The organism is Pseudomonas sp. CGJS7, assembly GCF_036961695.1.
In genome coordinates, this window is the sequence record NZ_JBAMDI010000057.1 from 1 (window position 1) to 57,671 (window position 57,671).

Below are 57,671 nucleotides of genomic sequence, written 5' to 3' on the forward strand. Positions count from 1 at the left end.
CGTGTCCTGGCAGGTGTCGGCCCATACCCAGCCCATGCTCTGGCCAGACAGGTAGCGCTCACGGCGGTGGTAGTCCTCCAGCCCTTGGTAGCGCAGCTCCTTGTAGAGGCCCGCGCCGACGTGCTCATGAATGACCAGCTTTTCGCCCAGAGGGCCTTTCATGAACACGTAGACATAGCCTGGGCGCACAGCGCGGAGGGTGTAGGCCGAGTGCTGCAGCGGGGCGAAGCCTTGTTCCAGGTTGAAGCCTGCATCGGCATAGCGGCAGGCGGGGGCGTCGCCGGTGCGGGGTACGATGGCGTAGCGCACTGGCAGGATGGGCACACGTGCGCTGCAGGCAGGGCCGGAGGTGGCGCTGCTGACGGAGGCGTTAGTCATGGGCAGGCTCCTTGCTTTCGACCAGTGCCTGGAGCTCGCGAAGGCGGGCCTGGGGCGACTCTTCGAGGTTGGTGTAGATTTTTCCCGCCTTGTCATTGCTCATCAGCCACATGTGCCCGGCTATCAGCCGAATGAATTGGCCCGCAACTTCCTCGCTCCGGAAATTGAGGGCTGTCAGTTGCGGCAGGAGTGTTTCTATCCATAGGCGTATGTCCGCCAAGGTATGGTTGGCATGGGGCGGCATGGCCAAGACCTCATGTGCCAATGAGAGGACAAAGTGCTCGTGCATGCCTGCTTGCAGCCGATCAAGTTCAAGCTGCTGGAGGGTCAAAGGCAGTTCTGATTTTGAGCGGGCAGCAATCGGCTTGTTTTCGTGTGTTTTCCACTCATGAGCCGGCCCCCAGTTGACTCGCCATGCCAACCGAGACACCGGGCCAAGCCAGGCCTTGCGGTGGTCGTCGTCCAGCGCATTCAGCCAGGCTGCAAGATGGTCCGGTGTGACATGGTGAGTGGCAACGCTGTGGTCAGGGAGCACGACCTGCACCAGGCTGGTGAAGTGGTCTGCCAGTGCTGCCAGGCCAACCTCGGCATCCAGCGCGATGGCGCCACCGATAGGCATCCAGGTCGTGATTGCATGGGCAAGCAGCTCGTGAGCGTCTGCAACGTCCACCAGCAAAGGCCCAAACTCATGACGGTCATCCAGGGCGCTGTTCTTCCATAACCATGCCTTTTGAGTATTTCGGCTGACAGCGTTTATAAGGTCGAGTACCGATGGGGCATAAGCAGGAACCAGTTCACCCTCCTGCGGGATGGGCCGATAGGCCCAGTACTCGATTGCCCTGGTCATGAGCAGCAGAAAGCGGCAGTTATGAGCGAAGTCTTCGCTGCGCGGAGCAGCTGATGACGGTGTAGTCATTGGACTGGCCCTCGGATACAGCGGCAATCGGGCAGGAGGCAGGTACCATCAGGGCGGCGCCCACACAAGCGCTCCAGAGGCTTGCCGGTGTTCGGGGCACTGCTGATGGAAAAGGGGCTTGTCGTCCCATTTGCCGACTTGAGCATCTGGCCGGTGATGCGAATCGTCGGGCTGTCCAGGGTGATGCCTGTTTCGTCGATTCGAATGGAGCCCCCAGGGCCTTGGATGACCACGGCTTCCGATGCTCGAAGTTCATAACGGCGAGTACGTCTGCGGATATCCCCACGGGCTTCCAGCTCGGCATGCCCTTCGACCCGTTGCTCGAAGTTGCCACCGATACGGGAGTGGTGATTGGCGGCGATCTGGTCGTGACGGTGATTGCCGATGTTTTCGACACGGTCCTTGGCGATCCTGATCGTGTGGTTTCTACCGATGTCGAGCGCGGCGTCCTGCCCAATGGTGATGCGCTCGTCATTGCCAACCGTTTCCATACGGTCGTGGCCGATCAGGATCGATTCGTCGTTATCGACCTGCTCTTTGCGGTCATTGCCGACCTGCGTAGTCTCATCGTGCTTGACCACATTGTTCTGGTCCCTCTGGGCATGAATGAACACTTCCTCCTGGCCCAATTCGTCCTCGAAGCGCAGCTCGTTGAAGCCATCGCCCTTGTGGGTCTGGCTCTTGATGGTCATGCGGGTCTTGTGGCGGGGAAGGTCGTAGGGTGGCAGCTGGTTACCGCAGTAAGTACGGCCGGTGATCATCGGCTGGTCGGGGTCGCCGTTGACGTAGTGGATGATCACGTCCTGGCCAATCCGTGGGATGGCCATCGAGCCCCAGCTGCCGCCGGCCCAGCCTTGGGATACGCGTACCCAGCAGGAGCTGAACGCGTTGTCCTGGCTTTCTCTGTCCCAGGGGAAGCTGACCTTGACCCGGCCCCATTCGTCGCAGTAGATCTCTTCACCGGGCGGCCCCACCACGGTGGCCATGTGCGGGCCGTCAACGCGTGGTTTGGGCAACGGAGCTGGGCGCCACTCGGTTCTGCCTGGCACCAGTACCGCCTTTTGCTCGTAACGTGTGCCCTGGTCGGCCCCGGCAGCTTCTTCCTGCAGGCTGGTGAACTGGCTGCCTTCGTGGCGAACCGTGCTGACCCGCCAATGCACATTCAGGTCTTCGCGCGGGTGGCCGGTCAGGGTGAAGCTCAGGCCTGGTTGCAGGCGCACATCGTCGCCTTGCACTTGGGCAATACGCACGTCATGGCGCAAGCCGGTGATGCGGTTTTCGGTGAACGGCTTGCCAACGGCGTCGCGTTTGTAACGGCCGGGGTAGTCGAAGCACTCATAGTCCGTGGACTGGTGCTCAAGATAGGGGCCCGAGGCCCTGTGTTCCTGACGATAGGCCGGGTGGGTGAAGGTGTAGTCGCGTTGAACCTGCCGTGCAGTACGCACTTGTTCGCTGTAGCGCAAGCGCCGTAGGCACGCTTGAGGCTGGTCGCCGCCGTGGTTGGAATGGTACAGCACGGTGTCCGGGGCTGACGGTTCACGCTCACGGTAGAAGCCTTCGGCGTCGTCCTCGTGTTTGATGACACCGTGACTTATCAGACCGAGTGACTGCAGTCTGTCGGTGATGATCAGCTTATGGCGTTTTTCGTTGTGCTCGAAGCGGTAGACAAAGCCTTCTTCGGCCGCGAGGCGGGCGATGAAGTCGAGGTCGGTTTCGCCGGCTTGTACGCAGAATTCGCGCACCTGGTGGTCCATGCTGGCGCGCAGTTCGTACTGGTCAATGCCCTGGCGCTTGAGCATCAGCTCGAGAATTTGCGGAACGGTCTTGTGCTGGAAGATGCGCCAGTTCGAGCGCAGGTTGGCCCGTGCCAGTTGGGGCTCGACCAGCGCGTGGTAGTAGGTGCGGTAGAAGCCGCTTTCAGCCTGGCTGAAACGGCTGACAAGGCCGTGCACGTACCGTACCGGGCGTTCGCCCTCCAGGATGGTGAAGAGCACGGGCTTGTCGAGCAAATGGCCGAAGTCGATGTCGTTTTCGAAGCTGATCAGTTTCAGCTCCAGTTCAAAGGGTGCGCTGATGCCCTCTCGGAGTTCGAACGACACCACCTCGAATTCAGCTTTGCCAACGAGTGCCTCAAAGCTGTAGCGCAAGTCAGATTGGCTAGGCATAAAAGATCCTTGTCCGCCGTCTGAATCAACACAAAGCCTGGGCGGGCATGGCCTGCCCAGGGCATTTGCACAGGTCAGGCGGCAGGTGCGCGCCAGTCGTCAGAGCCTTCGGTATTGGCTACATCGTGAGCCCACGTGATCTTTCGATACGCCAGCGATACTTCAACCAGTTGGGTGTAGTTTTCATTGTCTTTGTCGAGTGCGTGGGGAAGCACGGTATTGATGCTGACGATGGTGGCGTCTTCGAGCGTGGTGGTGAAAAAATGCTCTTGTTTGCCTTCCGACGAGGTGCGATACCAGCTGACCTCGACCGTTGGCAGCATTTCGCCGTTGGCAAGTGCCTGATACATCAGGGGTGTAGCTTTATTCAGCGAGCTGGTGAATATGAAAGGCTTATGCACGCGCTGGCCACTCGGTTGACCGCTCTGGGGGTCAGTGGGCGTAGTCACCTCATGCTTGATTTCCTGAACCAGAATTTGATCTTCATGGCCTTGTTGGAACACGTTGCCGACGGATTCAGCGGTAAATGCATTTTCGGTGATGTTGCCTTGGGTCTGGCCTATGATCTTGATATAAGCAGGTGTTGGCATGGCAGTTTCTCCTACATCCATATGGATAAATCACGCCACCACGGGCGGCGTGGCCATCAGGAACGATGGGCTTGTCAACGAGGCAGGTACCTCGTCAATTCAATGAATCAGCTGCGCCGTGGATCGACGCGCTACTGCTGCAAAATGCCGTTGAGCGACTCCAGCACCTCGGTGGTAATCAGGTGCAGGCGATAGCTGTAGATGCTGTAAGCCACCGCCATGGCGATGGCGGAAATCACCAAGGGGCTCCACCAGGGCCATTGCCGGCTCATGCGGAAGTTGCGTGGGGCCACATTGGTGTAGGGGTCGCAGACTTCTTCGGGGGTGGGGCCGCGCAGTTCGCGGATGATCCCGTGCAGTTGGTGAATCAGTGCGTTGAGTGTTTCTTCGCCTTTCGGCGCGAGCGCGTACTTGCCCTTCAGCCCAAGGCACAGGGCGTAGTACATGAACTCAAGTACGTCCTGATAACGCTTGGGCTCCTGCATCAGGCGGGTGATCACCGTGAAGATTTTTTCCCCACCCCAGGTCTCGTCGTGGAAGATGCTGAGCAGCGGCTCCTGACTCCAGCAGCTGCTCTTGCCCCAGGGCCGCTCCATTACGGCCTCGTCTATGAACAGGCACAGACCGTAGGAGTACGCCAGCAACTGAGCGGGTTCGTAACCGTGCTGGCGCATTTCTTCCTGAATGTTGTCGATCTGGCTGCGTACTTGCTGGTGCACGTCCTGGATGTTCGGCAGCTCGTCCAGCGTACGCAGGCGTATGACCAAGCCGAACAACGGTGATGCGGCATCCAGCATCAGGTTGGCGAAGCCGCCCCGCAGCTGAAATTCCGGGTCAGCGGGGTAGCCTTCGGAAACGGGCTCTGGCTCAGGTTTGTCCGTGGATACTTGCGCATTGGTTGCCGCAGCCCGGGGGGCGGGTACTGGCTGTTCAAGGGTTGAATCAAGCGCGTTGACTGCAGCGTTGTTTTCATCGGTGGGCGTATTGTTGTCTTTTCCCATGTCACTCACTCCTGATCGCCCAGAACTGCAGTTCAAGCCCTGGGAAGTCGCCCGCAATGTGGATGCCGAAGCCATTCGCCTTGCTCATGCACGCCCAGGCCGGGTCTCGTCGGTCCAGCTCGAAGTAGCTGAAGCCCGCATGGAAGGGCAGGTCGCGGGGCGCCACGGGTAATGGCAACAAAGGGATGCCCGGCAATTGCAGCGGCACCAGGTCATTCAGTGACTCAAGTGAGGTGATCTTGGCTTTCTGGATGAACATCTGGCGCAACGCCTGTGGTGGCAGGTCGGCGCGCACGGCGAGGATGAATTCGGCTTCGTCGATCAGCCGGCGATCTTCCAGCGTGGTCGTCATCACGCCGAATTGTTCGCTCTCCAGCGGCAGTGAAACAGCGCGCGGCCGCAAGACGGTGCTCAGAGACCGGCGCAAGGTGTCTTCCAGCGGTTTGAAGGAGGTGCGCAGTGCGGTGTGGTGATAGGCGGGGTACTCCTGCGGCAGCCGGTTCTGGTCGGTGAAGGTGACGAATTCGCCGCAGGCCTGGCTCATGCACAGGTACAGCTGCTCGGGGTGCGTTTGCGCTTGCCTGGCCAGATGCTGGAAGCATGGCCACCAACGGTTCATGGCCTGCAGCAGGTTGAAGTCGCGAATGTCGGCGATCCCGGACTGGCCCGAGGCACCAATCCGCGTGGCGAGGCCGCGCGCCCGCTCGCGCAAGGTATGGGTGATTTCTTCAAGAAACCGCTGCAGCGCTGGCACCGCCCGCACCGAAACGCTGGTGGGGTAGAACGCTTCGTCCAGTTGCAGGCTGCCGTCGGGGCGCCGTTCCAGAATACGTGCCAGGGCCAGGCGGGTGTAGGCGCTGCTGTCTTCGGTCTTGCGTTTGAGCTGCAGGTTGGGCACCGCAAGGTCTACCTGCACCAGGTCACCGTCAGCGGTGTGGGTATCCTTGATTTCCTGTGCCTGGGCGGTATAGCGGAAATTGGCTGCATTGTCGGGCCAGCTCACTTCGCGGCCGCCATCGGTACGCAGCGGCAGGCACAGATACACCTCACTGTCTTGGCACGCGTCGTCGCCGATTTCCAGCGGCGGCGGTGGCGGAAGGTCGGCGGGAATGTCGAACACCGTGCCGTCCGGCATCACACCTCGCGCCCGGGTGATGGCGACTTTGCCCAGGCTCAGGTATTCGTCGTTCAACTGAAGTTCGCTGAAGCCGTAGAAGGCTGCATTGAGGCTGGCGAGGCGCTGGTGCAGGGCTGCTTCGCTGGCCCTTGTCGCCTGCTGGAAATGCTGTGGTTTGACGAACAGGCCTTCGGGCCAGAGAACGGGATTGCGTGAACTCATGGGCGCTCCGTGTCAGCGTGAGTAAGCAGGAAGGGCAAAGGGTGTTGAGGTGCCATCAGTCTTCTTCCTTGAGCACGATGTGCGTGTCGTTGACCAACACCGACAGCATGATCTGGCGGCCACGCGGCGGAATGCGCAGTACTTGCCGCCAACTGGCGTTTTCATGGCCTCGGTAGTCGGCAATAACCGCGACGAAGCGGGTTTCGGCGTGGATGGGTTCGAACGGGATGTACTTGAACTGGCCAGGGCGCAGCAGGTAGTCGTCACTACGGATATAGGTACTGCGCAGCGCCTTGGCCGGGTCCTGCTCCAGTAGCTGGTACACGGTGTTGCGCAGCAGTGAGTCGTCGCGCAGTTGCAGGATCGTGATGGCAATGGGCGTGGCGACCAGCGCTGAGGCAACGCTTGTGGTGCGCGGCAAGGTCAACGCCACCTGAGGGTCGTCGTAGCTGCCGGGGCCGCTTTCTTCCAGGGGCGAGCGAGCCGGGTCGCTTTCGTCTCCTTCGTCCAGCTCGACGGGGGACATGGCCGGGAATTGCGCTTGCAGGTATTCGAACAGAACCCCGATTTTTTCGGTCAACGCATAGGGGTCGCCAGCACTCAGGGTCACAGCGTAGGGGCTGGGCTCCAGGGCGCGATCCTGATCGGCTGCGACGTCAAGGCTGTCCGGATTGCCGTTGAGGGTAGGGCTGGCATTGATGCTGAATGCGACCTCGGTCGGGTGATCCTTGGGCGGCCCGATGGGCAACGAGTGGTCCATGGCCACCTGGCTCATTCTGCTCAAAGAGGTGCAGCCGGCGGGGCCGACCAGCGCAAGCAGCAGGGGGGCGAGCAGAAGTGGATGAGGCTTCATGGGTATGCTCCGGCAATCAGGCGCTGCAGCGGGTTTTCTCGGAGTGCCCCTTCACCGTCTGCTGCGTCCAGCGCTGCCAGAGGGTCGTTCCCCATGGCTGCTTTGAAGACCGAGCAGATCTCGACGGCTGGTTGGGGGGCAGAAGGCTGTGCCGGCCAAGCGGGTGCAGGCGCTTCGGCTATCAGGCGGTCGAGCACCCTCGGGTCCGGGTTGAACAGGTCCTCCAGCGAGCGTGTGCAGGCCTGATCCTGGGAGTACTGAACCTGTAGGCGATAGGCACCAATGAGAAGCTGGTCACCCTCAACCAGGCGCCTGGGTGGAAGCGGCCCCAGGCTGTTGGCACTGCCATTGACGTAGGTGCGGTGGCAGTGGTCGATCACACAGAAGCTGCCCTCGATCCAGCGGATTTCGCAGTGGATGGGCGCAACGGCCTGATCGCGGTCATTGATTCGCCAGTTTGCTCGCCCGCTGCCGATGGTGCCGCCCTTGCAGTCGAACAGGTGCCGAGCAGTAACGCCGTGCTGCAGTTGGTCGAGGTTGGTGATGCTCAAGGTGACTGTGCTCATGAGCGCCCCCGGAAGCGTACAACCGGGCTGATCTGGCCATGCCGGTCGTCGACGAAGCTGGTCCAGCCCAGATAGGCACCCTGGCTGCGGTGCAAGCAGAAGGGTGACAACGCGCTCTGCTTGAGGCGCAGCTCCAGGTCATAGGCCAGCCCGTCACGCAGCAGAAAGTCGATCAGTGCGCGCAAACGGCCGAAGTTGATGCCGCTGGGCAGCAAGTCCCGCAGCTGCTTCTGGTCGAGTTCGCTGATCACGATGGTGAACTTGCTGCTGCGGGTGCGCGTGCGGCTGCCAATCATGAACGTGCTGCCCAGCTGGCCGTTGGTCCGCCCCAGGCTTGCAAGCTGCCTGGACGGCGTGACGACTGATCGCGTCTCGAACTCGCGGATGTGCACCTGCTTGAGGTCGAAGCAGTGCGCAATGATGCCGGCCACAGTGCCCGGCGCACGGCTGCGGCTGGCGATTACGCCGGCAAAACTGAGCAGGCGGCTCCAGGGCAGCGCCGTGTCCCCTCGCAACTGCTTGTCGTTAAGCCCCAGCAGGGCAAACATGTACTGCGAGAACCCGTCACTGGCACCTGGCTGGAAGCGGATGTAATAGCGGTACTTGCGCCAGATACGGTGCAACAGGCTGAGCAGGTAGTGGTTGAAGAAGTCGAAGAAGGCCGGCCGTACACCGATGCCATGCGCATGTTCATACGCCACCTGTTCCAGATAATAGGTGGGCAATGGCGAATCGGTGCCGTGCAACCCCAGGAACGTGGCAACGACGCGGTAGCGCTCGTCCTCAGCGGGCATTCGCTGGGCTTTGTACACGTCCGATACAGGGAAGGTCAGCCGTGGGTCGCAGGCCAGGCGCATGCGCAACCGGGTGGCCTCGTCCGGCCAACGCGGTTCCAGGTTATCGCCATGCAGCCCGTGCAACCGCTCCAGCAACTGGAAGAAGTTGTACTGGTGCGCTTTGCAGAGCAGCTTGTCGGCTAGATCAGCGGTTGCTTGCCGGTCTGTATTGGCCATGTGTAGTGCTCGTTATTGGTGGTGTTGATCACTTCCAGCTGGTGGAAGGAATTGATGCTGGCGTACAGCGCGAAGAAGTGCGCGAGCACACAGCTGAACAGGTACAAGTCGCCTTCGCAGAGGAAGGCGGTCTGGTCCAGTTTCAGCCGGGTGTGCAGGCCGCGAATGGGTTGCCCCTTGATCAGCCAATCCATGGGCTGCGTATGAATGTCGCGCATACCTTCCAGGCGTTTACGGGTGGTGCGAGCCTGCTGGATGTCGTGCAGGGCCATGAAGTCATAGGCCCGGATCACCGCTTTCAGCGGCTCTACCGAGAGCATGGACAGGTAGTTGAGCGACATGTTGGAGATCAACGCCCACTGCAACTGGCCGTCCAGCACCGGGCGACAGGGGCGGGTGGGGGTACAGAGATTGGTGTAGGTGGCCAGCGGCGGCGTAAGTTCGCTCAGGACGTTGATGTCATCCACGCCTAGCGCCAGCGGTAGGTCCCGATTGGTGCAGGTGAGGTCGATGGACGCGGTTTCCAGCTCGCCTATGTAGCTGTTGGCGTCGGCGCGGACGAAGGCGATTTGATGCATGACGCCATTGCCGTGCAGGCACTCTTCCAGCTGGCAGCGGTAATACAGCGCCGTGCGCCCCTGGACGTGCTCGATTTCATGGGCGAATGACTCGAAGGGACGGAAGGTCCGAAGGTGCTCACCGGTGTTACCGTCAGTCGTCGTTCGGGTGCTGATCACCTGGTCGACACTGAAGATTTCGTAGCCGTGCGGCGCTGTGCCCTTGGGCTTCAGTGGAACCATGGCGTCCTTGCCGGACAGGTCGATGGGCTCGGCGCTGTGCTGGAACAGGTTGACCGCAGGTGCGCAGAACAGGTTGAAATCTGCTTTGCCGACACGCAGCGAGTCGGGTAGCTGGCGCGTGAAGTGAAATTCGAGGTTTACCTGCTGGCTGCCATGAGCTGGCCAGATTTTTTCCAGCCCGGTAACGCTGAAAAAGTGAAAACGTTGAGGGAACGCGAAGTATTCCTGCAGGATGCGGTAGCCATCAAAGACGTTCTGTGGATAAGGCAGCAAGGCGTCGTTGGGGCTGAACCCTGGGAATGCGATGCTGTTTGCCGGCAGCCGACGAACCTCGCCATTGATGGTCACGCTGACATGCTTGAGGTATTGAGAAACCCACAGGTAAAGCGTGCGAGCGGTTCGGGCATCGCCGCTGAGGTAAAAGTCGAGGCCGGTACAGCCCAGGCTGTTCAACGGCCGCTCGACCAGTGATTGAAGGCCGATGCAGATCACAGAACTGTCGGATGTCTGGGTGGCTGCGACCGTGTCGATCTCGAACGGATGAATGTTGACCGCTGTACAGGTGCGGAACTCGCAGGCCACGCCGTCTACCGGTTTCGAGAACAGCCGCGACCCCTTTGGGATGCGCTGTGACTGGCTGAGGGATTGCCTCACCGGGCTGAACTTGATGATCGTCGCGCTGGGCATCGGCCGCAGGTAGTTCGGCCACAGCAACTGCAGCATGGGATGGGTCAGCTCTGGCAAGTCGTCTTCCAGCTTCAGCCGTAGCTTGGCTGTCAGGAACGCAAAGGCTTCCATCAGGCGTTCGACATCGGGGTCGCTGGCGCCTTTGCCAAGCAACTGCGCGAGTTGTGGGTTGTCCTTGGCAAAGTCGTTCCCCAGTTCGTGCAGGTAACGCAGTTCTTCGCTGAAACTGTCTCTCAGTGACATCGGTCACCTCACGCGCGTGTAGCGGTTGTGCCCATCGACCAGCAGCTCGAGTTGCAGCTGCTCTGCGTGGTTGTTGACCTGTACCAGGCAATCCAGCCTGAAATGCAGCTCCAGCGGGGCATGGGTATCGGGCACTGCGTTGAGCGTGCGTACCTGTATGCGCGGCTCGAAGCGCTGGAGGGTGCGGCGGATATCCGCGCTCACCTGCACAAGCAAGTCGCCGTTGCTCACGTCATGCCCATTGAAGTCGCGCAGGCCCAGCTCAGGGCTGCTCTGGGAGCACCCCTGGCGGGCATTCAGCAGCGTTTCGAGGTGGCGCTTGATGGCGGCGAACTTGTGGGAAGCGCTCTCGCGTCGGGAGGCCTCCCGGCGGGTGCACTGGTCCACCATCAGGCGATCAAAAAGACCACTCATTGCGTATCGAGCCGCCCGACCAGAGAAATCTCGAAGTTCGCGCCCATGTACTTGAAGTGCGGGCGTACGGCGAGCGAAACCTGGTACCAGCCCGGGTCACCCGCAACATCCGAGACCTCAATACGGGCGGCACGCAGCGGCCGGCGGCTGCGAACGTCGGCAGACGGGTTCTCCTGGTCGGCGACGTACTGCTTGATCCATTTGTTCAGCTCGGACTCAAGGTCACGGCGCTCTTTCCAACTGCCGATCTGCTCGCGCTGCAGCACCTTGATGTAGTGGGCGAGCCGGTTGACGATGAACAGGTAGGGCAACTGGGTACCCAGCTTGTAGTTGGTCTGTGCCTGAAGCCCCTCAGGGGTTTTCGGGAAGTGCTTGGGCTTTTGTACCGAGTTGGCGGAGAAGAACGCGGCGTTGTCGCTGTCTTTGCGCATGGTCAGGGCGATGAAGCCCTCTTCGGCCAGTTCGAATTCCTTGCGGTCGGATATCAGCACCTCGGTAGGGATCTTGGCCTGCAACTGGCCCAGGGATTCGTACAGGTGGACCGGCAAGTCTTCGACGGCACCGCCCGATTGGGGGCCGATGATGTTCGGGCACCAGCGGTAGCGGGCGAAGCTGTCGTTGATGCAACTGGCTAACAGAAAAGCAGAATTGCCCCACAGGTAGTTGTCGTGCTGCCCGGCGATGTCTTCGTTGTAGTTGAAGCTCTCGATCGGTTGTTCCTGCGGGTGGTAAGCGGAGCGAAGCATGAAGCGCGGCCCGGTCAGGGCGACGTGGCGGGCGTCTTCGCTTTCACGAAAAGCGCGCCACTTGGCATGCCGAGGGCCGGCGAAGAGGTCTTTTATTTCCTTGAGGTTAGGCAGCTCCTCGAAGCTGTTCAAATTGAAGAATTCGGGGGCAGGTGCAGCAAGAAAAGGGGCATGGGACATGGCGCCAACGGAGGCCATGTAACTTAGCAACTTGATGTCAGGGGAAGAGGGGCCGAAGTTGTAGTTGCCTACCATTGCCGCAACCGGCTCTCCCCCGAATTGGCCATAACCCGCGGTGTATACATGCTTGTAGATACCGCTGCAGGTAATGTCGGCAGCATTTTCGAAGTCGTCGAGCAGGTCCTCTTTAGTGACATGCAAGACTTCAAGCTTGATGTTCTCCCTGAAGTCCGTGCGGTCGACCAGAAGTTTCAGGCTGCGCCACGATGATTCAAGCTGCTGGAACTCAGGCTGATGCAGTATGGCATCCATCTGTTTGCCGAGCATTCGGTCGATTTCGGCAATCATCTGGTCGGCTCGGTGTTTGTTGATCAGTTGATCCGGGTCATTGCTCTTGAGGATTTCGGCGATGAAGGCAGATACGCCCTGCCTGGCAATCTGGTAGCCCTCCTGAGCAGGCACCAGCTTGGTTTCTGCCATGATCTGGTCGAGCAAGGTGGCATTGCTCAATGTGTCGGCCGTTGCGTCTGTGGTGATGGCGGTGCTGCTTGGCTTGGGCATGTGGACGCTCCATTGTCTCAATCTTGTTCTGGCGCCTCGAGCACCAGGTCCAGTTCTTGGGCGAGCTGCTTACGCGCCTGCTCGTTGTTAAGCAGGTGCTGCAATTGCTTGCGGAAGGCCGGGACGTTACCCAGCGGGCCTTTCAGGGCGACCAGTGCTTCGCGCAGCGCCAGCAGCTTGTTCAGCTCGGGCACCTGGCGCGCGATCCGGTCCGGCCCGAAATCGTTGATGGACCTGAACTGCAGGTAGACGGCCAGCTCGGTATCCGGGGCGGTGCCAAGCCTGGACGGTACCGTTACGTCCAGGCTCACGTTGGCGTCGTTCAACACGCTGTTGAATGTATGTTTATCGATGCGCATGACCTGACGGTCCTCAAGCGCACGGTTGTCATCCAGGCCGAAGTCGCCCAGCACCAGCATCTTGTGCGGCAGCTCCACCTCAGCCTGCTCATCGCTGGTAGCGGGGACATACTTGATATTGACGCGTTCTTTCGGCGCAACGGATCCCGTATTGTTAGACATCGGTACGCAACTCCCTGTTGGGCTGTAGGATGTTCAGGTGCTAGTTGTGTTTATTGTTGTCTCGGTCTTGTAGGAAGATTCCCACATATGATTAATGGGTTGGGTTATTTGTCCGTTCCCTATGAAAACGATGCGCGGAAGAGTGGTCTTTGGTCGAGCATTAAGATGTAAATAAATATTTGTTTGTGTGCATTCGGTACTGTGTAATAGGCTTCTGCTGGATTTGTTTTAATTGGTCGCACGGACGCATAGGCATTGCTATCTATTTGTAGGAAAGTTCTTTGCGCAATATAGGCCATTTGTACTATTCAGAGAGTAAATTCAGGATGATTAACCGCTGTGCATATGGCGCCGGTCTCTCGTTGCTGTTTTGTCTGCAGCCGGTGCTGGCAGGCTCCACGCGGGACTGTCCCCGGATCGTGTCCAACGTCGAGCGACTGGCCTGTTTCGATCAGGCTGCTGGCACCCCGGCGTACACGCCAAAGCGGCAGTGGTCTGCACCGGAGCAGCAGGCCCCCACTGTGTTACGGGTGATGGCAAATGAAGCTGAACGGGCACCGGATGACCTGACGTTTCGCATCGGGAGCCAGCCCCAGGACGGGGCAGGCGCACCAGCGCTTGTGATTTCGGCGCCCGCCATCGCATCGGATGATGAACGTGCCTACATGGCAATCAGTTGCATCCAGGCCATCTCCCGGCTACAGCTGATTGCCAGGCGTCCGATCGAAGCAAGCTGGGTCAAGGTACGCCTGAGCGGGGAGGGCTGGTCTACCCGTGAGACCCCCTGGCAGGTGATGGAGAACGGTCAAGTGCTCGATGCCGGGCGGGGCCTGCCCGCCATAGAGCAGATCAGGAAGCTGATCGGTGCCCAGCGTATCGAGGTTGTGAGTGATCACGGCGAGGTCGACGGGCTGACCTTCGATGCGCAAGGCCTGGACCCCTTGATCAGCCGGGCGCGGAGCACATGTCGGTGGTAGCGCAGGTATCCGGGGAAGAGGTCGCTCGGTTGCTCGCGCCGATTGATCCGGCAGTTCCGGCTGGCCTGTTCGATGTCGAGGACGAAACCTATCAGGCCATTGATCAGGAGATGGTCAAGCTGGGTGGGCTGCAGGAAGCCTCGATCGACTGGGTCTACATCGAAGACGCGTCCCGTCAGTACCTGAGCCAGCAATGCAAGCACTTGCGAATCGTTGCGCACCTGAGTGCCGCATGGTTGCGTAGCGGCTGCTGGGAGCAGTGGGGATGCACCTTGGCGTTGCTGGCCGGCATGCTCGAGTGCTATTGGGAGGCCGCTCATCCCAAGCCGGGACCGAAAGGCTTCCTGGGCAAGCGCAAGCTGGTTGCCCTGGTGATCGATCGCTTGGCCGAGGCGCTCCCGCGTCTTGATCGTTTTACCTACACCCCGACCCACGCAGCGGCAGCGCAGGCTGCCTTGAAACGTTTGCAACAACAGGAAACGGGGCAGCTGGACACGGCAGCACTGGGCGAACTTGAGCGCCTGCTAGGCAAATACTCGGAACTTGCCAGCGGTGGCGGCGAGGCTGCTGTGCCCAAAGCGCCGGCTGCAACCGAGAAGCCTGCACCGTTGGCCGATGTCATCGCCACACCCGTGTCACGCATGTCGATGGGCAATGAGCGTGAGACACGCCGGGCCGTGCTGTCCATGGCCGAGCTCATCAACCAGCAGGACCCTTACGACGCTACCGGCTACCAGTTACGGCGTTTCGGTTTGTGGGCGCACATTCAGGTTGCTCCCCAAGTCAGGCAGGGCAACCGTACGGAATTGATGGCGGTTCCGCTGGATATCACGCGGGTCTATGAAGAGGCCATAGCCAGTCAGGTGGTTGACCCCGCCTTGCTGCAGCGCATTGAAAAGAGCCTGACGGCTTGCCCCTTCTGGATTCGCGGCAGCTTTCTGGCTGCGACCGTCGCCACACAGCTGGCGATGTGCGAGGTGGCCGAGGCCATCCGTTGTGCCACCGCCCGGTTTGTACAGCGTATGCCTTCGCTGCAGCAGTTGTGCTTCAGCGACGGGCTGGTATTTGTCGACGACCAGTGCCTGGCCTGGCTCAAGGGCACGCAAGGGCCGTCAGGCCAAGGTGCAACCCCCCAGGAGTTCAGCGGCCTGCGCGAGGAGCTGGTCAGCCAGCTGGAAACCGGTGGCGTAGAACCGCTGCTCCTTCGGCTGCAAGGGTTGCAAGCGGGCTTTCGTGCTCCCCGTGAGCGTTGCCACACCACGGTGATTGCAGCCGATCTGCTGGCCGCGCGGGGCGTGTCCTGGCTGGCCCAGGACCTGTGCGCCAGCGTTGCCCGAACCATGCAGCAAACCACCGCCAGTGCGTGGGAGCCCGAGGTATTTCAGCGGCTTCAGCAGTACGCCGCATCCCCAGCGCTGGCAGTTCAAGACAAGGATCAGGAGCCTCGATGAATCAAATATGGACGCAACTCAAACGTTGGGGCTTGCCGTGGGTAACGCGCATTGGCCTGGCACTGCCGCTGCTGCTCGGGCTTGGCGCCTTGCTGATGCTGGTCGCTATCTGGTGGCTAGGCCCGCAATGGACGTGGCGTGAGCAGCAGCCGCTGGCAAGTGTGGCTCATCGCAGCGTGGCAAGCCTGGTGCTCGTGCTGGTGCCGCTTCTGTGCTGGCTTGGGGTGCTGCGCACGCGCTTTCGCCGCCTGCAAGCGGAGCGCCGCCAGGCACTGGCCGCCGAACAGGATGTCGCGCTACCGTTCGTGCAGGCGCAAGAGCGGGCCTTGAGCCAGGGGCTTGAGCGGTACCTCGACAATGCCGGTGGGCGACGCGCGTTGTACCGGCTGCCCTGGTACCTGGTGTTGGGCGACGAACAGTCCGGTAAAAGCAGCTTCATCGACCGCACCGATCAGCGCTTTACCCTGACGCGTATCGACCAGGCCCAGGCACGGGGCCGACAGGCTGAAGCACTGGCCTACCCGGTAGGCTGGTGGGTCAGCGACGATGCCGTGATCATCGACCCGCCCGGTGTTTTCATCAGTCAAAAACCGCCGGCGGGCTCGGCGGCCAACGCCCCCTCCGAAGCCTCCGCGCCGCTCGGCATCCAGGCCCGGTTGTGGGAGCACCTGTTGGGCTGGCTGCAGCGTAAGCGAAGCCAGCGGGCGCTCAATGGTGTGTTGCTGGTGGTCGACCTGCCGGCGCTGCTGCATGGCAAGCCCGAGCAGCGCGTCGCGCTGGCCCATGGGTTGCGCACACGCCTTTACGAAGTGAGCAGTCAGTTGGGGGCGCGCCTGCCGCTGTACGTGGTACTGACCAAATTCGATCTGCTGGACGGCTTCGACCAGTTCTACAGCCAGCTTCCGGCCGCCAAGCGTGAAAGCCTGTTGGGGTTCACCTTCAAGCTGGATGCGGTTGACGCGTTCGACGCCTGGCTGGATGAGTATGACGAGCACTACGGGCGGCTTCTCACCCAATTGCAGGAGCAGGTCATCGACCGGCTGGATGTACTGGGCAAGACAGCGCCGTGCGGGCGCCTGTTCTCACTGCATGCACAGTTGATCGGGTTGCGCCCCATACTGCAGGCATTCTTGCGCGAAACCTTGGCGAGTGACCGGTTCACCACGCCACCCTTGGTACGTGGTGTGTACTGGTCGTCAGTGGTACAGCAAGGCGACATGCGCAATGCCTTTGTCCGTGAAGCGGCACAGCCCTACACGACGAAGCTGCCCCTGCGTGAAGGTAAAGCACAGGGGAAGGCGTTGGTCTATTTCATCCAGCAAGCATTCAGGCGGGTTATCTATCAGGAAGCCGGGCTGGCGGGTGACAATGTTCGGGTTGCGCGCAGCAAGCGCCACTTGCTGTGGGTGGGCTCTGGTGTAGGCATCCTGGCGTTCAGTATCGCCGTTGCCAGCTGGCAGCGTTACGCCGACATCAATGGCGCCAAGGCTGCCAGTGTGCTCGCCAAAAGCCAGGAGTACAGCGGTCACGAAGTCGATATGCGTCTTGATCCGACCGGGCGCAACCTGCTGGCGCCACTGGACCAGATTCGCGATGCGGTGTCGGTGTTTGGCGACTATCGTGCGGCCTGGCCGGTGGTTGCCGATTTTGGCTTGTATCAAGGGCGCAACATTGGTCCCTTGGTTGATGAGGCGTACCTCAGCTTGTTGTCTAAACGTTTCTTGCCGGCCTTGGCCAGTGGTGTGATCGATGCCATGAATGCAGCACCCCCTGGCAGCGAGCAACAAATGGCCGCGCTCAGGGTTTACCGGATGATCGAGGACCGTAACAGCCGCCGGCCCGAATGGGTCGAGGACTGGATGGCCCGTCAGTGGCAGCGGGCCTTTCCTGGCCAGGGGCAGTTGCAGCGTGACCTCATGCAGCACCTGAAATACGCCTTGGCCTATGCCGATACCGATTTGCCGCAGTACCGCCAGCGGGTCAGCGAAGTGCAGCAGGGGCTGCGCAAATTGCCGTTGCCACAGCGGGTCTATGCAGGGCTGAAACAACAATCGTACCAGCAGTTGCACGCCGGGCTGGACCTGCGCCACCAGGTAGGGCCTGCGTTCGATGTGGTGTACCAGCCGTCTTCCGGGGCCAGGCAAGGGGATGAGGATGTACGGCTGGCCGCCATGCTCACCGCCAAAGGCTTCAGGGAATACTTCGAGCCGCACAGCCAACGCTTCGCTGAAATGGCGATGGTTGATCAATGGGCATTGGGGGAGCGCAGTCAACTCGAATATTCGGACGTCGACCGCGATGCGCTGACCGAGCGGCTGTATAACCTCTACAGCGCCGATTACATTGACAGCTGGCGGCGCGCCCTGAACGCTTTTACGGTGGCTGACTTCCGTGATCTGGACCATGGTGTCGCGATCCTGGAGCAGTTGACCGGCCCCGCAGCACCGTTGCAACGGCTGCTGGATACGGTCAGGGATAACACCTCGCTTGCGCCTCCAGCAGCTGTTGAAGCATCGGGTGAGCTGAGTACGCTGCGCGTAGCAACCGGAAAACCCGAGCAACAGCAAGCGTTGGCCATCCAGCGGGCGTTTGCAGGCTTGGGCGCCATGCTGCAGGCGACAGGAGAAAAGCCGAGCTACTACGATGAAACCCTTGGCGCTGTTGCGGCCGTGCTGGACTACGCCAAGGCCGTACAAGACAGCCCGGACCGCGGCAAGGCCGCGTTGCAAGCCGTGCATCAGCGCTTTGCGATGACAGGGCAGGACCCGATCGGCACCCTGCAACGTATTGCCACAGGTTTACCGGAGCCTATCAGCCACCAGGTCAGAAAGCTCGCCGACCAGACTGCCCAGGTGCTGAACGTTGAAGCACTGCGCGAACTGGAGCGACGTTGGGATGCTGACGTGTACAGTTTTTTCCAGCAACGCCTGGCAGGCCGCTACCCCTTTGTGGTGAAGGCACCCGATGCTTCTTTGGATGACTTCGAGGCGTTCTTCGGGCCGAAAGGGCGCCTGCAGCAGTTTAATGATCGGTATCTCAAGGTTTTCCTGAAGGACAACCTTGAGGCCTTGCAGTCCGCTCAGCACGGGCAATCCCTGATTCGTGCCGACGTGATCGAGCAGCTCGAGCTGGCGGATCGCATCCGCGAAACCTTCTTCGATCAGCGTGGCAAGCTGAGTGTGCAGTTCAGCATCGAGCCCTTGGGGCTCAGTGCGAACCAGCGTACCAGCCTGCTGGACCTGGATGGCCAGTTGATTGCCTACACCCATGGGCCAAGCCATATCACGGGTATTGTCTGGCCCAATACCTTGGGGCAGCAGGTCCGCAGCAATCTCACCTTGCTAAGGCAAAATGGCAACAGCAGCAGCCTGGAGTACCGTGGCCCGTGGTCGATGTTTCGCTTGCTCAGCCGCGGCGCGCTCAATGGCCGGACGGCGACCAGCGTGGACCTGAGCTTCAGGACCGGAGATGGCGTGATGCGCTATCGGCTTAACGCTGAAAAAGCCTTCAATCCCATTACCCAGCAACCTTTCAAAGGTTTCCGCTTGCCCCGAGGCTTGTTGCAACAGCCAGCCAGTGTGGTGCAGGCGGTGCTACCGGATGGGCAGCGACCATGAGCATCGTCAGGGGCGCAGTTCATTGACTGGGCAGGCTTTCGAAGCCTGGGTATGCGCTGGCTGCCCCGGCCTCTGCTTACTCCACAGCCTCGGCTACGCCCCGATCCTCACCCAGGAACCCGCCACTCTGATGCTGCCACAACCGTGCATAGGTACCCTTTTTCGCCAACAGTTCGGCATGGGTGCCTTGCTCGATGATGCGCCCTTCATCCATCACGATCAGCCGGTCCATGGCGGCGATCGTCGACAACCGGTGGGCGATGGCAATAACGGTCTTGCCTTGCATCATTTCATCCAGGCTCTCCTGAATGGCCACCTCCACCTCCGAGTCCAGCGCGCTGGTGGCTTCGTCAAGCAGGAGGATCGGTGCGTTCTTCAGCATCACCCGGGCAATTGCAATGCGCTGGCGTTGGCCGCCAGACAGCTTGATGCCGCGTTCACCCACCAGGATGTCGTAACCGCTGTTGCCCTGGCGGTCGCTGAGCTGGCTGATGAAACCATCGGCCTGGGCACTGGCCGCAGCGGCACGGATCTGTGCTTCGGTAGCATCGGGGCGGCCATAGGCAATGTTGTCGCGAATCGAACGGTGCAACAGCGAGGTGTCCTGAGTGACCATGCCGATGGCGCTGCGCAGGCTATCCTGCGTGACCTTGGCGACGTTCTGGCCGTCGATGCGTATTTCCCCCTTGTCCACGTCGTAGAAGCGCAGCAGCAGGTTGATCAAGGTGGACTTGCCGGCGCCGGAGCGGCCGACCAGGCCGACTTTTTCGCCCGGACGGATGTGCAGCGTCAGCTCATTGAGCACCTGGCGCTCGCCGTTGTAGTTGAAGCTGACCTTGTCGAAACTCACCGCGCCACCCGTGGTTACCAGCTCTGCAGCACCCGGCACATCCTGCACCTTGGGGCCGCGGGTGAGGGTGGCCATACCGTCCTGCACGGTGCCGATGTTTTCGAACAGCGAGGTAATTTCCCACATGATCCAGTGCGACATACCGTTGACGCGCAAGGCCATGGCGGTAATCGCTGCCACGGCCCCGGTGCCGACCTGGCCCTGGTGCCACAGCCACAGTGCGTAGCCACCGGCACCAAAGATCAAGCCCACCACCAACGCCTGGTTGACGATTTCGAACTGGCTCACCAGGCGCATCTGGCGAAAACCGGTCTGCTTGAAATCTTCCATGGCTGCGCGCGCAAAGTGCGCTTCGCGGTTGGAGTGCGAAAACAGTTTTACCGTGGTGATGTTGGTGTAAGCGTCAGAAACCCGCCCGGTCATCGACGACCGGGCATTGGCCTGCTCCTGCCCGACCTTGCCCAGCCGGGGGACGAAATACAGCATGGCCAAGCCGAACAGCACGACCCAGGCAATGAAGGGCAGCATCAGTTTCAGGGCAAAGCCGCCGGCCAGGGCAATGATCGCGATGAAATACACGCCAATCCCGGGCAGGATTTCAATGAGTGTAAACAGCACATCGCGTACTGCCAGCGCCGTCTGCATCACCTTGGTAGTGACCCGGCCAGAAAACTCGTCAGAAAAGAACGATAAGCTCTGGCGCAACATCAGGCGGTGAAAATCCCAACGCAGCCGCAGCGGCAGGTTGATCGCCAGCACCTGGTGCTGAACCATGGTGCGCAGCGCCACCAGCCCGATGCTGACCACCAGGACGATGCCGATCCCCCACAGCACACGGCTTTCCTCGGGGCCAACAGTACCGCCTGCCTGCCAGGACGCGAGCAGGTCGACCACCTGGCCCAGGAACGCGAATAGCCAGGCTTCGTATATCGACACCCCGGCACTGAGCAGCGCCAGCGCCAGGATGTAGCCACGGGCGCCGCGGGTACAAGCCCACATGAAGCGCAACAGGCCAACGGGCGGCGGTGGTACCTCGTCGGGTGGGAAGGGGTCGAGCCGACGTTCAAAGATACGCAGCATGCTTGTCTCCGGTAAACGGTTCTTGCTTGGCCAATGCCCTGTCGGCTTGCCTTTGGCGACTTTTGTTTTTAACCCGGAAAAGGTCGGCCTTGGGGTGTTTGTTAACAAACCTTTGCAACTCATTACATTTCAGATTGATTTCATTCTGCCTTGATGCTGTATAATTGACGCAACCTTGTGTCTACCATAATTTTTGTCGTTTTTTTGACATGAGTCATAAAGCGTCAGCAGAGGATGTGACACATTCCGCCTTCAAACCGTTTCAATTTACCTTTTGCAGAGCCAGTGTTTTGACTAATGGAATGCAGTTGTTGGCGATTTCCGGCCTGAGCGTCGAGAGCAGCCAGCTTCATCAACAAGGACTGTACTGGTTAGCCTGTGACGCCGCCGAAGACGCCTCCTTGCTATGCCGCCAGGTAGTCGAAGGCATGCCCGATAATGCCAGGGCAGCCCTGATCGCCGATGCGCAAGCCATGGATGACGTGCTGGGTGCGCTCGACGCAACGCGCGGCCCGGCCGAGCTCGCGTTGTATGAGGCCAACTCGCAAGCCACCCGTTATCTGGTTGAAGACCTGCCTCGTCTTGATGCCCGTGGGCGTGTGCTGGTGCTGCTGGCACCGGCACACGCCTGGGCGGATACCGAAGTCGAGCACTGGTGCAATGCGCTGCGCCCGGCGTTGTTGGCTGAAGCGGCGTTGCTGCTGGTCGTCAGTGGGGGACAGAGCACCGCCTTGGTCGAGCGCCTGCGCGTTTTCAACCAGTGCCTCGACGGCCTGGGGCAGGTGTACCGCGGCAAAGGTGGGGTGCGCTACCTGCAGCATTTCTGGAGCAACCCGCTTGGCAAAGCAGCCACCCGGGACATGGAGCTGACTCGGCTGAGCGCGGGGTTTGCCGTTGCTGCCACGCCTCAGGCACCCAGCGACACCGGTGGCGACGAGTTGCTGTGCCTGGCCCAGCGCCCAGTACTGGAAGGCGCGCCAGCCTTCTCTGAACACTGGCAGGTCTGCGAAAGCTTTGAGGAACTGGGGGGCAAAGCCAGCCGGGCGGTGTCTGCCACGGTGATCTTTGCCATGGACGGTGGGCAGCGTCTGGATAGCCTGGCGCGCCAACTGCACCACCTGCGGCAGTCGCGTGGCAACGCCTTGAAGCTGGTGGTGCGCGAAATGGCGCCGACCCTGCGTTATCAAGACGAACAGTTGCTGCTGGCTTGTGGTGCCAGCCAGATCGTGCCGTTCGGTGCCAGCTTGTCACGCTTCCTGACCATGGTCGAGAGCATCCAGGGTTACGTCTGGCGTCGACACCTGCCAACCGACTTCGATGCCTTGCTGGCACGCCTGCGGCCGCTGGCCATCTGTGGGTTGGTAGCGCCACGGGCGTTCGCCGAGGCTGTGCAAAGCATGTGGCACGGGGTGCGCAACGGCGAAATCGTCCACCAGTTGCTGGTGTTGCGTCCGGCGCCCGGCCTGACCCCGCTGCAGGCTTGCTCGCGTACGGTATTCCGCCGTGATGGCGACATTGCCTGCGTGGTTGGCGAGGTGCTGTTCCTGTTCCTGTTCGCCTGCCGCTCCGAAGGGGTCGAGCAAGCGCTTGACCACATCTTCCAGCTGTCATGGAAAGAGCTGTTCATCAGCCAGGAGGTACTTGCCGGCGTCGACAGCCTGGCCACTCCGGCCTTCCTCGACAGCAACCTACCGCAGCCACCCCGCAGCGACACGGCGGCGCAACTGCCTGCACAGGCATGGTCGGCGCTGGCACCGCGCAAGGTCGGCCTGGCCAAGCGGGGTAGTGCATGAACTTCGTGCAACTGCTGCAGGTGGTCGGCATTACCGCACTCGTCACGCTGGGCCTGGCCTTGTTGCTAGTGCGCCTGTGTTCGGCATTACGTGGCGTGTTGCGCCGTCGCCTTCCCCCCCGTTACCTGAAACCGCTGGGCGTACGCCGCCGCGCTGCACGCCAGGAACCCCAGAATGACTAATACCACCATCACCCTCCCGGTACTGGCCCGCTGGCCTGGACTGGGAGGGTGGAACCTCTATTTTTTTGCAAAGTTTCTGCTGGTCGCGCTGGGCATGCTCGACTTCCAGGCGCTGCCGAACCTGTTGTTTGCTGCGTTTCTGCTTATCCCTTTGCCGGGCCAGTGGCTGCGTATTGCCCGGCAACTGCTGGCGGTGCCAATCGGTATCGCGCTTTTCTACCAGGACACCTGGCTGCCACCCTTCAGCCGCTTGCTGGCGCAGCCGGGGGTGCTGGACTTCTCGTGGGACTATCTGCTCGAGCTGCTGGGCCGCTTCATCAACTGGAACCTGCTGGGGGCGCTGGCAATGTTGCTGGTGGGTTACCTGTACCTACGCCATTGGCTGCGCCTGAGCACCCTGAGCCTGCTGGGGTTGGCATGGCTGTCGGTCGGCGGCTTGCCGTCGCTGGTTGCAGGCCAGGCGCCCGGCGTGGCGGCGCGTACCGCAGCCGAACCCGCGCCTGCCACTGCAGCAGCCGACAATGCCACGCTCGACAGCTGGCTTGAGCGCTTCTTCGCCAGTGAGCGCGAGCGGGTGACGGCGTTCCCGGCCGTGAATGCCGATGAGCAACCGTTCGACCTGCTGGTAATCAACATCTGCTCGCTGGCCTGGGAGGATCTGTCTGCCGTGGGGCTGCGGGACAACCCGCTGTTGTCGCGCATGGACGTGATCTTCGACCAGTTCAACTCGGCGACCTCCTACAGCGGCCCGGCCGCCATCCGTGTGCTGCGTGCCAGCTGCGGACAGTCGTCGCACACTGGCCTGTACCAACCGGCTCCGGAGCAGTGCCTGTTGTTCCAGAACCTGGCCCGGCTGGGTTTCCAGAGCAACACCTTGCTCAACCACAGCGGCCGGTTCGACAACTTCATCGGCGACATTACCCAACAGCACATGCCGCAACCGGGCATGCGCAATACCGACTTCCCACGGGCGCTGGTGGGCTTCGACGGCTCGCCGATTGCCAGTGACCTGGATGTCTTGCGCCGTTGGTGGGGGCAACGCAAAGGCACCCCGGACGAGCATGTGTCACTGTTCTACAACAGCATCAGCCTGCATGACGGCAACCGTATCGTCACTGCCGACGGCGGTACCCGCGTGGCCGACTATGCCACCCGCGCCAATCGCCTGTTTGGCGAGCTTGGCACCTTCCTTGACGAACTGGAGCGCAGTGGCCGCCGGGTAGTGGTCGCCATTGTCCCTGAGCATGGGGCCGCGTTGCATGGTGACCGCATGCAGTTGTCTGGCATGCGCGAAATTCCCACGCCGTCGATTACCCATGTGCCGGTCGGCCTGAAGTTCATCGGTATGGGCCAGCCTGCCCGCAACGAGCCGCTGCGGGTCACAGCTGCCACCAGCTACCTGGCGCTGTCCGAGCTGATCTCGCGTGTGTATGCGGGCCTCGGCCAGCAGCAGGTGCTGGATGTGCCCGGCCTGCTGACCGACCTGCCAACCACCGAGCAGGTTGCCGAAACCTCTGGCGCACAGGTGCTGAATTACCAGGGCCGTGCCTACATGCGCCTGCAAGGCCAGCCTGACTGGCAGCCCATTCCGAAGGAGCGCCCATGATCACTGGCAAGTCAGACCCGTCCGACCGCAGCGACGATATTGCCCAGTTGCGTCAGCACCTGGACATGCCAGAGCTGAACTACCAGGACATCTCGATGCTGGTGGGCGTTCAGCAGGCCCTGCAGCGCTGGCCATTGCTGGGTGAAAGCTGCAGGGCCAGCAGCGACGAAGCGCTGTACGCAGCTGTCACCCTGCGCGAGAGGGTCGCGCCATGACCAGCCTGGCATTGCATGGGGTACGCGGAGGCCTGGGGCGCAGCGCCTTGCTGGCTGCATTGGGCTACGCGCTGCAGGGCGTGGGCGAACGGGTGCTGCTGATTGATCTGTGCCCCAGCAACTTGCTCGGGCTGCACTTCAACCTGCCGCTGGATACGTCCGAGGGCTGGGCGCTGGCCGAGCGGGAAGGGCGGCCGTTCAGCGATGCCGTGTACGAGGTGCTCGATGGCCTGTGCCTGCTGCCGTACGGCAACCTGCCTGGCGGTGCGCAGCACCGTGTGCCCGATGCGCAGTCATGGCGCGCTCGCCAGGTCGAGCTGGCCGAGCATTTCGACTGGCTGTTGTACGACCTGCCGCAATTGCCGGGCGAAACCACCGGCAATGGCATCGAGACTGATGTACGGGTACTGGTGGCAGAAGCGGAAATGGCCAGCCACCTGCTGCTCGGGCGACGTCCGCTCGAGCACTTCGACATGCTGCTGGTCAACCGCTATGACCCGGCCAGCCGCTTGCAGAGCGACCTGTTGATGGTGTGGCGTGACCTGTTTCGTGATCGCTTGCCGATCCAGGTGGTCCATCGCGACGAAGCCTTCCTCGAAGCGCTGGCGTACAAGGCTCCCCTGGGTCTTTACGCACCGCAGAGCCTGGCCTGCCGGGATGTGCAAAGCCTGGCGGTGCGCTGTCTGACGAGGCGCCAGCCGTGACCCTGACCCCTCTGTCGGCCTATACCTGGTTCACCGTCCGTGGCGCGCGTCTGCCGGTCGCGTGGCTGTTCACCCTCGGCGTGTGGCTGGCCTTCCTGTTTCTGCGCCTGGAGTCACCCGCCTGGCAGGCGCTGCTGGCCGAGCGCCAACGCCTGTACCCGCAGCTGGCGGGCAAGCGCCCAACCCTGGGTGACCCGCTGCGTCTGTTGATCCAGAGCCTGTGGTTGTTGCTGCGGCGCCAACCGCAGGCACGTACAGCAGGGCCTGGCCGCCGCGCGTTGGGCGCGGTGCGCATGCACCTGCGGGCGGCAGGCGGGGTGGCGCGCCGCTACCGCGGCCTGCTGATCGATGCATTGCAACAGGTACCCGCGCGCTACCGCGCCAGTGCTTTCAAGCACCAGGCCTCGGCACGCCTGCGCGGCCTGAGCGTGTTTGCCCGGCGGGCGTTCTATAGCGTGCTGACGGTATTCGCCCTCAGCCTCGCCCTGCTGTGCGTGACCGAACCGTTCGGCTACCTGGCGCAACTGATGTTCATCTGCCTGCTGCTGGTCATCGCCCTGCTGGTGCGACACATGCCGGGGCGTTTCCCAACCCTGATGCTGATCGTGCTGTCGACCATCATCTCGTGCCGCTATCTGTGGTGGCGCTACACCTCGACCCTGAACTGGAACGACACCACCGACTTGATATTCGGGGTGATCCTGTTGGCGGCAGAAACCTATTCGTGGTTCGTGCTGATCCTGGGTTACATCCAGACCAGCTGGCCATTGCAGCGCAAGCCGGCAAACCTCCCGGCCAACGTCAGGCACTGGCCAACCGTCGATTTGCTGATCCCTACCTACAACGAAGACCTGTCAGTGGTGCGCACCACGGTAATGGCCGCGCTGGGCCTGGACTGGCCACGCGAGTGCCTGCGCATCTATATCCTCGATGATGGCCGCCGCGACGCGTTTCGTGCCTTTGCCGACGAAGTCGGGGTAGGGTATATCGTGCGGCCCGACAGCAAGCATGCCAAGGCCGGCAACCTCAACCATGCGCTGGGCGTCACCGACAGCGAGTTGATCGCCATCTTCGATTGCGACCATGTGCCGGTGCGCTCCTTCCTGCAACTGACCGTGGGCTGGTTCCTCAAGGACGCTAAACTGGCGCTGGTGCAGACACCGCACCATTTCTTCTCGCCTGACCCGTTCGAGCGCAATCTCGGCTCGTTCCGCCGCCGCCCCAACGAAGGGGAGCTGTTCTACGGCCTGATCCAGGACGGCAACGATATGTGGAACGCGGCGTTTTTCTGCGGCTCGTGTGCCGTGCTGCGCCGCACCGCGCTGGAGAGCATCGGTGGTTTTGCCGTCGAGACCGTGACCGAGGATGCCCACACCGCCCTGCGCCTGCATCGCCAAGGGTGGACATCAGCCTACCTGAGCATTCCGCAGGCCGCGGGCCTGGCCACCGAAAGCCTGTCGGCGCACATCGGCCAGCGCATTCGCTGGGCCCGTGGCATGGTGCAGATCTTCCGCACCGACAACCCGCTGTTCGGGCGTGGCCTTAGCCTGTTCCAGCGGGTGTGCTACGCCAACGCGATGCTGCACTTCCTGGCCGGCCTGCCGCGGCTGGTGTTCCTGACGGCGCCACTGGCGTTCCTGTTGCTGCATGCCTACATCATCTACGCACCGGCATTGATGATTCTGCTGTACGTGCTGCCACACATGATCCACGCCAGCCTGACCAACTCGCGGATGCAGGGCAAGTACCGACAAACCTTCTGGGGTGAGGTCTACGAGACCGTACTGGCCTGGTACATCGCCCGCCCGACCACGGTGGCGCTGTTCGCGCCAAAAAAAGGCACGTTCAACGTCACCGCCAAGGGCGGCCTGATGGAGCAGGAACAGTTCGACTGGCGCATCGCCCAACCTTACCTGTGGCTGGCGGCGCTCAACGTGGTGGGTCTGGGCTTTGCGGTGTGGCGCCTGATCACCGGCCCGACGTCAGAAATCGGCACGGTGATCGTCAGCTCGCTGTGGGTGATCTACAACCTGCTGATTATCGGTGCCGCAGTTGCGGTGGCCGCCGAAGTGCGCCAGGTGCGCCGCGCCCATCGGGTGCAGATGCGCTTGCCGGCGGGGCTGATGCTGGCCAGCGGTCATGCCTACCCCTGCACCCTGGTCGACTACTCCGACGGCGGTATCGGCCTGCAGGTACAGCCCGGTCTGGAGCTGAAACCGGGGGAGCAGGTACGCCTGCTGCTCAACTGCGGCCAGCGCGAGTTCGCCTTCCAGGCGTGCGTCACCCGTACCGTCGGGCAACACGTCGGCCTGGTGTTCCGCGACCTCGCCCTGCAGCAGCGTATCGACCTGGTCCACTGCACCTTTGCCCGCGCCGATGCCTGGCTTGGCTGGAACGAGCAGCACGAGGTCGAGCGCCCGCTGCGCAGCCTGATCGATGTGTTGAAGCTGGGTGGCGTCGGTTACGTGCGCCTGGTCGAGCACATGCCGCCATGGCTGCGGGCGTGGTTGCGCCCGTTGCGTTCGCTGGCGTTGTGGCTGGCCAGCTACTGGCCCCGCACACCGCAGGCAATCCCTTCCATGAACCCTGTTGATCGAGACGCATGATGACTGGTTATCCCGCGCGTACCTGGGGCCTGGCGATGGCGCTGTTTACCGCCTTGTCGCAGAGCGCCGCTGCTGCTTCCGTAGCTCCGCTTGCCGAGCCTGCGGTACCCACACCCACGGTACCAAACTGGCAGGTTGCGAAAACCTTCGAGCAGCTTGGGCATGCGTCCGACAGCCTGCTGCTGGGGGTACGCAACAGTGAGCATATCGAGTTTGGCCTGCGTCGCGATCGCCTGGCCACCGATGCCAGCTTGCAACTGGACTACACGCCTTCGCCAGCCTTGCTGCCGAACCTGTCGCACTTGCGCGTCTACCTCAACGACGAGCTGATGGGCGTAGTTCCGGTGGAAAAGGAGCAGTTGGGCCAGCGTGTACGTCGCCAGCTGCCGTTGGACCCGAAACTGCTTGGCGACTTCAACCGGGTACGTCTGGAGTTTGTCGGGCACTATACCGATGTCTGCGAAGACCCGGCCCACAGCGGCCTGTGGCTTAACCTCAACCGCAAGAGCCAGGTACAGTTGCACGAGCAGGCGCTGGTGCTGGAAAACGACCTGGCGCATTTCCCGTTGCCGTTCTTCGATACCCACGACACCGGCAAGGTAGTGCTGCCGGTGGTGTTCAGCGGCGTGCCGAGCCTGGGCGAGCAGCGTGCGGCGGCAATCCTGGCATCCTACTTCGGCAGCCAGGCCGGTTGGCGCAAGGCCAGCTTCCCTGTGTTGTACAACAACCTGCCGGCCCGTGGCGAAAAACCTGCACCGAGCATCGTGTTTGCCAGCAACGACCGTCGCCCGGCGTTCCTCGCCGATCTGCAGCAGTTCCCGCCAGTCGACGGCCCCGTGCTGCAGGTGATCGATCATCCGCACGACCGCTTCAGCAAAGTGCTGCTGGTGCTGGGCCGTAACGACGACGACCTGATCAAGGCCGCCTCGGCGCTGGCGGTCGGCAACAATCTGTTCCGTGGCGCGCGCGTCAAAGTGGAGCAGATGACCGCGTTGCAACCGCGTCAGCCCTACGATGCGCCGAACTGGACGCGCACCGACCGGCCGGTACGATTTGCCGAACTGCTGGATTACCCCGAGCAACTGCAAGTCAGCGGCCTGCAACCGCGGCCGGTGACACTGGAACTGAACCTGCCGCCCGACTTGTTCGTCTGGCGCAACCAGGGTATTCCGCTGCGCACCCTGTACCGCTATACGGCGCCAGCGGTGACCGACGAATCGCGCCTGAGCATCAGCGTCAACGATCAGTACATCACCAGCATGCCGCTGGTGGGCAATGACCGGCGCGGCGGTACCCTTGAGGAAATGCGCCTGGCAGTGCTGTCCGGTGACAACACTGCATTGAGCGAGAACTCGCTGGTGCCGGCGCTGAAGATTGGCGACCGCAACCGCCTGCGCTTCGACTTCAGCTTTGCCAGCACCTTGGGCAGCGCCCAGCGCGATCGCTGCCAGACCTCGCTGCCGGTGGACGTGCGTGCAGCGATCGACGACAACTCCACCATCGACCTTTCCGGTTACCACCATTACATCGCCATGCCCGACCTGCGTGCATTCGCCCGCAGTGGCTTCCCGTTCAGCCGCATGGCCGACCTGTCCGAGACGCTGGTCATCATGCCGGCCAAACCTACGGCGATGCAGGTCGGCACTTTGCTCGACACAGTTGGCGGGTTGGCCGGACAGATCGGTTACCCGGCGCTTGGCCTGCAATTGATCGACGACTGGCAACAGGTCGCAGCGGCAGACGCCGACTTGCTGCTGATCGGCAGCCTGCCCGAGGCCCTGCGCGATGCGCCCAACCTTGGTCTGTTGCTCAGCGCCCAGCGTGACTGGTTACTGCAGGGCCGCAGCGCATCGTTGCCCGGTGGCCAGCGTTTCGATACTGAGCCGGTGGCTGCAAGCAGCCGCGTGGCGGTCAGCGCCCAGGCGCCGATTGCGGCCATCACCGGGCTGAAGTCGCCGTTCCACGAGCAGCGCAGTGTTGTGGCCTTGCTGGCCAACAGCGACAGCGATTACGCATTGCTGCGCGACGTGCTTGGCGATGTGGGCAAGCTCGATGCGGTGGCGGGCTCGGTAACGCTGGTACGCAGCAGTGGCGTGAGCAGCCAGTTCGTCGGCGAGCACTACTTCGTGGGCGCGCTGCCGTGGTGGCTGCTGCTTTGGTTCCACTTGTCCGAGCACCCTGTGTTGCTGGCGGTGATTGCGGCTGTTTGTGTGGTGCTGTTCGCCTTCTTGTTGTGGCGGGCACTGCGCTGGGCAGGCAAGCGCCGCTTGGGTGAGGCGGGGTGATGATGCGTCAGATGCTGGTAGGGCTGGTCGCCTTAGGCCTGCCCGTTTTCGCCAATGCCGGGTCGGTTTGCCCATGGCCTGCCTGGGAGCGGTTCAAGGCCGAGCTGGTGAGTGTGGATGGGCGGGTCATCGACCCGAGTGACGAGCGCCTGATCACCACCTCGGAAGGGCAGAGTTACGCGCTGTTCTTTGCCCTGGTAGGCAACGACCGGCAAACCTTCGCGCAGTTGCTGCGTTGGACCAGCAACAACCTCGCCGAGGGTGACCTGGCCCGGCATCTGCCTGCCTGGCTGTGGGGCCGTGACGGGCAGCAGCAGTGGCAGGTGCTGGACGCCAACAACGCCAGCGATGCCGATCTGTGGATCGCCTACAGCCTGCTGGAAGCAGGGCGGTTGTGGGACCAGCCGGCCTACACGCAACTGGGCCAGCACCTGCTGTGGCGTATCGCCGCGCAGACCGTGCGCAAGCTTCCAGGCCTTGGCGTGATGTTGCTGCCAGGTGACTACGGCTTCGAAGACGCCCAGGGTACCCGCCTGAACCCCAGCTACCTGCCGCTGCAGCTGCTCGACCGCTTCAGCGAGGTGGACCCCTTGTGGGGTGAGCTGGCGGCCAACACGCGGCGTTTGTGGTTGGCATCGTCGCCAAAGGGCTTTGCCCCGGACTGGTTGCTGTGGACGCCGGCCGGAAAGCCAGCGGCAGACACGAAACATGGCAATGCCGGTGATTATGACGCCATTCGTGTGTACCTGTGGGTCGGCATGTTGGCCGAGGGGGCGGCGCAACGCCGCGAACTGGTCGCCCATTATGCGCCGATGGCGGCATTGACCCAGCGCCAGGGGCTACCTCCTGAGCACCTGGATGCACGCAGCGGTGAAGCCCGCGGCCATGGCCCGGCGGGTTTCTCTGCGGCCTTGCTGCCATTGCTTGCTGCCTCGCCAGAGCACGTGGCCGGCTTGGCGACCCAGCGCCAGCGCTTGCGCGAACAGCCGGTCGAGGCCAAGGCGTATTACAGCCAGGTGCTGGCGCTGTTCGGCCAGGGCTTCGACGAGGCCCGTTACCGTTTTGACCCGCACGGCCGGCTGTTGCCGGCCTGGAGCGCGCCATGCAGCGAATGATCGGCGTGTTGATGCTGGCGGCAATAACCTGCCAGGCAGATGCGCAACCCAAGGATATCGATGAACAGCGCCAATGGCTGCTGGACCAGGTACGCCGCGGCGAAGCGCTGCACCGTGACGACCTGGTGCGCGATGCGCTGGGCCGTTTGCAGTTGCTTGAGCCGCGCAACCCGGACGTGTTGCTGGCGGCCTTGAGCCTGGCATTGCGCGAGAAGAACAGCAGTGAAGCCGAGCAGTTGAGTGCGCGGATCAGTGCCGTGGCGCCTGGCAGCCTGCAAGCACGTCAGGCCGCACGCCTGCTTGAGCTTCAACAACCGGCGCCTGCACGGCGCTTGCAGCAGGCGCGTCTGCTGGCGGTTACCGGACGTAATGAAGAGGCGCTGGCGGTATACGAACAGTTGTTTGCCGGCGAACCACCCAGCCTTGAATTGGCCCTGGACTACTGGCGCGTGCGCGGCAATCTGCCAGGCCAACGCCCTGAGGCGATCCGCCAGTTGCAGCGGTTGGATCAGCAGTACCCAGGCAGCGCCGGGCTGCGCCAGACCCTGGCTGGTTGGTTGTTCGCCGAAAAGCGTGACCGTGAGGCCTTGGCCCTGCTCGATCAGCTGGCGCGAGACCCCGGTGCACGGGATGCCGCTGCCCAGCGCGAGTTCGACTACCTGTCCGGGCAAGCAGTGAGTGCCACCAGCGCGGCAGCCTGGCAAGCCTTTCTTCAGCGTTACCCGGCTTCGCCGTTGTTGGCACAGGCCAGCGAGACCTTGCAACAGCAGCGCAAGCTGCTGGCCGACCCGGCATGGCAGGCCGGTCAACGGGGTAAGGCATTGCTCGACAAGGGCCGTAATGTCGAAGCCGAAACGCAGCTGCGCCGCGCCCTGCGCCAGTACCCGGGCGATGCCAGCCTGTATGGGGCCCTGGGTTATGCGTTGATGCGCCAGGGCCGCCATGAAGACGCCCATGCGGCGTTCCGCGCGGCGAGCGCCAAGGAGCAGGACACCTACTGGATCAGCCAATGGAAGGACCTGGAGTCGTCCAGCCAGTATTGGGCCCTGCTGAAAAAAGCCGAGCAGGCCCTGGAGGCGAAAGACGTGCGCGGTGCGCGCGCACTTTACCGGCAGGCTCGCCAGCAACGGCCAAAGGATGAATACGCGTTGTTGGGCCTGGCAGATGTCTCGCTGGCCGAGGGCGATGTGGCGGCTGCCGAGCGGCAGTACCTGCAGGTACGGCGTATGGTGCCGGATAACGAAAGTGCCGTGCGTGGCTTGATGCGCGTTTACCAGGCGCAATCGCCAGACAAGGCGCAGGCATACCTGGACAGCCTGCCACCACGGCAGCAGGCGCAGTTCGCCAGCCTGCGACGCAGCCTGGAACTTGCGCGGCTGCGCCAGCAAGGGGACGAAGCCCTGCAGCGCGAGGACTGGTCGACGGCCAGCCATGTGCTGGGCCAGGCTTCGGCCCTGGCCCCCGATGAGCCTTGGCTGGTGTATCAGCTGGCCAACAGTCTGCGTCACCAAGGGCGCACTGGTGAGGCCGACGCGGCATTTGCCAGGCTGGTGCAGCACCAGCCACGTGATCCGGCAACGCGCTATGCCCACGGCCTGTTCCTGGAGTCCAGCGATCGTGATGCCTTGGCTCTGGACAGTCTGAGGGCGGTACCTCAGGCGACCTGGAGCGCGGACATGCACGCGCTGGAGCAGCGTGTTCAACGGCGTATGACCCTGGCCTCTGCGCAGCAGTTGCAGGCACAAGGCCGCAGTGCCGAGGCGACAGCCTTGCTTGAAGCCGGCCTGGCGCGTGGTGAAGGTAGCCCGGACGACTTGATGCTGTTGGCTGACTGGGCAGCCGCGCGTGGTGAACATGGCAAGGCGCGCAGCTATTACCAGCGTGTGCTGGTCGTGCAGCCTGCGCGCCCTGATGCACGCCTTGGGGTGATGGAAAGCGCCGTGGCCGAAGGCAACCTGCAGCAGGCCCGGCACATGCTGGGCGTGAAGGTGCCACAATTTGCCGCTGATGACAGCAACGCCCAGCGGCGCCTGGCGGCGGTGTGGACCGCGTTGGGCGAACACGATCAGGCGGCCAGGCTGCTTGACCGGATTGCCGCGCAGCAGACGCGACCCGATCCGTTGTTGCGGCGCGACGCAGCCCGCCTGGTAGCGCAGGATGACCCTCAACGAGCACTGGACCTTTACGCGGCAGCGATGGCCGATGCGCAGTTGCTGGACCGTGCTGCCGTAGCGCCACGGGATGACCGTGCATTGACCCTGGCCAGCCGCGAGCAGGATGGCGACGACTGGCTGGCCCGCAGCCTGCGCAGTGATGTGGATGCCCTGTATCGCCAGCGCAATACCCATGTGACGCTGATGCATGACTACGGCTGGCGCGAGGATGACGGTACGCCCGGTACTTCGGAACTGAGTACCCAGTCGACCTTGTTGCATGTCGACACTCCTTGGCAGGAGGGCACCGCGTTTGCGCGGGTAGAGCGCACTGGCATGGATGCGGGGTCGTTCGAGCCGAACGATCAGGGAAGCTACACCCCCGACTTCGGCAGCTGCCAGTTTGTTGGCCAGACCGCTGACGGCAAAACACTGCCCGCGTGCACGGGGGGATCGCAGACTGCAAACGGCAGCCTGTTGGCGTTGGGTTGGCAGGGCAGCCGCTGGGCGTTCGACCTGGGCACCACCCAGGGCTATGCAATCAACAACTGGCTGGGCGGCGCAACGGTCAACGGTGACCTCGGGCAGGTTGGCTGGTCGCTGACCGCCTCGCGTCGGCCGATGAGTAATTCATTGCTGTCGTTCGCCGGCGCACGCGACCGCCCGACGGGCGTGCGCTGGGGCGGGGTCACTGCCAATGGCGCCACGCTCGGCCTGAGCTGGGACCAAGGTGGCGACAACGGGGTGTGGGCCAGCCTGGGGCACCATTGGCTGTACGGCGAAAACGTGGCCGACAACCAGCGGACCCGGGCCATGGCCGGCTTTTACCACCGCGTGGTGGAAAAGGCCGACGAGCGTGTACGTGTTGGCGTGACGCTGATGCACTGGCGCCATGACAAGGACCTGGGCGGCTACAGCCTGGGGCAGGGCGGTTACTACAGCCCGCAGCGCTACAGTTCGGTGGGCGTGCCGGTCAGTTATGCCTGGCGCAACTACGACTGGTCGCTGCTGCTGGAAGGTTCCGTCAGCTGGTCTCAGGCCCATAGTGGCAGTAGCCGCTTGTACCCGGGCGCACACATCAACCGCAAGGTACTGGCGCACTATGGCGTCGATTCCAACATCGATGCGATGACTGAAGCCAGCGACAGCAGTGGGTTGGGCTACCGCCTGCGCGGTCTGTTCGAACGGCGCCTGAGTGACCAGTGGGTACTGGGCGGCGGCTTCGAATGGCAGCACAGCGATGACTATGCGCCTAGCCATGGCATGCTCTACCTGCGCTACCTGTTCGAACCGTGGCGAGGCAACTTGGCCCTGCCGGTGACACCGCTGGAGCCTTACAGCGAGTGGCGGTGACGGCAATTGCTGCGTTGCAAGGGGCGCGCCTGCACGGGGCGATGCGGACCAAGGGTTGACACCAGGCACGGCGCCCCACCATTATCCAGCCATACCTACGCAACGGGCTTGCCAGCATGTCCACATCCAACCACGCCATTCTCGCTTCGGGCTTCATCGCCCAGGCAGGCGCGTGCGTTGCCGTTGCCAAGAAATCCAAGAAACAGCCGCTCATCTGACCGAGGCGCGCTGTCTCGTCAGGTGGGCTGACGAGACAGAAGGCGCCAGGTATCCCTGCCACCACTTCCACTCTTCGCCCTGCTGACGCTGACTTTCGGTCAACATCAGGAGTTTTTGCATGTCGAATTTCCGTGGTATCTGGATCGCCCTCGTCACGCCAATGCGCGCCAATGAAATCGACTTCCCAGGCCTGGAAAAGCTGGTGAAGAAGCTGCTCGAAGACGGTGTGGCCGGTTTTGTGGTGTGCGGTACCACGGGTGAGGCGGCGGCGTTGTCCAAGGCCGAGCAACTGGCGCTGCTGGATGCCGTGCTGGCCTGGGTGGAGCCGGGCAGGGTGGTGATGGGCCTGTCAGGTTACAACCTGCGTGAGTTGCTGGCCTTCCAGGCTGAAATCCAGCAGCGTGACATTGGCGGGCTGCTGGTGCCCGCACCTTGCTATATCCGCCCTTCGCAGGCCGGCATCGAAGCCTTCTTCGCCACCGTGGCCGATGCCGCCAGCGTGCCAGTGATCGTCTACGACATTCCCTACCGCACTGGCGTACGCATCGAGCGTGAAACCCTGCGCCGTATCGTGCGCCATCCACGCATTGCGGCGGTGAAAGACTGTGGCGGTGACAACGAGACGACCATGGCCCTGATCGAGGACGGCCACGCTCAGGTGCTGGCCGGTGAAGACCTGCAGATCTTCAATAACCTGTGCCTGGGTGGGGCTGGCGCCATTTCGGCCTCCGCGCATGTGCGCGCCGACCTGTACGTACGCATGGTGCAGCAGGTCGACAGCGGCGACTGGGCCGCCGCGCGTGGTACGTTCTACCAGTTGCTGCCCTGGATCAAGGTGGCCTTTGCCGAGCCCAACCCGGCCGTGGTCAAGGCGGCATTGCAGCTGCAAAGCCTGATTGCAGACGAGCTGCGCGAGCCCATGCAGACGTGCACGAATACCACCCGAGACAAGCTGCAAAGCGTGCTGTGTTCACTCGGCGCCTGAAGCGGCAACGGTTGATGGCGGGTTGACAAGCCGCCACACCCGGCATATACCGTTGGTTGTCAGGAGCCGCGCATCAATGGCGATGTCGCGGCCTCCACACCGAACCCAAAAGAGCAAATGAGCTCTCTCCGCATGCGGAGAGGGCTTTTTTTCGTCCCTGAAAAATAACAACAAGAGGTGGTCAACATGCGTCATGGTGATATATCCAGCAGCAATGACACCGTCGGCGTCGCCGTGGTCAACTATAAGATGCCGCGCCTGCATACCCGCGATGAAGTGCTCGAAAACGCCAGAAAAATCGCTGACATCATTGTCGGCATGAAGCAGGGGCTGCCGGGCATGGATCTGGTGATTTTTCCGGAGTACAGCCTGCAGGGCATCATGTATGACCCGGCCGAAATGATGGAAACCGCCGTGGCCATACCCGGCGTGGAAACTGAAGTGTTCGCCCAGGCCTGCCGCAAGGCCAATGTCTGGGGCGTGTTTTCGCTGACCGGCGAGCGCCATGAAGAGCACCCGCGCAAATCCCCCTATAACACCCTGGTGCTGATCGACAACAACGGCGAGATCGTGCAGAAGTACCGCAAGATCATCCCCTGGTGTCCGATCGAGGGCTGGTACCCGGGCGACCAGACCTACGTTGCCGATGGCCCCAAGGGCCTGAAGATCAGCATGATCATCTGCGATGACGGCAACTACCCGGAAATCTGGCGCGATTGCGCCATGAAAGGCGCCGAGCTGATCGTGCGCTGCCAGGGTTACATGTACCCGGCCAAGGACCAGCAGGTGCTTATGGCCAAGGCCATGGCGTGGGCTAACAACTGCTATGTTGCAGTGGCCAACGCCGCGGGCTTCGATGGTGTGTATTCCTACTTCGGTCACTCGGCGATCATCGGTTTCGATGGCCGTACACTCGGCGAGTGCGGTGAAGAGGAGATGGGTATCCAGTACGCTCAGCTGTCGATCTCGCAAATTCGCGATGCGCGGCAGAACGACCAGTCGCAAAACCACCTGTACAAGATCCTGCACCGTGGCTACAGCGGTATGCATTTGTCTGGCGACGGCGACCGCGGCATTGCCGAATGCCCATTCGAGTTCTATCGCACCTGGGTGCTGGATGCCGAGAAGGCCCGCGAGAACGTCGAGGCCCTGACCCGGCGCACCTCGGGGGTGGCGCAGTGCCCGGTCGGCAGTCTTCCCTACGATGCCAAGGAAAAGGAAGCCCGCTGACGGGCTTGCCCAGCGTGCCTGCGGGCACGCTGTTTCACAAAGTGAGGGGAAGACCATGCCGTTCCTGAACGACCTGCTGGAGCAGACGCGTCGCGATGCGTCCTCCAGCGCTGCACTGAATGCCGAAAACTGCCACACCCGGGCAATCGTCGAGACCCACCAGCGTAGCGAAGACACCCTGCAGTCGCGCTTCCGCTTCGATGTCGCTGCCGTCATGCAGGTAGTACGCAACGAAGTACTGGGCCAGGACGAAGCCTTGCAGGCCATCGAAGATGTACTCACGGTGGTGCGGGCGGATATTCTCGACCCGCGCCGGCCGCTGTTCACCGCACTGTTCCTCGGCCCGACCGGGGTCGGCAAGACCGAGGTCGTGCGTGCCTTGGCCCGCGCCCTGCACGGTGATGCCGATGCCTTCTGCCGGGTCGACATGAACACGCTGGCCCAGGAGCACTACGCCGCTGCTCTTACCGGCGCGCCACCGGGCTATGCTGGCGCCAAGGAGGGTCGCACGCTGTTTGACCAGGCGCTGCTGGACGGGAGCCAGGGGCGTCCTGGGATCGTTCTGTTCGATGAGCTGGAAAAGGCCAGCAAGGAGGTGTCCCAGGCGCTGCTCAATGTGTTCGACAATGGCCTGCTGCGCTTGGCCTCCGGTGAAAAGAGCTTCAATTTCCGTAACACGCTGGTGTTCATGACCAGCAACCTGGCGGCAGACGAAATACGCCAGCACCGGCTGGGCCCGCTGGCGCCGCTACGGCGTCTGCTTGGTCTGCAGGCAGGGCGCCGCGAGCGTTTGCTGGGGCTGGTGCGGCGGCGCCTGGTGAAGCGTTTTTCTGCCGAGTTTGTCAACCGCATCGACAGCACTGTGGTGTTCAATGCCATCGAACAGGAGGTGAGCGAGCGCATCATTGAACTGGAGGTGTCGCGCCTGAACCGGCGTCTTGCCAAGCATCACTGCCGCCTGCAGCTGGATGCGGCGGTGGTTGGCAAGCTGGCCAGCGAAGGCCATGACCTGGAGTTTGGCGCGCGTGCGCTCAAGCGCTTTATCCGCCATGAGCTGGAAGTGCCACTGGCCGAGTACCTGCTCGGTAACCGCATCCCATGCCGGGCAGAAGTGACGTGCATGACGGTGGCCGGCCACCTCGAGCACGGGCGCATCCGTTTTTCGTTGCCGACATGACGGTTGTCACAGGACGGTGTGATGAGTAGACAAGACAGGCAATTGAAGGTGGGCTTGCTGTTCGCCGAAACCGGCGTTACCGCAGCCATTGAACGCTCGCAGCGCTGTGGCGCGCTGCTGGCGGTAGAACAGGTTAACCGCGAGGGGGGAGTGCTCGGCCAGCCGGTTCTGACCTTGGTCGGCGACCCCGGAGGCGACCCGGACCGTTATCGCAACCTGTGTGACGACTATGTGCGCAACCACGGCGTGCGCCTGATGCTCGGCTGCTACATGTCCCACACCCGCAAAGCCGTGATGCCCGTCATCGAGCGCGCCGATGGCTTGCTGTTCTATCCCACGCCCTACGAGGGCTTCGAGTACTCGCCCAATATCATCTACGGCGGGCCGGCACCCAACCAGAACAGCGCGCCGCTGGCGGCATACCTGACACGTCATTACGGCGCCAGGGTCGCCTTCGTCGGTTCCGACTATATCTACCCGCGCGAAAGCAACCATGTCATGCGCCACCTGTACAAGCAGCATGGCGGCGAAGTGGTGGAAGAAGCCTACATGCCCCTGTACCCCTCGGCCGATGACCTGGCCCTGGTGGTCGAGCGGGTGGTGCGTTCTGCCCCCGACGTGGTGTTTTCGACCGTGGTCGGTACGGGGACGGCAAGCTTCTACCAAGCAATGGCGCAGCGCTATGGCAATGGCCCTCGGCCGCCGATCGCCAGCTTGACTACCAGCGAGGCAGAAATTGCCGAAATGGGGGCCGAGGTGGCTCACGGCAACATTGTCGTGGCACCGTACTTCACCAGCGTCGAGTCACCGCAAAGCAACGCATTCGTGAGTCAGTGCCGTGCGTTCTTTCCGGCCGATGTGCGCATCACTGCCTGGGCCGAGGCGGCGTATTGCCAGATGCGCATGCTGTGCCAGGCGGTGAATGCCACCGGCAGCCTGGAGGTGGAGGTAATCCGCAATCACCTGTACCACACGAGCATGGATAGCCCCCAGGGCAGGGTGCAGGTGGAGCAGCAGAACAACCACTCGCACCTGTTTTCACGTATCGGCGAGATCGATGCAAGCGGGCAGATCTGCATCAAATGGCAGTCGCCTACCACCATCCGCCCTGACCCCTATGTGGTGGTTCACAACCTGGACGACTGGACTGCGAGCATGATGGGAGGCGGCCCTTCATGAGTACGTCGAATATCCTGAACACGCTGCGTGAACTGCACGTGGGCATTGTTTGTCCGCCCAGTGAAATCACTGATGCCCTGGTGTTGCAACTGATGCGCATCGGCTGCTCGGTGAAGCAGTGCTGGCCACCGCCCAAGGCGTTCGACACCCACACTGACCTGGTGTTTTGCGGTGTGTTCGAAGGCCGTCACCATGCCGAGCTGGGCAGGCTGCTGGCCCAGGGCGGCGTACGCCTGACCGCCATTGCATTGGTGGAGTACGAAAGCCCGACCATTCTTTCGCAAATCCTGGAGCTGGGGTGTCACGGCGTGATGGTGCTGCCTCTGGACAACCACAAGGTGCTTCCTGCGTTGGTGTGCGCCAGAAGCAACAGCGAAGCCCAGGCCCGCTTGATGCAGAAGAATGCCCAGTTGCAGGAGCGTCTGGAGCACCAGGCCGACATCAACAAGGCCAAGGTCCTGCTGATGGCGGCCCAGGGCTGGCAGGAGCCTGAAGCTCATGCCTACTTGTCGAAAGAGGCGATGAAACAGCGGCTGTCGATGCTGGAAATGGCAAGAAAAACCCTAAAACAATTCGAATGAGAAGAGGTTGCCATGTTGTACGGACTGGTTCTGCTGTATGTGGGTGCAGTGTTGTTCATCAACAGCATCTGGCTGATGGGGCGTATCACCGACCGTGAAGTGGCGGTGATCAACCTGTTTGTCGGTTTGCTCAGCCTGTTGGTGGCGGTCTACCTGATCTTCGTGGTGGGCTCGGCCGAAGGCATCAAGGCCGGTGCCTTGACCCTCCTGTTCGCCTTTACCTACCTGTGGGTGGCCGCCAACCAGGTGCTGCAGGTAGATGGACGCGGGCTAGGCTGGTTCTGCCTGTTCGTCAGCGTGACGGCGCTGGTGGTGACAGTCAGTTCCATCCCTGGCGCCGAAGGGCTGTTGAAGGTGTGGGATGTACTGAACTGGGCGGCGTGGACGGTGTTGTGGTTCAGCTTTTTCCTGTTGCTGGCGCTGGCCAGGAAGATCCAGCGTCTGGTGGCGGCAATGACCTTGCTGTGCGCGATCTTCACAGCCTGGGTGCCTGGGTTGTTGATCCTGTGGCAGCAGATGGGCTGACGGCCATGCGCCCGCTGTGGAGCAGCCTTGCGCTGCTTACGGCAGGCGCTTTTCCATCGGCTGATACACCAGCCCGGCAAACTCACCCACGTCGCCTGCCAGGGTGAATCCGTAGCGTTGGTAGGCGGGTACAGAAGACAGTGATGCCTTTACCGTCACCACCTCAGCGCTGGCATGCTCCAGTGCTGCGTTCATCAGGCGCTTGCCTATACCCTGACGTTGCAGGCCTGGTGCAATGAACAGCATCGCAACGTGGCGGCCTTCCTTGAGCTCGATCAGCCCCGCGATAGCACCTTCGACAAAACACGCCAGCATAAGGTTGCCACCTTGCATGCGCTCGGCAAACGCCTGGGGTGCCGACACCTGGGTAAAGGTCTCGATACCTTGCGCCGACAGCGTGGGCGCGACTGCCTGCATGAAGGCATCCATGCACAAGGCGCAGGCCTGGGGGAGGTCGTCAGGGGTGAGCGTGCGTACTTGCATGGTAATCGTCCTTGTATGGTTTCCTTCTGCTGCCAACTTTAACCTGTTACGGGTTCAAGGGCCGAGCCTTGAGGCGTTAACCCAAAGCACACAGCGCGTGCTTTGATTGGCGGCATCAAGCTGCCGTGGCAGCGCCCGGCTTGCGCTCGCCAATCAGGATGTCTTCGAAGAATGCCCCGACAGGTTCGGTAGGGTGGCACAGCTGTATCTCCAGCACCCACACCACCTCGCTCGGGACAATCTCCACCTCGGCCAGCTTGTCCTGGCCATACAACACATGCGGGAAGTCGGCGATGCGATGCCCGGCCAGGTTGCGCTCCAGCTGCCAACCTTTGGCCTGGGCACTGCGCTCGGCGAAGTCGTACAGTTCACGCCCGGTCAACCCGCGGCCCCAGGCCTGGCGGGTCTCGTCGAACACTTCATGCAGTGCCTTCACGCAGGCGTGGTGCAGGGCGTGCTGGCCAAACACGAACGTATCGCCATAGTCACCTTCATAGCCATCCCATACCGGGCCAACGTCGACCACGACGATGTCCGTGGCGCGTAGCGCACGTTGAAGGTCAATGCCTTGCCGTGGCGTACGCACGGTATCGTCACCAAAACGGATGTAGGTGGGGTGCCAGGTGTGTGAGGCGCCCATCGCCTGCAGGGTATGCGCGGCCATCTCCAGGGCCTGGGCAGTGGTCATGCCGACCTGCAGTTGGCTGGCAATGGCAGCCACGGCCCGCACCGACTGTTCGCGGGCCGCGAGCATGCCGTCCAGCGAATAACGCGGGCCGACCTTTTCCAGCTCAGGGTGCAGTGTGCTGGCTGCTGAAGCCTGCGTTGTCAGTGCACCACTGGCGACAAAGGCCTCGGCCACAAAACGATGGGGCTGTACCCCTGCCGCAAGGCATTGCTCGCGAGTCTGGCTGATCATATTGGCATTGCCACAGGCGTAGACCTGGGCTTCGCCCCAGCGATGCGTCTGGCTGAGCGCCACCTGCTGTATACGGGCCTGGGCCGAGAGTACCGGTTGCCAGCGGAAGTGCGGGTGCACGCTGCTGGACACATCGAGAAATTCGCGATCATAAAAATCCGCCGGCGAAGAGCCGCCCCAGTACAGCGTGACGTCGGCATCGCCGGCCAAGGCCGTCAGCAGCAGCGGCTTGATGCCGGCGTAACCTGTGCCGGTGGCGAAAAGGATCAGCGGGCGTTGGTCATCGTGCTGCCAGGTACAGGCGCCCAGCGGGCCTTCGAGCTTTACCGTTGCACCTGCTTGCAGGGTGGGCAGCAAACCTTCGGTGAACAGCCCACCGCTGACCTTGCGAATGTGAAACACCAGTTGCCCTTGTTCCCGGGCAGGCAGGTTGGCAATGGAGAAACAGCGGCTGTCGCCGTTGTCCAGCTGGAACCGCATGTACTGGCCCGCCCGCACCTCCAGCGGCTGAGCAGGCTGCAACACCAGCTCGACGATATCTGCGCTCAGCGCGCGCTTGCCAACAACCTGTGCCTGGGTTTCCAGTGCCGGGGCGTCCAGTGACCAGCCGGGTATTTCCAGGCGCATGTCGCTGCAGGCGTGGCTCTGGCACAGCAACATCTCGTCGGCGGCCAAGGGGTAGGAAGGCGGCGGTGTGTCCGCATCCCGCTGCTTGTCCTGATGCTGCCCTGAGACCACCTTGACCTTGCAGGAGCCGCAGGCGCCGCGGCGGCATGAAAAGGGTACCGGCAGGCCGCTGGCGAGCATGGCATCGAGCAGCAGCTCCTGGCTGGCTTCGAAGGTTTTGCCCGAGGGCGACAATTCAATGACGTGGCGGCTTTGCATGAGCACCTCGGGGCAAATGGAGGTTCGATTGTTGCTATAGTCCAGGACCAGCAGAACCCCCAGTTTTGGATATTTCATATGGTCCAGCTTCGTAAATGGCAGCCACTGCTCAGGCTCGATGGGGCACAGGCTTCGTACCGACAGATCGTCGAAGGGCTGGTGGCCGCAATCAGCGAGGGTCGCCTGCGCCCTGGCACGCCGTTGCCGGGCACGCGGGAGATGGCGCAATTGCTGAACGTCAATCGCAAGACCGTGATCCTTGCTTATGAGGAAGCCGAAACCAAAGGCTGGCTGCAAAGCGTGCAACGCCGGGGCACCTTCGTCAGCCAGCAGCTGGCGCCTGGCACAGCGGCCGTTTCCGGTGCCGTGCGGCCTTTTGCCCTGGCGCTGCCAGAGGAACCTGCCGTTGCCTACTTCAAGGCGAACGAACAGGCTGTAGCGCAGCAAGGGCGGCCGGGGGCCTTGTTCTTCGACAACGGCGCCTGTGACCATCGCCTGCTGCCACAGGCTGTACTGCATCGCTATTACCGCAATGCCTTGCGCAGCAGCTTCACCAGCAACAGCGTGCGCCACGGCAGCGAGTGCAGCAGCCGCAATCTGCGCAGCGCCCTGGCCGACATGCTGCGGCACAACCGCAGCCTGAACGTTGGCGCCGAGCATATCTGCCTGACCCAGGGGGTGCAGATGTCACTATCCCTGGTGGCCAGTGTGTTGCTCAAGCCGGGTGACGTTGTGCTGGTCGAGCGCCTGAGTTACCCCCCTGCCTGGGAGATCTTCCGTCAGCTGGGTGCCCGCCTGGTGACCGTGGAGCTGGACCATGAGGGTTGCCGGGTCGACCAGCTCGATGCCCTGTGCCGGCAGCACAAGGTGCGGATGATGTACATAACGCCCCATCACCAGTTCCCGACCACGGTCAGCCTGCCAGCCGGGCGCAGGCAACAGCTGCTGGAGCTGGCGCGCCAGCATGCCTTTTGCGTGGTCGAAGAAGATTACGACTACGAATACCACTTTGCCGGGCGGCCCTATCTGCCTTTGGCCAGCGACCGCCAGCAGCGGCACGTGATTTACATTGGCTCACTGTCCAAGCCTTTGGGCAGCACGTTCCGTTGCAGCTATATCGTGGCACCGGTGGAAGTGACAACCGTGCTGGAACGCAGGGCGATGCTGACCCTGGGGCAGGGCGATGCAGTCATGCAGCAGATGTTGGCGGACCTGATCAATGATGGGGAGCTGAAGAAGCACTTGCGCCGGGTCAACCGCGAGTACCGGCGCCGGCGTGAGACCTTGTTGGGGTGTTTGCGCGATGCGTTCGGTGAGCAGATCAGCGTGCAGGCGCCAGAAGGTGGTCTGGCGCTGTGGGTGAGGTTTGCCGATGGGATCAACGTGGATCAGTTGGTCGACCAAGCGCTGGAACGGGACCTGGTGGTGCGCAGTGGGCGGCAGTTTTCACCGTTTGGCCATGCCGAGAATGCCTTGCGCCTGGGGTTTGCTTCGCTGGATGCGGATGAGATCCGGCAGGCGACCCAACGCCTGGCAGACGCAGCGAAAGCGATTGGCAAGGCGCGGTAGCGGATGGCACGGGCTTCGCCCGTGTTCGCGGGCAAGCCCGCTCCCACAGTGATCGCGCTGGCCTCAGGATTTATGCAAAAGGGTTATGCCCTCAAGGGTTTCGAGGCCTCTGGGTCTCAACGCATTCCGTTCGGTTACCGCACATAACCGCATCGCGGCGCCTCAAGCCTGCGCCAGTACCTCCGATAGCAGCACACCCACCCTCGAATCATCGATCAGAAGTGGTGCCAACAAGGAGTACTGCCCGCATGCTTGCCAACCTGAAAATTCGCACCGGAATGTTCTGGGTGTTGTCGCTGTTCAGCCTGACCTTGCTGTTTTCGACCGCCAGTGCCTGGTGGGCCGCCTTGGGTAGCGACCAGCAGATCACTGAACTGGACCAGACTGCGCACCAGTCGGACCGGTTGAACAATGCGTTGCTGATGGCGATTCGTTCCAGCGCCAACGTGTCTTCGGGTTTTATCGAGCAGTTGGGTGGCCATGACGAGAGTGCAGGCAAACGGATGGCGCTGTCGGTGGAGCTGAACAACAAGAGCCAGGCGCTGGTCGACGAATTTGTCGAAAACGCCCGCGAACCCGCCCTTCGCGGGTTGGCAACCGAGCTGCAGGCTACCTTTGCCGAATACGCCAAGGCGGTGGCTGGGCAGCGTGAAGCGACCCGCCAGCGTTCGCTGGAGCAGTATTTCAAGGTCAACAGCGATGCCGGTAATGCCATGGGGCGGTTGCAAACCCTGCGCCAGCAGCTGGTGACCACACTGAGCGAACGTGGCCAGCAAATCATGCTCGAGTCCGACCGGCGTCTGGCCCGGGCACAATTGCTGAGCCTGTGCCTGCTGGGCGTGACCGTGGTGCTGGCGGTGCTGTGCTGGGCGTTCATTGCCCAGCGTGTGTTGCACCCCCTGCGTGAAGCCGGTGGGCATTTCCGGCGCATTGCCAGTGGCGACCTGAGTGTGCCGGTGCAAGGGCAGGGCAACAACGAGATCGGCCAACTGTTCCATGAGCTGCAGCGCATGCAGCAGAGCCAGCGCGACACCCTTGGGCAGATCAACAACTGTGCCCGGCAGCTGGACGCCGCCGCCACGGCGTTGAACGCGGTCACCGAGGAAAGCGCCAACAACCTGCGTCAGCAGGGGCAGGAGCTGGAGCAGGCCGCGACTGCCGTGACCGAAATGACCACGGCAGTGGAGGAGGTTGCGCGCAACGCGATCACCACCTCGCAAACCACCAGTGAATCCAACCAGCTGGCCGCGCAAAGCCGCCGGCAAGTCAGCGAAAATATCGACGGCACCGAAGCCATGACCCGCGAAATCCAGACCAGCAGTGCGCACCTGCAGCAGTTGGTGGGGCAGGTGCGGGACATCGGCAAGGTGCTGGAAGTGATCCGCTCGGTGTCCGAGCAGACCAACCTGCTGGCGCTCAATGCTGCCATCGAGGCGGCCCGTGCCGGTGAGGCCGGGCGCGGCTTTGCGGTGGTGGCGGATGAGGTGCGCACACTGGCCTACCGCACGCAACAGTCGACCCAGGAAATCGAGCAGATGATCGGCAGCGTGCAGGCGGGGACCGAAGCTGCGGTGGCTTCCATGCAGGCCAGCACCAACCGCGCCCAGTCGACACTGGACGTGACCCTGGCCTCGGGGCAAGTGCTGGAGGGCATCTACAGTGCGATCGGCGAAATCAACGAGCGCAATCTGGTCATTGCCAGTGCGGCCGAAGAGCAGGCTCAGGTGGCGCGGGAAGTAGACCGCAACTTGCTGAACATCCGCGAACTGTCCAACCATTCCGCTGCGGGTGCGCAGCAGACCAGCGAGGCGAGCAAGGCGTTGTCGGGGCTGGTGGGGGAGATGACGGCGTTGGTGGGGCGGTTCAAGGTTTGAGGCGCTGCGCCTGCGTGGAACATTAAGATAAGGTTAAACTTATTTAAAGTTCCCCTTGCGGGTTGACTTCGATACTACGCTTGAATAAAGTTCGACCGCCCCGAGCGCGGGGCCTTTTTTCCCTTCACTGAAGAATTCAATGGACACAGTATCTAGTCGCTGTCTGACCCTTGCCGAATGGCCGGGTCAGGCACTTGAACCGGAACACCGGTCCCGACACCCTGGTCGGGCAAGCCGCGCCAGAGCCTGATGCTCCGCCGTGACTTGCCGCCGCCGGTGTTGGCCGGTTGGAGGCAAGCTCATGAACCTCACTTCATTCGTTTCACCTCGCCAGCCTGCGTGCCCTGCGCCGCAGCAGGCCGGCGCCTGGCCGCGGCGTCTGCACGGCTACCTTGACCACCACCAGGACCCCCCAAGTAGATGCGGGGTGCTGGTGCGTGTTCATGCACGCTTGAGCCCCCGCACTGCTCACTGAATAAAAGATATTGAACGGTATCTTTGTGCTCGAACTTTTTACCTTAAAAGTTCGCGGGATAACTATTGCCCTGTGTTTATTAAAAGGAATCAAACCATGGATTGCGCGAGTAGAAAGTTCGCTGCCGACACAACTTCCGACTCTCGGCAGCGGACAGACAACTGTCGGAAAGAACCAGCATTATTCAGCGACCCGACATGCCTTCGTTCACCGCCTGAGTGAAACGTCTGTGTGTCGTGCCGCCGCAGCGGCAGGAGCACAGCAACATGACTGTCAAACACCGTAACACCTCATCGGCCAAGGCCGAACGCGAAACCCGCCTGTCCACCCGCGCCGCCCGTGAAGCGCGCAATGGCCTGGCGGTCACCCTCGCCAACCTCGATGCCAGCGAACAGGGCTTGACCGAGCACGAAGCCGCCAAGCGCCTGGTGCGCGATGGGGCCAACCAGGTTGCCCACGACCATCAACCCCACGCCCTGGTGCAGCTGTTCAAGGCCCTGCACAACCCGTTCATCTATGTACTGCTGACCCTGGCCGGGATCAGCTTCGTCACCGACTACTGGCTGCCGGTCAGTGCAGGCGAAGCAGACGACGCCGACCTGACCAAGGTCATCATCATCATGACCATGGTCAGCCTCAGCAGCCTGCTGCGCTTCTGGCAGGAGTACCGCTCGAACAAGGCTGCCGACGCGCTCAAGGCAATGGTGCGCACTACGGCCACCGTGTTGCGCCGCGAGCAGACCGGGCAAGCCCCGCGCCTGCGCGAAGTGCCCATGGACGAACTGGTGGCCGGCGACATCGTGCAGCTTTCTGCAGGTGACATGATTCCCGCCGATATCCGCCTGCTCGAAGCGCGAGACCTGTTCATCAGCCAGGCCGTGCTCACCGGCGAAGCGTTGCCGGTCGAAAAGTACGACACCTTGGGTAATGTCGCGCAGAAGTCCGCCGCCGAGCATGGCGCCTATCAGGACAACCTGCTCGAGTTGCCGAACATCTGCTTCATGGGGACCAATGTGGTCAGTGGCCGCGCCCGCGCCGTGGTGGTCGCCACCGGCCGACGCACCTATTTTGGCTCGCTGGCCAAGGCCATTGCCGGTTCGCGCAGCCAGACCGCTTTTGACCGCGGCGTGAACAGCGTCAGCAGCCTGTTGATCCGCTTCATGCTGGTGATGGTGCCGGTGGTGTTCATGATCAACGGTGTGGTGAAAGGCGACTGGGGTGATGCCTTCCTCTTCGCGCTTGCCGTGGCAGTGGGCCTGACCCCGGAAATGCTGCCGATGATCGTCAGCGCCAACCTGGCCAAGGGCGCCGTGGCCATGGCCCGGCGCAAGGTGGTGGTCAAACGCCTGAACGCCATCCAGAACCTGGGCTCCATGGATGTACTGTGCACCGACAAGACCGGCACGCTCACCCAGGATCGGATCATCCTTGAGCACCATGTGCGCTTCGACGGCCAAACCGACAAGCACATCCTAGAGCTGGCCTGGCTCAACAGCCATCACCAAAGCGGCATCCGCAACCTGATGGACCAGGCCGTGCTGCATTTCGCCGGCCAGGACCAACAGTTCCAGGCGCCTTACGCCTACGCAAAGGTCGACGAACTGCCGTTCGACTTCATCCGCCGCCGCCTGTCAGTGGTGGTGAAGAATGCCTTGGGCGATCACCTGCTGGTAAGCAAAGGGGCGGTCGAGGAGATGCTCGCCATCGCCACCCATGTGCAGGAAGGCGACAAGGTCGTTGCCCTTGATCCGTGCCGTCGCCAGCAGCTGATGGCCAGGGTCGATGCCTTCAACCAGGACGGCTTCCGCGTGCTGGTGGTTGCCACCCGGCAGATCCCGGCGGCCGAAGGCAAGGCGCAGTATCACACCGAAGATGAGCGCGATCTGGTCATCCAGGGCTTGCTGACCTTCCTCGACCCGCCCAAGGAAACGGCCGGCCCGGCCATCGCCGCCTTGCGCGACATGGGCGTGCAGGTAAAGGTACTGACCGGCGACAACCCGGTGGTCACGTCCAAGGTCTGCCGTGAAGTAGGCCTGGCGCCAGGCCAGCCGTTGCTCGGCCAGGACATCGAGGGCATGGACGACACCACCCTGAAGCTTCAGGTGGAGGAGCGCACCGTCTTCGCCAAGCTCACCCCGTTGCAGAAATCGCGCGTGCTCAAGGCCCTGCAGGCCAATGGTCACACCGTGGGCTTTCTTGGCGACGGTATCAACGATGCCGCCGCCCTGCGCGATGCTGACGTCGGTATCTCGGTGGACAGCGGCACCGACATCGCCAAGGAATCGGCCGATATCATTTTGCTGGAAAAGAGCCTGATGGTGCTCGAGGAGGGCGTGCTCAAAGGTCGGGAAACCTTCGGCAACATCATGAAGTACCTGTGCATGACCGCCAGTTCCAATTTCGGCAACGTGTTCTCGGTCCTGGTGGCCAGTGCGTTCATTCCATTCCTGCCGATGCTGGCGATCCACTTGTTGCTGCAAAACCTGATGTATGACTTTTCCCAGCTGTCGCTGCCCTGGGACCGCATGGACAAGGCGTTCCTCAGCAAGCCACGCAAATGGGATGCCCGCAACATCGGCCGCTTCATGTTGTGGATAGGTCCTACGTCGTCGATCTTCGACATCACCACGTTCGCCCTGATGTGGTACGTGTTCGCCGCCAACAGCGTCGAAATGCAGGCGCTGTTCCAGTCTGGCTGGTTCATCGAGGGCTTGCTGTCACAGACGCTGGTAGTGCACATGCTGCGCACTCGCAAGGTACCGTTCTTCCAGAGCACCGCTGCATTGCCGGTGGTATTGGCAACGGGGCTGGTCATGGCATTGGGTATCTACATCCCGTTCTCCCCGGTGGGCGCGATGGTTGGCCTGGTGCCGCTGCCGTGGGAGTACTTCCCTTGGCTGGCCGCCACGCTGCTGGGCTACTGCGTAGTCGCCCAGGCCATGAAGACCCTCTATATCCGCCGTTTCGGCCAGTGGTTCTGAGCGATGCAAGGAGAGCAGACCATGCGAGTACTGATTTGTGCAGGGCGCAACTACGCCGACACCCGACGCTGCCGCCAGGCCCTGGACGACGTCCAGCGTCAGCGGCCGATCCGGGTATTGATCCACGGTGGCAGCCAGTTTCTTGGTGGGGAAATCGAAAGCTGGGCGCGCGAGCATGGCGCCGATCTGGTGCGTTACCCGCCAAACTGGCAGCTGCACGGCAAGCAGGCCGAACGCTTGCGCAACCTGTTCATGCTCAATGACAGCCGCCCTGACCTGTTGCTTGCCTTGCCCGGTGGCGATGACACCGAGGAGCTGCTGGCCAGGGCCCGTGGCGCCGAGCTTCAGGTGGTGTGCGCCAGGCAACCACGCCAGCCTGAGCGGGACGATTGCAGCTAATGCAAGCGCCTGGAGCCGTACGGTACCTGTAGGAGCGGGCTTGCCCGCGAAGCAGGCGCCTCGGTTTCACGGCCCCACGCTTTGAGCAGCCGCCCTGTGCGGCTGCTCAGCCTGGCTGCGCCGCCAGATCGTTGCTGACGTTGCGCCCCAGCACCAGCACGGTGACAAAGCCACAGCCCACCAGCGCCGTGGCCAGGCTCAGCAGTACCGCCGTGCCCATATGGTCCACGACTTGCCCGCCGAAGAACGAGCCCACGGCAATGATCACCTGGAACATGGCCACGAACAGCGGCATGCCACGTTCGACATCCTTGGGCGCCACGACAAACATCCAGATATTGGCGCAAGCCGGGAACGCACCGAAGGCAAAGCCCCACAGTGCGATCAGCATCGCGGCACCCGTCATGCCGGTGGCGAAGTGCGGGAACAGGGCGGTGCTGACTGCGATCATGAGCGCGACCAGCATCAGGGTATGCCGCACGCTGCGGTTGGCAGCAAAGCCGGCGAAGATGTTGCCCATGAAGCCGGCCACGCCATACAGCAGCAACAATGAACCGATCGTAGGCCCGTCAAAGCCGGCATTCTGTTTGAAGAACGGTGCGACATAGGTGTACGCAGCAAAGTGCGCCAGGCCGATCAGCAACACGGCGATCAAACCGACCCGTGCTTGCGGGTTGATGAACAACGCCGGCAGGTCGCGGATGCGGATGGCCTTTTCCGGCATCAGCCGCGGCAGCAGGAACACCTGTGCCAGCAGCACCGGTACGCCTACCAGTGCAGTGACCAGGAACGTCATGCGCCAGCCCATCAGGCCACTCAGCCAGGTGCCGACAGGCACGCCCACGACCGTCGCCAGGGTTACGCCCGCCATGATGATGGAGTTGGCTTTGGCTACGCCCATCCCGTCAGGTGCCAGGCGGCCGCTGAGGGCGATGGCTGTCGCCCAGAAGCCGCCAATACTGATACCCAGTAGCACACGGCCGACCAACAGCAGGTTGAAGTCACCGGCATAGGCCACGATGGCATTGGCGATGATCATGATCAGCGTCAGGCCGATCAGCAGGTAGCGCCGGTCCAGCGCGCCGACGCCTACGGAAATCAACGGGGCGGCTAACGCGGCCATGATGCCGGGCAGGGTCACCATCAGGCCGGCAAGGCCTGCACTGATGCCCAGGTCGCTGGCCACATCGTTGAGCACCCCCACCGGGAGGAATTCACTGGTGACCAGGGCGAAAGCGCCCACGGCTACCGAGAGGATTGCCAGCCATTGCTGGGTCACGCTTTGTTGGCTGTGTTCGGGAAGGCCGCGAGGGGCCTGGCTGTTGCTTGGCATGGGTTAGGTTCCATGAGGGATCTCGCCTGTAGCAGGCGCAGGAGCGGGGGGATTTGCAGGGGATTGTAGAGGCGGCCGTGCCCGACCGACAGGCAGGCCGCTCGATAGTAATCATCAGTGCAATCGATGAAACGCCTTGTGTAGAGCGCCCTGGCAGCGATTACGCCCTACCGGTGCCGCACCGGTGCAGGCCATGGCGATTTGCAGCCTGCAGCGTCAGCTTCTCTTTCCTGCGTCGTATACCGGGGGGCCAGCGAGTGATCGAACGCACCGTACGGGCTTCGCCGTCGGCTAGGTATGCTGTTGCTCACCCTCCACCCACTGCTGGTAGGTGATGCGGCTGATGTGCTCAGTACGATAGTCGTCGAGGAAGCGGTTGTGCTTGTTTTCTTCGGTGTGATGATGACGGAAGCCACACTTCGCCTGGGCAGCCTGTGACTGGCTGTTGTCAGTGTAGTAGCCACACCACAGTGCCTGCAGTTTCAGGGTTTCGAAGGCGTGGCGCATGACTTCCCGCACAGCCTCCGGAACCAGGCCTTTGCCCCAGTAGGGAACCCCGATCCAGTAGGAAATTTCACCTTCCTGTTCACTGATCTCGAAGTTGCTGTTACTGCCAGTCAGCAGGCCGACACAGCCTACGGCACGTTGATTCTGCTTGAGCTCAAGGGCGTACACTTCGGGGTGGTTGAACACTTCGCGAATGACCTCGCGGCTGTGCTCCACACTGGTGTGCACAGGCCAGCCCGCAACGGGGCCGACGCGCTCGTCCTTGGCATATTCGTACAAATCAGCAGCGTCGCTCTCCAGCCAAGGGCGAAGCAGCAAACGTTCGGTTTCCAATTTCATGTCCTGTACTCGTGTCTGGTCCGTTGGGCCAGCTTATGGCCGACTGGCCACGCGGTAAACGTCACTACCTTGGCATTATCGGTACTTTTCGAAACTGGACGGGTGCTTGATGCTAGGCTGTTGGCTCTATCTGGCGGTGGTACCGAGTGCGATGCATCACATTCCGAAACTTTACGCGGCTGGTGATCCGATCCAGACAGGTGAAAGCACGCTTGCCGATGGGCAGGGGGCGCCACTGTCGTTCGGTCATGCCTATCTGACACTGCTTGTGTGCCTGTCCGGGGCTGCCCGTTTCACGCTGAACTTCAAAGAACATGCTGTCAGGCGCGCAGATGTGCTGGTGCTGGCCGAAGACACCATAGCCTTGCTCAAATGTCGCTCACGATGCTTCAAGGTGTTTTTCTGCCTGATACCACAAGCACTTGCTGCCGAGGTCGCCTACCCACTGCCCAATTCATTGTTCGTCTTTCTGCACGACCATCCGCACTGTGTACTTGCCGAAAGCGAGAGGCCGCTGCTGGAAGGGTGGCTGATGCAGATGCGCGATATTGTGCGGTGCTGTGCCACTTATCAGCACATCATGCTGCGCAACCAGTTACAGAACCTTTTCCTGAAGATTGCCGAGCAGCTTCCCGTGTTACCGACAGCAGGCAGGGCGTTCAGCCGCAAGGAAGCGCTGAGTTGGCGATTCTGGGAGCTGGTAGGCAAACACAGCACCCGGCAGCGCGAGGTTAAGTTCTATGCCGACGCGCTTAACATCACCCCGTTCTATCTGTCGCAACTGACAAAGGTGTATTTCAATTCCAGCCCGAAAGGTTTGATCGATCGGCAGGTGACCCTGGAAATCAAGGCACTGCTTTCTTACAGTAATCACGCTGTCGGGCAAATTGCCGATGCGCTCAATTTTGCCGACGCGTCTTACCTGTGCCGCTATTTCAAGCGTCAGACCGGTTTTTCGCTTTCCAGCTACCGCAGGCAAGCGCAGAACGTGCAAGGGCAGGGCTGACGCTTGCACAGCGGCGCCTGCCGAGGGCGCTTATCAGCGTGCTCGGCAGGCACGGTACGCTATGGCGAGACCAGCACATCACACTGCGATTCGTTCAGTACATGCTTGGTGACGCTGCCCACCAGCAGTTCCTCCAGCGCGCTTGCCCCCTGCTTGCCGACAACGATCAGGTCGCACTCCAGCTCCTGTTCCTGCTCGGCAATGCGCCAGCCAGGGTCACCGTGCACCAGGATCTGCCGTGCATCGGCCAGGCCGGCAGCCTCACTCAGCGCCGCGAGCTGTACTTGTGCATCCTTGCGGATGACATTGCGGTAGTGGGTGAGGGTGTCGTGGTCGAGATGGGCGAAGCGCACGCTGGCTTCGAACGGGGCTTCGTACGCATGCAGCAGAATGATCTCTGCTTGCGGGGCAATGGCCTTGGCCAATTCTATCGTGCGCAGTGAAACGGACGAAAAATCGACTGGCACCAGCACGGTGCGGTAGGCATCACGAGGGGCCGGCTTGACCACCAGCAAAGGGCAGGGCATGCGGTTGAGCAGTTTCTGCACAGTTGAACCCAGCAGCAGGCGCCGCGCTACGTTCTGGCCCCTGGCCCCACACACCAGCAGGTCGCTGTGCTTGTCCTGCACCACCCGGTTGATCTCCGTGATCACCGAGCCGCTGGCGACCTGCACGCCAGCGGAGATACCGTAACGCTGGAACAGCAGCGCTGCCAGTGCGTGGGTTTTCTCGCCTGCGCTATCCAGTACGCGTTTCAACAGATCGTCATCAGGCGTCACCAACTGTTTGAGGCGCTCGAAGGGTGCCGGGTTGGCAACGTAGACCAGGTCCAGCGAGGCCTGTTGCGCATCGCTCAGGTAGGCAGCGCGCTCAGCGGCGTTGCGGGCATGTGGGGAAAGGTCGGTGGCAACCAGTATGTGTTTCAGCGGGTTCATGTGGGGCTCCTTGGTCAAGGCGCGCACAGCGATCAAGCGGTAAACCTTGCGCACTGTGCACCTGTCGGTACTTGAGTCATTCCTTGCGTGCAGCCATCGTCGCGCGAACCCGGCGCGAGGGCTTGATTTGGGTCAATGGCGTGCAGGTGTAGCGGCAGGTCATGCCTGCCAACAGCACTGCCGGTGTAGCTGCAAGGCTGATTACCCTGGGCTGGCGGGCTGCCTCATTACTGTCTTGACCCTCAGCCTTTCAGCCCGGATTTCCCAGCGGCCTGCCATGAAACCGCATTAACTGTCGCAGCGCTGTCGGCCCTGCAACAGCAGCAGTTCGGTGAGCGTGTCCATGGCCGGTGTTGCCTGGCTGCCTTTACGGGTCACCAGCTCGTAGGGGTCGCTGACCGAGCCCATGCTCAAGGGCAGTATGCTGACCTGCTGATTCATCGCACATTGCCGGGCCACGTCGATCGACACCAGCGCAACGAAGTCAGGACGGTTTTGCAACAGCGACAAGGTCGCCAGGATCGAAGTGGTTTCAACCAGGTGCAGCGGGAAGCGCAGCCCGGCATCGTGAAATTCGCGCTCCAGTTGCACGCGCATGGGCATGTTGGCCCGGTAGACGATCCAGCGGCTCTCGGCCAGGTCGGCAAGGCTCAGGCTTGGCGCATGCTTCAGCGGGTGGTCGATGTTGGCGATGACCGCCAGTGTCTCATCCTGGACAAAGGTGCTGGCGAACAGCTGCGGCGTATTGCTGACACTGGTGCGGCACAGGGCGATGTCCAGGCGGCCGCTCTCGATCTGCGTCAGCAGCGACTGGCTGGTGTCTTCGATGATTTCGAACGACATCTGTGGCTGGATGCTGGCCAGCTGTGACACCGCCTTCATCAGCAACGGCACCGCCCCCATGATCGCCCCCACTGCCAGCCGGCCGCCGACCCCACGCAGGATTGCATCCAGATCGTGCCGCAGGTTGGCGATATCGGTCTGCAACAGGCGTGCGTAGCGGATGGCGCAGTGCCCGGCGGCCGTGGGCTCCAGGCCTCGGTTGGTGCGGTTGAACAGCACGGTGCCGAAGGTGGTTTCGATTTCCTGCAAGGCCTTGCTGGCACCAGGCTGGGTAAGCCCGACGCTGCTTGCTGCACCGAGCAGCGAGCGGTGCTCGTCCAACTCGATCAACAAGCGCAGGTGGCGGGCGTGCAGGCGGGACATGATCGAATTGAGCGATGGGGTCATCTGGTATTCGTCCTGGTTATACCGATATGGATTGTTCTCAATACCATGGCCAGCCGCGCATTCCTATACTGGCGCTGCACAGTGTCGCATCCAGTGCGGCTGAAACGCCCAGAACAATAAAGCCAGGAGCCTGCCAAGCCTTATGTCCCTGATCAACTACATCACCCAGATCCAATTCGATATCGGTGCCATTGCATGCCTGCCTGCCGAATGTGAGCGCATTGGTATAACCAGGCCTTTGATCGTGACCGACCGTGGCGTGCGTGCCGCCGGTATCGTCGATACGGCGTTGAACACCTTCGGCAGCGACACCGCACAACTGCCTATCTACGACGGTACGCCACCCAACCCCAACGAGCATGCCGTGCGTGAGGCCGTGGCCATGTTCAAGGCAAATGGCTGTGATGGCATTATCGCCATTGGCGGTGGCTCGGCGATCGACCTGGCCAAGGGGGTGGCCGTGTGTGCCCGGCACGACGGCCCGTTGAAGAGCTTTGCGGTGATCGAGGGCGGCCTGGCCCGGATCACCCCGGCAACCGCGCCGGTGATTGCGGTGCCGACCACGGCCGGCACGGGGAGCGAGGTCGGGCGCGGCGCCATCCTGATACTCGAGGACGGGCGCAAGGTGGGGGTGATCTCGCCCCATGTGGTGCCCAAGGTGGCCATCTGTGACCCGGCACTTACGCTCGGGCTGCCAGCACAACTCACGGCTGCCACCGGCATGGACGCGATTGCCCACTGCCTGGAAACTTTCATGGCACCTGCGTTCAACCCGCCTGCCGACGGCATTGCCCTGGACGGCCTGTGGCGGGCCTGGCGCTTCATCGAACGAGCCACCCGCGAGCCGGGCAACCTGGACGGGCGCATCAACATGATGAGCGCATCGCTGCAAGGTGCGCTGGCCTTCCAGAAAGGCCTGGGCTGCGTGCACAGCCTTAGCCATGCGTTGGGCGGGATCAACCCACGCCTGCACCACGGCACCCTCAATGCGATCTTCCTGCCTGCCGTCATCAGCTTCAACCGCACGGCCGAAACGGTGGTGAGTGAACACAAGATGCAACGCATCGCCCAGGCGATGGGGCTGGCCGATGACAGCCAGATCGAAGATGCCATTCGCGACATGACCCGTACGCTGGGCCTGCCGACCGGCCTTGGCGAACTGGATGTCAACCCGGACCTGTTCCCGCGCATCGTCCAGGGCGCGTTGGCCGATCACAGCCACCGCACCAACCCACGTGAGGCATCTGCCGAGGACTACCAGTGGCTGCTTGAAGCGTCGATGTAAGCCGTTACCTGCTGTTCAACCAATAACAACAAAAGTGAACGCCCATGAATACCAAATATGCGCAACCCGGGCTTGCCCGCGAACCTGAAGCGGTCGCCAGCTCGAACCCGTTCAGAAAGTACCAGGTCATCACCGTCAGCCTGTTGCTGGTGATCGGCATCATCAACTACGTCGACCGCAGTGCGCTGTCGATTGCCAATACGTCCATCCAGCGCGACATGGGCATCACGCCGTCACAGATGGGCATTCTGCTGTCGGCGTTTTCCCTGGCGTATGCCTTTTCGCAACTGCCCTTGGGCATGATCATTGACCGCCTGGGCAGCAAGATTTCTTTGGGGGCGGCCCTGCTGGGCTGGTCGGTGGCACAGACGGCTTCTGGCCTGATCAACAGTTTTTCTGCATTCATCGGGCTCAGGGTGGTGCTGGGAATTGGCGAGGCGCCGATGTTCCCGTCGGCGGCCAAGGCGCTGGCGGAGTGGTTCGAGGCCGAGAAGCGGGGGACGCCGACCGGCATCGTGCTGTCATCGACCTGCATCGGGCCGTGTCTGGCGCCGCCGTTGCTGACGCTGCTGATGGTCACCTGGGGCTGGCGCGG

The 57,671-nt window shown here is 62.1% G+C and carries 46 protein-coding genes (1 of these 46 running past the window's edge); 26 read left to right on the forward strand and 20 right to left on the reverse strand.

Going from position 1 to position 57,671, the window contains the following annotated elements:
- The 13 genes from V7787_RS28535 to tssB all read right to left on the reverse strand — a co-directional run.
- On the reverse strand, positions 1-378 hold a 378-nt coding region (locus V7787_RS28535), incomplete at its 3' end, for a toxin VasX (protein ID WP_336090740.1).
- Positions 371-1,294 (reverse strand): DUF4123 domain-containing protein, encoded by a 924-nt coding sequence (locus V7787_RS28540; protein WP_336090742.1) that lies wholly within the window; start codon positions 1,292-1,294, stop codon positions 371-373. The genes V7787_RS28535 and V7787_RS28540, both read right to left, overlap by 8 nt.
- Positions 1,291-3,459: a type VI secretion system Vgr family protein gene (locus V7787_RS28545; protein ID WP_064491554.1), complete on the reverse strand. Its 2,169-nt coding sequence runs from the start codon at positions 3,457-3,459 to the stop codon at positions 1,291-1,293. The genes V7787_RS28540 and V7787_RS28545 overlap by 4 nt, the downstream gene beginning before the upstream one ends.
- A 74-nt stretch (positions 3,460-3,533) precedes the next feature.
- Positions 3,534-4,049 (reverse strand): Hcp family type VI secretion system effector, encoded by a 516-nt coding sequence (locus tag V7787_RS28550; RefSeq protein ID WP_064491555.1) that lies wholly within the window; start codon positions 4,047-4,049, stop codon positions 3,534-3,536.
- A 131-nt stretch (positions 4,050-4,180) separates the two neighbouring features.
- A complete protein-coding gene (gene icmH / locus V7787_RS28555; RefSeq protein ID WP_336090746.1) occupies positions 4,181-5,050 on the reverse strand; it encodes a type IVB secretion system protein IcmH/DotU in 870 nt (289 codons plus the stop codon).
- Between the two features lies 1 nt (position 5,051).
- The gene (tssK, locus tag V7787_RS28560) at positions 5,052-6,389 is read right to left on the reverse strand and encodes a type VI secretion system baseplate subunit TssK (protein ID WP_336090748.1); all 1,338 of its coding nucleotides are present in this window, start codon (positions 6,387-6,389) and stop codon (positions 5,052-5,054) included.
- 55 nt (positions 6,390-6,444) lie between these two features.
- Entirely contained in the window at positions 6,445-7,242 is a 798-nt protein-coding gene (gene tssJ, locus V7787_RS28565) for a type VI secretion system lipoprotein TssJ (protein WP_064491557.1), read from the reverse strand.
- Positions 7,239-7,808 carry an FHA domain-containing protein gene (locus V7787_RS28570; RefSeq protein ID WP_064491558.1) on the reverse strand — a complete coding sequence of 190 codons (570 nt, stop codon included), beginning with the start codon at positions 7,806-7,808 and terminating at the stop codon, positions 7,239-7,241. The genes tssJ and V7787_RS28570 overlap by 4 nt, the downstream gene beginning before the upstream one ends.
- Positions 7,805-8,821: a type VI secretion system baseplate subunit TssG gene (gene tssG, locus V7787_RS28575; protein ID WP_104887432.1), complete on the reverse strand. Its 1,017-nt coding sequence runs from the start codon at positions 8,819-8,821 to the stop codon at positions 7,805-7,807. Before tssG ends, V7787_RS28570 begins: the two co-directional genes overlap by 4 nt.
- The gene (gene tssF, locus V7787_RS28580) at positions 8,785-10,551 is read right to left on the reverse strand and encodes a type VI secretion system baseplate subunit TssF (protein WP_336090750.1); all 1,767 of its coding nucleotides are present in this window, start codon (positions 10,549-10,551) and stop codon (positions 8,785-8,787) included. Before tssF ends, tssG begins: the two co-directional genes overlap by 37 nt.
- A gap of 3 nt (positions 10,552-10,554) precedes the next feature.
- Entirely contained in the window at positions 10,555-10,965 is a 411-nt protein-coding gene (tssE, locus tag V7787_RS28585; protein ID WP_010953542.1) for a type VI secretion system baseplate subunit TssE, read from the reverse strand.
- A complete protein-coding gene (tssC, locus tag V7787_RS28590) occupies positions 10,962-12,452 on the reverse strand; it encodes a type VI secretion system contractile sheath large subunit (protein WP_064491562.1) in 1,491 nt (496 codons plus the stop codon). Before tssC ends, tssE begins: the two co-directional genes overlap by 4 nt.
- Before the next feature lie 17 nt (positions 12,453-12,469).
- Positions 12,470-12,973 carry a type VI secretion system contractile sheath small subunit gene (tssB, locus tag V7787_RS28595; protein ID WP_064491563.1) on the reverse strand — a complete coding sequence of 168 codons (504 nt, stop codon included), beginning with the start codon at positions 12,971-12,973 and terminating at the stop codon, positions 12,470-12,472.
- Positions 12,974-13,299: 326 nt separating this feature from the next.
- Between tssB and vasI the strand changes: the two genes are divergently transcribed.
- The 3 genes from vasI to tssM are packed head-to-tail and all read left to right on the forward strand — an operon-like array spanning position 13,300 to position 19,018.
- On the forward strand, positions 13,300-13,950 hold the full coding sequence (gene vasI, locus V7787_RS28600; protein WP_336090753.1) for a type VI secretion system-associated protein VasI: 651 nt from the start codon (positions 13,300-13,302) through the stop codon (positions 13,948-13,950).
- Positions 13,938-15,401 carry a type VI secretion system protein TssA gene (gene tssA / locus V7787_RS28605; protein ID WP_064491564.1) on the forward strand — a complete coding sequence of 488 codons (1,464 nt, stop codon included), beginning with the start codon at positions 13,938-13,940 and terminating at the stop codon, positions 15,399-15,401. The genes vasI and tssA overlap by 13 nt, the downstream gene beginning before the upstream one ends.
- A complete protein-coding gene (tssM, locus tag V7787_RS28610; RefSeq protein ID WP_336090773.1) occupies positions 15,398-19,018 on the forward strand; it encodes a type VI secretion system membrane subunit TssM in 3,621 nt (1,206 codons plus the stop codon). Before tssA ends, tssM begins: the two co-directional genes overlap by 4 nt.
- A 76-nt stretch (positions 19,019-19,094) precedes the next feature.
- Here tssM and V7787_RS28615 read toward each other — a convergent pair whose 3' ends face one another.
- Positions 19,095-20,948, reverse strand: coding sequence for an ABC transporter ATP-binding protein (locus tag V7787_RS28615; protein ID WP_336090754.1), 1,854 nt, complete (start codon positions 20,946-20,948; stop codon positions 19,095-19,097).
- On the opposite strand from V7787_RS28615, the gene V7787_RS28620 reads away from it, so the two are divergent.
- The 16 genes from V7787_RS28620 (at position 20,947) to V7787_RS28695 (ending at position 40,856) form a co-directional block, all read left to right on the forward strand.
- The gene (locus V7787_RS28620) at positions 20,947-21,102 is read left to right on the forward strand and encodes a hypothetical protein (RefSeq protein WP_198748009.1); all 156 of its coding nucleotides are present in this window, start codon (positions 20,947-20,949) and stop codon (positions 21,100-21,102) included. The two genes, V7787_RS28615 and V7787_RS28620, sit on opposite strands and share 2 nt — an antisense overlap.
- A 148-nt stretch (positions 21,103-21,250) precedes the next feature.
- Positions 21,251-22,741, forward strand: a complete 1,491-nt coding sequence (locus V7787_RS28625) for a BcsE family c-di-GMP-binding protein (RefSeq protein ID WP_336090775.1) — start codon at positions 21,251-21,253, stop codon at positions 22,739-22,741.
- On the forward strand, positions 22,738-22,923 hold the full coding sequence (gene bcsF, locus V7787_RS28630; protein WP_010953551.1) for a cellulose biosynthesis protein BcsF: 186 nt from the start codon (positions 22,738-22,740) through the stop codon (positions 22,921-22,923). Before V7787_RS28625 ends, bcsF begins: the two co-directional genes overlap by 4 nt.
- Positions 22,916-24,529 carry a cellulose biosynthesis protein BcsG gene (bcsG, locus tag V7787_RS28635; RefSeq protein ID WP_336090755.1) on the forward strand — a complete coding sequence of 538 codons (1,614 nt, stop codon included), beginning with the start codon at positions 22,916-22,918 and terminating at the stop codon, positions 24,527-24,529. The genes bcsF and bcsG overlap by 8 nt, the downstream gene beginning before the upstream one ends.
- Entirely contained in the window at positions 24,526-24,744 is a 219-nt protein-coding gene (bcsR, locus tag V7787_RS28640; protein ID WP_198748011.1) for a cellulose biosynthesis protein BcsR, read from the forward strand. The genes bcsG and bcsR overlap by 4 nt, the downstream gene beginning before the upstream one ends.
- A complete protein-coding gene (gene bcsQ / locus V7787_RS28645) occupies positions 24,741-25,448 on the forward strand; it encodes a cellulose biosynthesis protein BcsQ (RefSeq protein WP_064491569.1) in 708 nt (235 codons plus the stop codon). Before bcsR ends, bcsQ begins: the two co-directional genes overlap by 4 nt.
- On the forward strand, positions 25,445-28,054 hold the full coding sequence (gene bcsA, locus V7787_RS28650) for a UDP-forming cellulose synthase catalytic subunit (RefSeq protein ID WP_336090756.1): 2,610 nt from the start codon (positions 25,445-25,447) through the stop codon (positions 28,052-28,054). Before bcsQ ends, bcsA begins: the two co-directional genes overlap by 4 nt.
- Positions 28,051-30,339 (forward strand): cellulose biosynthesis cyclic di-GMP-binding regulatory protein BcsB, encoded by a 2,289-nt coding sequence (gene bcsB, locus V7787_RS28655; protein ID WP_104887436.1) that lies wholly within the window; start codon positions 28,051-28,053, stop codon positions 30,337-30,339. Before bcsA ends, bcsB begins: the two co-directional genes overlap by 4 nt.
- Complete coding sequence (gene bcsZ, locus V7787_RS28660) at positions 30,339-31,454, forward strand: cellulose synthase complex periplasmic endoglucanase BcsZ (protein WP_336090758.1); 1,116 nt, start codon at positions 30,339-30,341, stop codon at positions 31,452-31,454. The genes bcsB and bcsZ overlap by 1 nt, the downstream gene beginning before the upstream one ends.
- The gene (gene bcsC, locus V7787_RS28665; RefSeq protein ID WP_336090759.1) at positions 31,442-34,960 is read left to right on the forward strand and encodes a cellulose synthase complex outer membrane protein BcsC; all 3,519 of its coding nucleotides are present in this window, start codon (positions 31,442-31,444) and stop codon (positions 34,958-34,960) included. The genes bcsZ and bcsC overlap by 13 nt, the downstream gene beginning before the upstream one ends.
- A gap of 337 nt (positions 34,961-35,297) precedes the next feature.
- Positions 35,298-36,164, forward strand: coding sequence for a 4-hydroxy-tetrahydrodipicolinate synthase (gene dapA / locus V7787_RS28670; protein WP_020191213.1), 867 nt, complete (start codon positions 35,298-35,300; stop codon positions 36,162-36,164).
- Positions 36,165-36,350: 186 nt separating this feature from the next.
- Positions 36,351-37,394: an aliphatic amidase gene (locus V7787_RS28675; protein ID WP_012052052.1), complete on the forward strand. Its 1,044-nt coding sequence runs from the start codon at positions 36,351-36,353 to the stop codon at positions 37,392-37,394.
- Positions 37,395-37,449: 55 nt separating this feature from the next.
- Positions 37,450-38,571 carry an AAA family ATPase gene (locus tag V7787_RS28680; protein WP_064491575.1) on the forward strand — a complete coding sequence of 374 codons (1,122 nt, stop codon included), beginning with the start codon at positions 37,450-37,452 and terminating at the stop codon, positions 38,569-38,571.
- Between the two features lie 21 nt (positions 38,572-38,592).
- Positions 38,593-39,750 (forward strand): transporter substrate-binding domain-containing protein, encoded by a 1,158-nt coding sequence (locus V7787_RS28685; protein ID WP_064491576.1) that lies wholly within the window; start codon positions 38,593-38,595, stop codon positions 39,748-39,750.
- Positions 39,747-40,331 carry an ANTAR domain-containing response regulator gene (locus V7787_RS28690; protein WP_064491577.1) on the forward strand — a complete coding sequence of 195 codons (585 nt, stop codon included), beginning with the start codon at positions 39,747-39,749 and terminating at the stop codon, positions 40,329-40,331. The genes V7787_RS28685 and V7787_RS28690 overlap by 4 nt, the downstream gene beginning before the upstream one ends.
- 12 nt (positions 40,332-40,343) lie before the next feature.
- Positions 40,344-40,856, forward strand: a complete 513-nt coding sequence (locus tag V7787_RS28695) for an AmiS/UreI family transporter (RefSeq protein WP_012052056.1) — start codon at positions 40,344-40,346, stop codon at positions 40,854-40,856.
- A 36-nt stretch (positions 40,857-40,892) separates the two neighbouring features.
- Here the strand turns inward: V7787_RS28695 and V7787_RS28700 are convergent, their stop codons facing one another.
- Together V7787_RS28700 and V7787_RS28705 are read right to left on the reverse strand one after the other, a co-directional pair.
- Positions 40,893-41,339: a GNAT family N-acetyltransferase gene (locus tag V7787_RS28700; protein ID WP_336090761.1), complete on the reverse strand. Its 447-nt coding sequence runs from the start codon at positions 41,337-41,339 to the stop codon at positions 40,893-40,895.
- A 115-nt stretch (positions 41,340-41,454) separates the two neighbouring features.
- Positions 41,455-43,221 carry an NAD(P)H dependent flavin oxidoreductase family protein gene (locus V7787_RS28705; RefSeq protein WP_336090763.1) on the reverse strand — a complete coding sequence of 589 codons (1,767 nt, stop codon included), beginning with the start codon at positions 43,219-43,221 and terminating at the stop codon, positions 41,455-41,457.
- On the opposite strand from V7787_RS28705, the gene pdxR reads away from it, so the two are divergent.
- The 4 genes from pdxR (at position 43,222) to V7787_RS28725 (ending at position 50,441) form a co-directional block, all read left to right on the forward strand.
- Positions 43,222-44,712: a MocR-like pyridoxine biosynthesis transcription factor PdxR gene (pdxR, locus tag V7787_RS28710; RefSeq protein WP_064491580.1), complete on the forward strand. Its 1,491-nt coding sequence runs from the start codon at positions 43,222-43,224 to the stop codon at positions 44,710-44,712.
- Between the two features lie 248 nt (positions 44,713-44,960).
- Entirely contained in the window at positions 44,961-46,586 is a 1,626-nt protein-coding gene (locus tag V7787_RS28715) for a methyl-accepting chemotaxis protein (RefSeq protein ID WP_020192192.1), read from the forward strand.
- Positions 46,587-47,327: 741 nt separating this feature from the next.
- The gene (gene mgtA, locus V7787_RS28720) at positions 47,328-50,042 is read left to right on the forward strand and encodes a magnesium-translocating P-type ATPase (protein ID WP_336090765.1); all 2,715 of its coding nucleotides are present in this window, start codon (positions 47,328-47,330) and stop codon (positions 50,040-50,042) included.
- 21 nt (positions 50,043-50,063) lie between these two features.
- The gene (locus tag V7787_RS28725; protein ID WP_104887441.1) at positions 50,064-50,441 is read left to right on the forward strand and encodes a DUF2493 domain-containing protein; all 378 of its coding nucleotides are present in this window, start codon (positions 50,064-50,066) and stop codon (positions 50,439-50,441) included.
- 106 nt (positions 50,442-50,547) lie between these two features.
- Here the strand turns inward: V7787_RS28725 and V7787_RS28730 are convergent, their stop codons facing one another.
- Together V7787_RS28730 and V7787_RS28735 are read right to left on the reverse strand one after the other, a co-directional pair.
- A complete protein-coding gene (locus tag V7787_RS28730) occupies positions 50,548-51,774 on the reverse strand; it encodes an MFS transporter (RefSeq protein ID WP_010953567.1) in 1,227 nt (408 codons plus the stop codon).
- A gap of 291 nt (positions 51,775-52,065) precedes the next feature.
- Positions 52,066-52,620, reverse strand: a complete 555-nt coding sequence (locus V7787_RS28735; RefSeq protein WP_064491583.1) for a GNAT family N-acetyltransferase — start codon at positions 52,618-52,620, stop codon at positions 52,066-52,068.
- 151 nt (positions 52,621-52,771) lie between these two features.
- Here V7787_RS28735 and V7787_RS28740 point away from each other — a divergent pair, with 151 nt between their 5' ends.
- Entirely contained in the window at positions 52,772-53,626 is an 855-nt protein-coding gene (locus V7787_RS28740; protein WP_104962890.1) for a helix-turn-helix domain-containing protein, read from the forward strand.
- Positions 53,627-53,685: 59 nt separating this feature from the next.
- On the opposite strand, the gene V7787_RS28745 is transcribed toward V7787_RS28740, so the two are convergent.
- On the reverse strand, positions 53,686-54,561 hold the full coding sequence (locus V7787_RS28745; RefSeq protein WP_064491595.1) for a universal stress protein: 876 nt from the start codon (positions 54,559-54,561) through the stop codon (positions 53,686-53,688).
- 288 nt (positions 54,562-54,849) lie between these two features.
- Positions 54,850-55,791: a LysR family transcriptional regulator gene (locus V7787_RS28750; RefSeq protein ID WP_010953569.1), complete on the reverse strand. Its 942-nt coding sequence runs from the start codon at positions 55,789-55,791 to the stop codon at positions 54,850-54,852.
- Between the two features lie 142 nt (positions 55,792-55,933).
- On the opposite strand from V7787_RS28750, the gene V7787_RS28755 reads away from it, so the two are divergent.
- Both V7787_RS28755 and V7787_RS28760 read left to right on the forward strand, forming a co-directional pair.
- Positions 55,934-57,076, forward strand: a complete 1,143-nt coding sequence (locus V7787_RS28755) for an iron-containing alcohol dehydrogenase (RefSeq protein ID WP_104887443.1) — start codon at positions 55,934-55,936, stop codon at positions 57,074-57,076.
- 44 nt (positions 57,077-57,120) lie between these two features.
- Positions 57,121-57,671 carry the start of an MFS transporter gene (locus V7787_RS28760; RefSeq protein WP_064491585.1) on the forward strand. It continues 793 nt past the right edge of the window, so 551 of the gene's 1,344 nt are visible here — the first part of the coding sequence; it begins with the start codon at positions 57,121-57,123; its stop codon lies beyond the right edge, outside the window.

Bases quoted from the DNA above. Each gene is read 5' to 3' on its own strand.
- V7787_RS28540 (WP_336090742.1), bottom strand. From the start codon at position 1,294: ATGACTACACCGTCATCAGCTGCTCCGCGCAGCGAAGACTTCGCTCAT.
- V7787_RS28545 (WP_064491554.1), bottom strand. From the start codon at position 3,459: ATGCCTAGCCAATCTGACTTGCGCTACAGCTTTGAGGCACTCGTTGGC.
- V7787_RS28550 (WP_064491555.1), bottom strand. From the start codon at position 4,049: ATGCCAACACCTGCTTATATCAAGATCATAGGCCAGACCCAAGGCAAC.
- icmH (WP_336090746.1), bottom strand. From the start codon at position 5,050: ATGGGAAAAGACAACAATACGCCCACCGATGAAAACAACGCTGCAGTC.
- tssK (WP_336090748.1), bottom strand. From the start codon at position 6,389: ATGAGTTCACGCAATCCCGTTCTCTGGCCCGAAGGCCTGTTCGTCAAA.
- tssJ (WP_064491557.1), bottom strand. From the start codon at position 7,242: ATGAAGCCTCATCCACTTCTGCTCGCCCCCCTGCTGCTTGCGCTGGTC.
- V7787_RS28570 (WP_064491558.1), bottom strand. From the start codon at position 7,808: ATGAGCACAGTCACCTTGAGCATCACCAACCTCGACCAACTGCAGCAC.
- tssG (WP_104887432.1), bottom strand. From the start codon at position 8,821: ATGGCCAATACAGACCGGCAAGCAACCGCTGATCTAGCCGACAAGCTG.
- tssF (WP_336090750.1), bottom strand. From the start codon at position 10,551: ATGTCACTGAGAGACAGTTTCAGCGAAGAACTGCGTTACCTGCACGAA.
- tssE (WP_010953542.1), bottom strand. From the start codon at position 10,965: ATGAGTGGTCTTTTTGATCGCCTGATGGTGGACCAGTGCACCCGCCGG.
- tssC (WP_064491562.1), bottom strand. From the start codon at position 12,452: ATGCCCAAGCCAAGCAGCACCGCCATCACCACAGACGCAACGGCCGAC.
- tssB (WP_064491563.1), bottom strand. From the start codon at position 12,973: ATGTCTAACAATACGGGATCCGTTGCGCCGAAAGAACGCGTCAATATC.
- vasI (WP_336090753.1), top strand. From the start codon at position 13,300: ATGATTAACCGCTGTGCATATGGCGCCGGTCTCTCGTTGCTGTTTTGT.
- tssA (WP_064491564.1), top strand. From the start codon at position 13,938: ATGTCGGTGGTAGCGCAGGTATCCGGGGAAGAGGTCGCTCGGTTGCTC.
- tssM (WP_336090773.1), top strand. From the start codon at position 15,398: ATGAATCAAATATGGACGCAACTCAAACGTTGGGGCTTGCCGTGGGTA.
- V7787_RS28620 (WP_198748009.1), top strand. From the start codon at position 20,947: ATGCTTGTCTCCGGTAAACGGTTCTTGCTTGGCCAATGCCCTGTCGGC.
- V7787_RS28615 (WP_336090754.1), bottom strand. From the start codon at position 20,948: ATGCTGCGTATCTTTGAACGTCGGCTCGACCCCTTCCCACCCGACGAG.
- V7787_RS28625 (WP_336090775.1), top strand. From the start codon at position 21,251: ATGCAGTTGTTGGCGATTTCCGGCCTGAGCGTCGAGAGCAGCCAGCTT.
- bcsF (WP_010953551.1), top strand. From the start codon at position 22,738: ATGAACTTCGTGCAACTGCTGCAGGTGGTCGGCATTACCGCACTCGTC.
- bcsG (WP_336090755.1), top strand. From the start codon at position 22,916: ATGACTAATACCACCATCACCCTCCCGGTACTGGCCCGCTGGCCTGGA.
- bcsR (WP_198748011.1), top strand. From the start codon at position 24,526: ATGATCACTGGCAAGTCAGACCCGTCCGACCGCAGCGACGATATTGCC.
- bcsQ (WP_064491569.1), top strand. From the start codon at position 24,741: ATGACCAGCCTGGCATTGCATGGGGTACGCGGAGGCCTGGGGCGCAGC.
- bcsB (WP_104887436.1), top strand. From the start codon at position 28,051: ATGATGACTGGTTATCCCGCGCGTACCTGGGGCCTGGCGATGGCGCTG.
- bcsZ (WP_336090758.1), top strand. From the start codon at position 30,339: ATGATGCGTCAGATGCTGGTAGGGCTGGTCGCCTTAGGCCTGCCCGTT.
- bcsC (WP_336090759.1), top strand. From the start codon at position 31,442: ATGCAGCGAATGATCGGCGTGTTGATGCTGGCGGCAATAACCTGCCAG.
- dapA (WP_020191213.1), top strand. From the start codon at position 35,298: ATGTCGAATTTCCGTGGTATCTGGATCGCCCTCGTCACGCCAATGCGC.
- V7787_RS28675 (WP_012052052.1), top strand. From the start codon at position 36,351: ATGCGTCATGGTGATATATCCAGCAGCAATGACACCGTCGGCGTCGCC.
- V7787_RS28680 (WP_064491575.1), top strand. From the start codon at position 37,450: ATGCCGTTCCTGAACGACCTGCTGGAGCAGACGCGTCGCGATGCGTCC.
- V7787_RS28685 (WP_064491576.1), top strand. From the start codon at position 38,593: ATGAGTAGACAAGACAGGCAATTGAAGGTGGGCTTGCTGTTCGCCGAA.
- V7787_RS28690 (WP_064491577.1), top strand. From the start codon at position 39,747: ATGAGTACGTCGAATATCCTGAACACGCTGCGTGAACTGCACGTGGGC.
- V7787_RS28695 (WP_012052056.1), top strand. From the start codon at position 40,344: ATGTTGTACGGACTGGTTCTGCTGTATGTGGGTGCAGTGTTGTTCATC.
- V7787_RS28700 (WP_336090761.1), bottom strand. From the start codon at position 41,339: ATGCAAGTACGCACGCTCACCCCTGACGACCTCCCCCAGGCCTGCGCC.
- V7787_RS28705 (WP_336090763.1), bottom strand. From the start codon at position 43,221: ATGAAATATCCAAAACTGGGGGTTCTGCTGGTCCTGGACTATAGCAAC.
- pdxR (WP_064491580.1), top strand. From the start codon at position 43,222: ATGGTCCAGCTTCGTAAATGGCAGCCACTGCTCAGGCTCGATGGGGCA.
- V7787_RS28715 (WP_020192192.1), top strand. From the start codon at position 44,961: ATGCTTGCCAACCTGAAAATTCGCACCGGAATGTTCTGGGTGTTGTCG.
- mgtA (WP_336090765.1), top strand. From the start codon at position 47,328: ATGACTGTCAAACACCGTAACACCTCATCGGCCAAGGCCGAACGCGAA.
- V7787_RS28725 (WP_104887441.1), top strand. From the start codon at position 50,064: ATGCGAGTACTGATTTGTGCAGGGCGCAACTACGCCGACACCCGACGC.
- V7787_RS28730 (WP_010953567.1), bottom strand. From the start codon at position 51,774: ATGCCAAGCAACAGCCAGGCCCCTCGCGGCCTTCCCGAACACAGCCAA.
- V7787_RS28735 (WP_064491583.1), bottom strand. From the start codon at position 52,620: ATGAAATTGGAAACCGAACGTTTGCTGCTTCGCCCTTGGCTGGAGAGC.
- V7787_RS28740 (WP_104962890.1), top strand. From the start codon at position 52,772: ATGCATCACATTCCGAAACTTTACGCGGCTGGTGATCCGATCCAGACA.
- V7787_RS28745 (WP_064491595.1), bottom strand. From the start codon at position 54,561: ATGAACCCGCTGAAACACATACTGGTTGCCACCGACCTTTCCCCACAT.
- V7787_RS28750 (WP_010953569.1), bottom strand. From the start codon at position 55,791: ATGACCCCATCGCTCAATTCGATCATGTCCCGCCTGCACGCCCGCCAC.
- V7787_RS28755 (WP_104887443.1), top strand. From the start codon at position 55,934: ATGTCCCTGATCAACTACATCACCCAGATCCAATTCGATATCGGTGCC.